This is a genomic window from Pseudomonas sichuanensis, from assembly GCF_003231305.1.
GTDB lineage: Bacteria > Pseudomonadota > Gammaproteobacteria > Pseudomonadales > Pseudomonadaceae > Aquipseudomonas > Aquipseudomonas sichuanensis.
This window is the reverse complement of the sequence record NZ_QKVM01000028.1, coordinates 1-57,671: the sequence shown is the minus strand read 5'-3', so window position 1 is coordinate 57,671 and position 57,671 is coordinate 1. Positions and strand designations below refer to the sequence as shown.

At 66.2% G+C, this 57,671-nt stretch carries 42 protein-coding genes, 2 pseudogenes and 2 riboswitches (1 of these 46 running past the window's edge); of the genes and pseudogenes, 23 read left to right on the top strand and 21 right to left on the bottom strand.

From position 1 onward, the window contains the following. From DM373_RS16015 to DM373_RS15995, 5 genes are all read left to right on the top strand, one after another. Positions 1-111, top strand: the 3' end of a protein-coding gene (locus DM373_RS16015; RefSeq protein ID WP_110994510.1) for a heme utilization protein. Its footprint begins 1,341 nt before the window's first position; the window shows 111 of its 1,452 coding nt (coding positions 1,342-1,452); its start codon lies off the left edge, out of view; it ends in the stop codon at positions 109-111. Between the two features lie 66 nt (positions 112-177). Then, positions 178-858 (top strand): C39 family peptidase, encoded by a 681-nt coding sequence (locus tag DM373_RS16010; protein ID WP_110994509.1) that lies wholly within the window; start codon positions 178-180, stop codon positions 856-858. A gap of 32 nt (positions 859-890) precedes the next feature. Beyond that, a complete protein-coding gene (locus tag DM373_RS16005) occupies positions 891-1,634 on the top strand; it encodes a hypothetical protein (protein WP_110994508.1) in 744 nt (247 codons plus the stop codon). Positions 1,635-1,680: 46 nt separating this feature from the next. Further along, positions 1,681-2,958: a coiled-coil domain-containing protein gene (locus DM373_RS16000; protein ID WP_110994507.1), complete on the top strand. Its 1,278-nt coding sequence runs from the start codon at positions 1,681-1,683 to the stop codon at positions 2,956-2,958. A 136-nt stretch (positions 2,959-3,094) separates the two neighbouring features. Continuing rightward, positions 3,095-5,296 (top strand): LTA synthase family protein, encoded by a 2,202-nt coding sequence (locus DM373_RS15995; protein WP_110994506.1) that lies wholly within the window; start codon positions 3,095-3,097, stop codon positions 5,294-5,296. Positions 5,297-5,314: 18 nt separating this feature from the next. Here DM373_RS15995 and ilvA read toward each other — a convergent pair whose 3' ends face one another. Then, on the bottom strand, positions 5,315-6,871 hold the full coding sequence (gene ilvA / locus DM373_RS15990) for a threonine ammonia-lyase, biosynthetic (RefSeq protein ID WP_110994505.1): 1,557 nt from the start codon (positions 6,869-6,871) through the stop codon (positions 5,315-5,317). A gap of 186 nt (positions 6,872-7,057) precedes the next feature. Further along, entirely contained in the window at positions 7,058-7,495 is a 438-nt protein-coding gene (locus DM373_RS15985) for a PACE efflux transporter (RefSeq protein ID WP_110994504.1), read from the bottom strand. Between the two features lie 251 nt (positions 7,496-7,746). Between DM373_RS15985 and wecB the strand changes: the two genes are divergently transcribed. The 5 genes from wecB (at position 7,747) to DM373_RS15960 (ending at position 16,149) form a co-directional block, all read left to right on the top strand. Further along, the gene (gene wecB, locus DM373_RS15980; RefSeq protein ID WP_110994503.1) at positions 7,747-8,901 is read left to right on the top strand and encodes a non-hydrolyzing UDP-N-acetylglucosamine 2-epimerase; all 1,155 of its coding nucleotides are present in this window, start codon (positions 7,747-7,749) and stop codon (positions 8,899-8,901) included. Then, positions 8,898-11,072: a cyclic di-3',5'-guanylate-activated glycosyltransferase NfrB gene (nfrB, locus tag DM373_RS15975; protein ID WP_110994502.1), complete on the top strand. Its 2,175-nt coding sequence runs from the start codon at positions 8,898-8,900 to the stop codon at positions 11,070-11,072. The genes wecB and nfrB overlap by 4 nt, the downstream gene beginning before the upstream one ends. Then, positions 11,069-14,071, top strand: a complete 3,003-nt coding sequence (locus DM373_RS15970) for a phage receptor (protein ID WP_110994501.1) — start codon at positions 11,069-11,071, stop codon at positions 14,069-14,071. The genes nfrB and DM373_RS15970 overlap by 4 nt, the downstream gene beginning before the upstream one ends. Continuing rightward, positions 14,071-14,910, top strand: a complete 840-nt coding sequence (locus DM373_RS15965) for a DUF4434 family protein (protein WP_110994500.1) — start codon at positions 14,071-14,073, stop codon at positions 14,908-14,910. Before DM373_RS15970 ends, DM373_RS15965 begins: the two co-directional genes overlap by 1 nt. 150 nt (positions 14,911-15,060) lie before the next feature. Further along, positions 15,061-16,149, top strand: coding sequence for a GGDEF domain-containing protein (locus DM373_RS15960; protein ID WP_110994499.1), 1,089 nt, complete (start codon positions 15,061-15,063; stop codon positions 16,147-16,149). Between the two features lie 142 nt (positions 16,150-16,291). Here DM373_RS15960 and DM373_RS15955 read toward each other — a convergent pair whose 3' ends face one another. Both DM373_RS15955 and DM373_RS15950 read right to left on the bottom strand, forming a co-directional pair. Next, the gene (locus DM373_RS15955; protein ID WP_110994498.1) at positions 16,292-17,590 is read right to left on the bottom strand and encodes an ATP-binding protein; all 1,299 of its coding nucleotides are present in this window, start codon (positions 17,588-17,590) and stop codon (positions 16,292-16,294) included. 6 nt (positions 17,591-17,596) lie between these two features. Continuing rightward, positions 17,597-18,298, bottom strand: a complete 702-nt coding sequence (locus DM373_RS15950; RefSeq protein WP_110994497.1) for a response regulator — start codon at positions 18,296-18,298, stop codon at positions 17,597-17,599. A gap of 158 nt (positions 18,299-18,456) precedes the next feature. On the opposite strand from DM373_RS15950, the gene DM373_RS15945 reads away from it, so the two are divergent. The 3 genes from DM373_RS15945 (at position 18,457) to mobA (ending at position 23,404) form a co-directional block, all read left to right on the top strand. Beyond that, entirely contained in the window at positions 18,457-19,632 is a 1,176-nt protein-coding gene (locus DM373_RS15945) for an efflux RND transporter periplasmic adaptor subunit (RefSeq protein ID WP_110994496.1), read from the top strand. 11 nt (positions 19,633-19,643) lie between these two features. Beyond that, positions 19,644-22,766 carry an efflux RND transporter permease subunit gene (locus tag DM373_RS15940; RefSeq protein WP_110994495.1) on the top strand — a complete coding sequence of 1,041 codons (3,123 nt, stop codon included), beginning with the start codon at positions 19,644-19,646 and terminating at the stop codon, positions 22,764-22,766. A 62-nt stretch (positions 22,767-22,828) separates the two neighbouring features. After that, positions 22,829-23,404, top strand: coding sequence for a molybdenum cofactor guanylyltransferase MobA (gene mobA / locus DM373_RS15935; protein WP_110994494.1), 576 nt, complete (start codon positions 22,829-22,831; stop codon positions 23,402-23,404). A gap of 124 nt (positions 23,405-23,528) precedes the next feature. Here the strand turns inward: mobA and DM373_RS15930 are convergent, their stop codons facing one another. The 5 genes from DM373_RS15930 to peaA form a co-directional block, all read right to left on the bottom strand. Continuing rightward, positions 23,529-25,202: a fatty acid CoA ligase family protein gene (locus DM373_RS15930; protein ID WP_110994493.1), complete on the bottom strand. Its 1,674-nt coding sequence runs from the start codon at positions 25,200-25,202 to the stop codon at positions 23,529-23,531. Between the two features lie 96 nt (positions 25,203-25,298). Continuing rightward, positions 25,299-26,420, bottom strand: a complete 1,122-nt coding sequence (gene peaD / locus DM373_RS15925) for a quinohemoprotein amine dehydrogenase subunit beta (protein WP_110994492.1) — start codon at positions 26,418-26,420, stop codon at positions 25,299-25,301. 19 nt (positions 26,421-26,439) lie between these two features. Further along, positions 26,440-26,763 carry a quinohemoprotein amine dehydrogenase subunit gamma gene (gene qhpC / locus DM373_RS15920; protein ID WP_046855356.1) on the bottom strand — a complete coding sequence of 108 codons (324 nt, stop codon included), beginning with the start codon at positions 26,761-26,763 and terminating at the stop codon, positions 26,440-26,442. Between the two features lies 1 nt (position 26,764). After that, positions 26,765-28,195, bottom strand: coding sequence for a quinohemoprotein amine dehydrogenase maturation protein (gene peaB / locus DM373_RS15915; RefSeq protein ID WP_110994491.1), 1,431 nt, complete (start codon positions 28,193-28,195; stop codon positions 26,765-26,767). A 53-nt stretch (positions 28,196-28,248) separates the two neighbouring features. After that, positions 28,249-29,814, bottom strand: a complete 1,566-nt coding sequence (gene peaA, locus DM373_RS15910) for a quinohemoprotein amine dehydrogenase subunit alpha (protein WP_110994490.1) — start codon at positions 29,812-29,814, stop codon at positions 28,249-28,251. Positions 29,815-30,259: 445 nt separating this feature from the next. On the opposite strand from peaA, the gene DM373_RS15905 reads away from it, so the two are divergent. Together DM373_RS15905 and DM373_RS15900 are read left to right on the top strand one after the other, a co-directional pair. Beyond that, the gene (locus DM373_RS15905; RefSeq protein WP_110994489.1) at positions 30,260-31,753 is read left to right on the top strand and encodes an aldehyde dehydrogenase family protein; all 1,494 of its coding nucleotides are present in this window, start codon (positions 30,260-30,262) and stop codon (positions 31,751-31,753) included. Positions 31,754-31,872: 119 nt separating this feature from the next. After that, positions 31,873-33,186 carry an alginate export family protein gene (locus DM373_RS15900; protein ID WP_110994488.1) on the top strand — a complete coding sequence of 438 codons (1,314 nt, stop codon included), beginning with the start codon at positions 31,873-31,875 and terminating at the stop codon, positions 33,184-33,186. Between the two features lie 121 nt (positions 33,187-33,307). Here DM373_RS15900 and qhpG read toward each other — a convergent pair whose 3' ends face one another. The 6 genes from qhpG to DM373_RS15870 form a co-directional block, all read right to left on the bottom strand. Continuing rightward, positions 33,308-34,606, bottom strand: coding sequence for a flavin-dependent monooxygenase QhpG (gene qhpG, locus DM373_RS15895; RefSeq protein ID WP_110994487.1), 1,299 nt, complete (start codon positions 34,604-34,606; stop codon positions 33,308-33,310). After that, entirely contained in the window at positions 34,599-35,276 is a 678-nt protein-coding gene (gene qhpE / locus DM373_RS15890; RefSeq protein WP_110994486.1) for a subtilisin-like serine protease QhpE, read from the bottom strand. Before qhpE ends, qhpG begins: the two co-directional genes overlap by 8 nt. Continuing rightward, positions 35,266-36,993 (bottom strand): ABC transporter ATP-binding protein, encoded by a 1,728-nt coding sequence (locus DM373_RS15885; RefSeq protein ID WP_110994485.1) that lies wholly within the window; start codon positions 36,991-36,993, stop codon positions 35,266-35,268. Before DM373_RS15885 ends, qhpE begins: the two co-directional genes overlap by 11 nt. Before the next feature lie 3 nt (positions 36,994-36,996). Beyond that, on the bottom strand, positions 36,997-38,910 hold the full coding sequence (locus tag DM373_RS15880; RefSeq protein WP_110994484.1) for a sigma-54-dependent Fis family transcriptional regulator: 1,914 nt from the start codon (positions 38,908-38,910) through the stop codon (positions 36,997-36,999). Positions 38,911-39,161: 251 nt separating this feature from the next. Continuing rightward, positions 39,162-40,310, bottom strand: a complete 1,149-nt coding sequence (yiaY, locus tag DM373_RS15875) for an L-threonine dehydrogenase (RefSeq protein ID WP_110994483.1) — start codon at positions 40,308-40,310, stop codon at positions 39,162-39,164. Between the two features lie 95 nt (positions 40,311-40,405). Continuing rightward, the gene (locus tag DM373_RS15870) at positions 40,406-41,737 is read right to left on the bottom strand and encodes a sigma-54 dependent transcriptional regulator (RefSeq protein WP_110994482.1); all 1,332 of its coding nucleotides are present in this window, start codon (positions 41,735-41,737) and stop codon (positions 40,406-40,408) included. A gap of 333 nt (positions 41,738-42,070) precedes the next feature. On the opposite strand from DM373_RS15870, the gene DM373_RS15865 reads away from it, so the two are divergent. Continuing rightward, positions 42,071-42,337 carry a hypothetical protein gene (locus DM373_RS15865; protein ID WP_110994481.1) on the top strand — a complete coding sequence of 89 codons (267 nt, stop codon included), beginning with the start codon at positions 42,071-42,073 and terminating at the stop codon, positions 42,335-42,337. A gap of 106 nt (positions 42,338-42,443) precedes the next feature. Here DM373_RS15865 and DM373_RS15860 read toward each other — a convergent pair whose 3' ends face one another. From DM373_RS15860 to cobW, 4 genes are read right to left on the bottom strand one after another with little or no spacing between them, the layout of a single operon-like run. Next, a complete protein-coding gene (locus DM373_RS15860) occupies positions 42,444-43,058 on the bottom strand; it encodes a vWA domain-containing protein (RefSeq protein WP_244215080.1) in 615 nt (204 codons plus the stop codon). 53 nt (positions 43,059-43,111) lie between these two features. Next, positions 43,112-44,116: a magnesium chelatase ATPase subunit I gene (locus tag DM373_RS15855; RefSeq protein WP_110994480.1), complete on the bottom strand. Its 1,005-nt coding sequence runs from the start codon at positions 44,114-44,116 to the stop codon at positions 43,112-43,114. Positions 44,117-44,118: 2 nt separating this feature from the next. Beyond that, positions 44,119-47,880, bottom strand: coding sequence for a cobaltochelatase subunit CobN (cobN, locus tag DM373_RS15850; protein ID WP_110994479.1), 3,762 nt, complete (start codon positions 47,878-47,880; stop codon positions 44,119-44,121). Positions 47,881-47,883: 3 nt separating this feature from the next. Continuing rightward, the gene (gene cobW / locus DM373_RS15845) at positions 47,884-48,951 is read right to left on the bottom strand and encodes a cobalamin biosynthesis protein CobW (protein ID WP_110994478.1); all 1,068 of its coding nucleotides are present in this window, start codon (positions 48,949-48,951) and stop codon (positions 47,884-47,886) included. Between the two features lie 101 nt (positions 48,952-49,052). Continuing rightward, positions 49,053-49,251: riboswitch (cobalamin riboswitch) on the bottom strand. Positions 49,252-49,311: 60 nt separating this feature from the next. After that, a riboswitch (cobalamin riboswitch) is annotated at positions 49,312-49,537 on the top strand. Between the two features lie 97 nt (positions 49,538-49,634). Between cobW and DM373_RS15840 the strand changes: the two genes are divergently transcribed. The 7 genes from DM373_RS15840 (at position 49,635) to DM373_RS15810 (ending at position 56,138) form a co-directional block, all read left to right on the top strand. Beyond that, complete coding sequence (locus DM373_RS15840; protein ID WP_110994477.1) at positions 49,635-49,820, top strand: CbtB domain-containing protein; 186 nt, start codon at positions 49,635-49,637, stop codon at positions 49,818-49,820. A 10-nt stretch (positions 49,821-49,830) separates the two neighbouring features. Next, positions 49,831-50,526 (top strand): CbtA family protein, encoded by a 696-nt coding sequence (locus DM373_RS15835; protein ID WP_110994476.1) that lies wholly within the window; start codon positions 49,831-49,833, stop codon positions 50,524-50,526. Continuing rightward, entirely contained in the window at positions 50,526-50,936 is a 411-nt protein-coding gene (locus DM373_RS15830) for a cobalamin biosynthesis protein (RefSeq protein WP_110994475.1), read from the top strand. The genes DM373_RS15835 and DM373_RS15830 overlap by 1 nt, the downstream gene beginning before the upstream one ends. 28 nt (positions 50,937-50,964) lie before the next feature. After that, positions 50,965-51,717 carry a precorrin-4 C(11)-methyltransferase gene (gene cobM / locus DM373_RS15825; RefSeq protein WP_110994474.1) on the top strand — a complete coding sequence of 251 codons (753 nt, stop codon included), beginning with the start codon at positions 50,965-50,967 and terminating at the stop codon, positions 51,715-51,717. 62 nt (positions 51,718-51,779) lie between these two features. Next, positions 51,780-52,022: a DUF1272 domain-containing protein gene (locus DM373_RS15820; protein WP_110994473.1), complete on the top strand. Its 243-nt coding sequence runs from the start codon at positions 51,780-51,782 to the stop codon at positions 52,020-52,022. A gap of 204 nt (positions 52,023-52,226) precedes the next feature. Next, complete coding sequence (locus DM373_RS15815; RefSeq protein WP_110994472.1) at positions 52,227-52,841, top strand: response regulator transcription factor; 615 nt, start codon at positions 52,227-52,229, stop codon at positions 52,839-52,841. A gap of 3 nt (positions 52,842-52,844) precedes the next feature. Then, the gene (locus tag DM373_RS15810; protein ID WP_110994471.1) at positions 52,845-56,138 is read left to right on the top strand and encodes a transporter substrate-binding domain-containing protein; all 3,294 of its coding nucleotides are present in this window, start codon (positions 52,845-52,847) and stop codon (positions 56,136-56,138) included. Here DM373_RS15810 and DM373_RS29695 read toward each other — a convergent pair. Beyond that, positions 56,113-56,547 (bottom strand): annotated as a pseudogene (locus DM373_RS29695) (methyl-accepting chemotaxis protein); the annotation flags it as partial. The gene DM373_RS15810 and the pseudogene DM373_RS29695 overlap by 26 nt on opposite strands. 102 nt (positions 56,548-56,649) lie before the next feature. Further along, positions 56,650-57,366 (bottom strand): annotated as a pseudogene (locus DM373_RS29690) (PAS domain-containing protein); the annotation flags it as partial. Positions 57,367-57,671 lie beyond the last annotated feature (305 nt).

Below are 57,671 nucleotides of genomic sequence, written 5' to 3'. Positions count from 1 at the left end.
ACCATGAGTGGTTCGTTGAACGGTGGCAGTGGCAACCTGGGCGTCAACGTGGCCGCCGGTGTGGGCAACCAGCAAAGCAACTCGCTGGCCATCTCCAACACCTCGTTCTGATCGCTGTAGCCAGGAGGCCCCCTTCGGGGGGCCTTCCTTCCAACTGGACCGATGGGGGCATCGAACATGCGAATTTTTGCCTTGGCGTTACTGCTGTGCCTGGCCAGTGTGATCGAAGCCGCCCAGATGCCGTTGTCCGTCCTGCCGGGTGGCGCGGTCATCTACAAACCGATCCAGAGCATCCGCGAACGCAAGTTCGCCGACCTTGTGCAGCAGAAAACCGACTTCAGTTGCGGCGCCGCATCGCTGGCAACCATCCTGCGCCAAGCCTATTGGCTGGACGTGGATGAACAACATGTGATCGAGGGCATGCTGGCCAATGCCGACCAGGACCTGGTCCGCACCCAGGGCTTCTCGATGCTCGACATGAAACGCTACGTGGAAAGCCTGGGCATGCGTGCCCGTGGCTACCGGGTAGCACCCGAGTCCCTGCATGACATCCGCATCCCGGTAGTGGTGCTGATGGATATCCGTGGCTACAAGCATTTCGTGGTCATGCAGCGGGTCGACAGGGGCTGGGTCTACATCGGTGACCCGGTGCTGGGCCACAAACGCTTCAAGATCGACGATTTCGTCAAGGGCTGGAACGGCATCATCTTCGCCGTCATCGGCCAAGGCTACGACAAGGGCAATGCGCTGCTCGCGCCACCTCTTCCGCTCAGTGCCAAGAACCGCATCAACCAATTCACCCCGGTAAAGGACGCGGAGTTGCTGGATTTCGGTTTCATCAGAAGCGACTTCTTCTAACGAATCGGGCATGACGCCCTGGGGAACCTCCCATGAAGACTCCGATCTGGCTGATTGCAGCCTGCCTGGCCGCCAGCCTGCCAATCCAGGCAGAAACGTTCAAACCCATCGAGCTCAAGGACCAGGAGCTGGCGAATCTCCGCGGGCGTTACGTGATGCCGGGGCGGATCGTCAGTTTCGGCATCGTCATGTCCAGCACCTGGCAGAACGCCAACGGTGAAGTGATCGGCGCCACCTCCTCGATGCAGATTCAACAATCGACCATCAAGCCACAGTTCTATGTGTCGATCATCAATGAAAAAGGCAGCGGCTCGTCGCAGGCCCAAAGCACCGGTACCGGTACCGTCAGCGGGGGGGCCGGCCTCAATACCACCCAAGGGGTCACCCAGGTGGTACGCGCCGCCGGCGACTACAACAGCGCCTACAACGATGTGCAGATCACCGTTGCCAGGGGCGACCAGCCACAGGCCAACCAACCGCAAGGCCAGGCGCTGGCTGCAGGCTCGCCGCTGACCGGGGCCAACGGTGCAGGTTCGCTGAGTGTGTCCGCGGCCGGCAACGGCGTGCAGATGAACATCATCGCCGGCAACAACCAGGGCAATACCCTGCAGCGCCTGGGCCAGGGTGGGTTGATGCAGAGCACCACCCTGCTCGGGTCCAGCAACCAGGTGCGCAACATCACCTCGCTTAATGTGGTGCTGCGCGACAACGCCACGGCCGGGCCGATGAACGCCAACCTGGACCAACTCAAAGGCCTTCGCAATCTCGGATACTGATCTACGCTCAGTCTCATCTTTTGCAGTCAGAAGGGACGGCTAACCCATGCATCGTTTGTTGACGTTCAGAACCATCGTCTGTTTGAGTACCTTGGCCCCAGCCACTCTGCTGGCAGCATCGGACCCACAAGTCGAAGCGCTGAAACAGGAGCTGGTCCAACTGAAACAACGCTATGAAGCACAACAAAATGCTCTGATGGTGCTGGAACAACGCCTGCGGCAAGTCGAGGAAGCCCCGCCGGCACCTGCCCCGAAACGCCTGGTCAAGTCGCCCGCCGAAGGGGTCAAGGGCGCTAAAACCGTGGCCACTGGCGCGCCAGGTACGACCGGAAGCTCTTACGGCCAATCGCTGCAGGACGACTCCCAGCCCGCGCAAAGCGTCTCCAACCTGTACGACGAAGCCAGTGGTTTCTTCGGTGGCGGCAAGTTCAGCGTCGAAACCGGCCTGACCTACACCCACTACGATACCCGTGCACTGACCCTCAACGGTTTTCTGGCGCTGGACGCGATTTTCCTTGGCAACATCAACATCGACCGCATCAAGGCAGACAACTGGACCCTGGACCTGACGGCACGCTACAACGTCGACCAGCGCTGGCAGTTCGACATCAACGTACCCATCGTGTATCGCGAATCCACCTATTCCTCCGGGGGCGCGGGCGGGGCCGCCGCGGCCAACTCCGAAGGCACCGTCACCCGCGACCCCACCATTGGCGACGTCAACGTCGGGGTGGCCTACAAGTTCATCGACGAGTCGGAGAACTGGCCTGACGCAGTCGCCACGCTGCGCGTCAAGGCACCGACCGGCAAGGACCCTTACGGGATCAAGCTCCGCCAAGACCCCGGCAACGACAACCTGGCGATCCCCGAAGACCTGCCGACCGGCAACGGCGTGTGGTCGATCACCCCGGGTATCTCGCTGGTCAAGACCTTCGACCCGGCCGTGCTGTTCGGCAGCCTGTCCTACACCTACAACATGCAGGATTCGTTCAGCGACATCAGCCCCCAGGTCAACAGCAAGGTCAAGGGTGACGTGAAGCTCGGCGACTCCTGGCAAATCGGCGGCGGTATCGCCTTCGCCCTGAACGAGCGGATGAGCATGTCGTTCTCGGTCACTGACCAGTTCGCCAGCAAAAGCAAGATCAGACCCGACGGTGGCGACTGGCAGTCGATCTCCAACAGCGACTACAACGCGGCCAACTTCAACGTCGGCCTGACCTTCGCCGCCACCGACAACCTGACCATCGTGCCGAACCTGGCCATTGGCCTGACCGAAGATGCGCCGGACTTCTCGTTCAGCCTGAAATTCCCGTACTACTTCTGAGCTTGCCAGCAGAACAGGGCTCGCCTGACGAGCCCGTGTTTTGGTAACCAGCCTTGTCCTACGGCACTTTCCTACCTCCGGCCTGATATCATCGCGCACATTTGTGTGACGGTTTCATGGCAAGAGGAACGCTTACGTGAGAAACCTGCTCGGCCCCCCCCGCGCCCGGCTGTTTGCCCTGGTGACACTGGTGCTGGTCATCCCCCTGGTGGTCCGTGCCCTGCTGGGCTGGTCCGCCCCCCTGGGCTACCTCTCGGACCTGGCCATCGGCAGCCTGCTGGTAATGTTGCTGCGACGCTGGCCGATCTGGCTGGCCCTGCCCGTACTGCTGGCCTGGGGCGCCTTGCTGGTCGCTTCGGCCGAGCTGGTCAGCGCCGTCGGCCGCTTGCCCAACCAGACCGACCTGCACTACCTGTTCGACCCGCAGTTCATGGAGAACTCCACTGGCGGCGCCCTCGCCCACCCCTGGCTGCCCTGGCTGCTGGCCAGTGCCTTGCTGGTGCTGTTGGCCAGCAGCTGGTACAGCCGTGGCCAGCGTAATACGCAACTGCCACGCGCAGCCTGGGCGCTGCCCGTGGTGCTGCTGGCAGGCCACTGGGGCAGCGAGCAGCTGTTCCCCTCCGACGCCGATCAGTGGCGCCAGTACAACCTGCCGCACCAGCTGCTTTCGGCCGCCACTGGCAACCTGCAGCAGCGCGCACGGGTACTGGCCATGGGCGAAACCCCGGTGATACCCCTGCCCAGCGCCGGGCTGACCCAAGCCGACCTCAACGGCCAGAAGCTGCTGGCCGGCCCAGGCAGCGCCCGCAACCTGCTGGTCATCACCCTGGAAGGCATCCCCGGCGCCTACATCCGCGCCAACCGTGAGGCCATCGGCAGCCACTTCGACCAAGACCTGATGCCCAACCTCAGCCGCTGGGCCGAGCGCGGCATGAACACGCCGGACTACGTGCTGCATACCCACCAGACCATTCGCGGCCTGTACGCCATGCTCTGCGGCGACTACGACAAGCTGGCCAACGGCACGCCCAAGGGCGTCGAGCTGCTGACCCAGGACCTGCGCAACCAGGCCTGCCTGCCGGCCCAACTGCGCCAGGCCGGCTTCTCCACCCACTACCTGCAGGGCGCCGGGCTGCGTTTCATGGCCAAGGACCGGATCATGCCGCACATTGGCTTCGATTCGGTGCATGGCCTGGAATGGTTCAAGAACGACAACTACCTTGAATTCCCCTGGGGCAAGGACGACCGCGCCTTCTTCGAAGGGGCCCTGGGTTATGTCGGCGAGCTGCGCAAGCAACGCCAACCCTGGATGCTCACCCTGCTCACCGTCGGCACCCACCAGCCTTATTCGGCGCCCGAGGACTACCTGCAACGCTACGACACCGCCAAGCAGGCCGCCGTTGCCTACCTCGACGATGCCCTGGGCAGCTTCCTCGACAACCTGGAACGCCAAGGTGTGCTCAAGGACACCCTGGTGGTGATCACCTCGGACGAGTCCCACGGCATCGATGGCGTGCGCCTGGCGTCCTCCTGGGGCTTCAACCTGACCCTCGCCCCCGAGCAGGCACAGCTGCCGCGGCTCAAGCACGGCACCTACGGCCATATCGACCTGGCCACCTCGCTGCTCGACTACTATGCCCTGCCGATCCCCGCGGCCCTGGCCGGGCGCTCGCTGTACCGCGACTACGACAGCGGACGCGAGATGATCGCCTACACCAATGGCGTGCTGCGTTACCACGATGGCCAGGGCACCCTCAGCGAGTGCGACTTCCAGCAACGCTGCCGGCGTTACGCCAGCGCAGGCTTCATCGCCGAGCAGGCCAGATTCCTTGGCCGTGGCGAGGACAGCCTCGGGCCGCAGATCAATCTGCTGGCAACCACCCTCGACCAGTCGCTGCTGCAAACCCCGCTCAACCTGCGCTACCAGTTTGGCGGGCCGGCGCCCATCGCCCTGCATGAGCGCATCCGCGACGACTGGGCCGACAACCTGATCGGCGCCCAATACCTGGAGATGCCCGAGGGTTCGCGCACCAAGGTGCGCATCAAGGTCCGCGCGCTCGACCCGCAGCACGACGCCTACATCCGCCTCAAGGCCAAGGAAAGCGAGCAGGACGTGCAGCTGGGCCTGCCCGAAGAGGTGCTGGTGACCGCTGGCCGGCCACTGGAGATGGAGTTCGACTTCGACAACCCGACCCAGCGCAAGGCGTTTTCCTTCCACTTGCTGGGGTACGGCGGCGGTGAAGTCGAAGTCAGCGACTTCAGTGTCATCACCGCCCTACCGGGCGAGGAAGAGCCTGCGGACGAGCTGATCGAAGGGCATATCGCCCATTCCAGCTGAGTTGCAACCGCCTGGGCCTTACCCCAGGAACAGGCGGTATGCCGGGTTGTCGGTCTCGTCCCAGTAGCGGTAGCCCATCGCCTCGAGCGCCGCCGGCAGCCCTTGCAACTCGTCATCCGGTACCTCCAGCGCGGCAAACACCCGCGCTTCGGCCGCGCCGTGGTTGCGGTAATGGAACAGGCTGATGTTCCAGCGCTTTCCCAGGCGCTCGAGGAAGCCCAGCAACGCACCCGGCCGCTCGGGGAACTCGAAACGCAGCACCTTCTCGTTCACCCCTGGCGCGGCATGCCCACCAACGGTGTGGCGCACGTGCAACTTGGCCAGTTCGTTGTCGGTCAGGTCGAGCACCTGGTAGCCCTGCCCGGCCAGGCTCGCCAGCAGTTGCTCGCGCGGGTCGTGCTGCGGGTGGGTCTGCACGCCAACGAACAGCCGCGCCTCCTTGCCTGGGTAATAGCGGTAGTTGAACTCGGTGATCTGGCGCTTGCCCAGGGCCTGGCAGAACGCCCGGAAACTGCCTGGCTGCTCGGGGATGGTCACGGCGATCACCGCCTCGCGCTGCTCACCCAGCTCGGCGCGCTCGGCCACATGGCGCAGGCGGTCGAAATTGACGTTGGCACCCGAGTCGATGGCCACCAGCGCTTGCCCCTGCAGCCCCTCGCGGGCCACGTATTTCTTGATCCCGGCGACCGCCAGGGCGCCGGAGGGCTCGGTGATCGAGCGGGTATCGTCGTAGATGTCCTTGATCGCCGCGCACAGCTCGTCGTTGCCGACCGTCACCACCTCGTCGACGAAGTGCCGGCACAGCTCGAAGCAGTGGGCACCGATCTGCGCCACCGCGACGCCGTCGGCAAAGGTCCCCACCTGCGGCAGGATCACCCGCTCACCGGCCGCCAGGGCGGCCTGCAGGCAATTGGAGTCGGCCGGTTCCACACCGATCACCTTGACCTCCGGGCGCAGGTACTTCACATAGGCGGCAATGCCGGCGATCAGCCCGCCGCCGCCCACCGGCACGAAGATCGCGTGCAACGGGCCTGGGTGCTGGCGCAGGATCTCCATGGCCACGGTGCCTTGGCCGGCGATCACGTCCGGGTCGTCGAACGGCGGCACGAAGGTGGCGCCGTCCTGGTCGGCCAGGGCCAGCGCATGGGCCAGTGCATGGGGGAAGCTTTCGCCGTGCAGCACCACATGGCCGCCACGCGAGCGCACGCCTTCGACCTTCAGCGAAGGCGTGGTGGTGGGCATGACGATGGTGGCCTTGATGCCCAGGTGCGAGGCCGCCATGGCCACGCCCTGGGCGTGGTTGCCCGCTGACGCGGTGATCACCCCGCGCGCACGCTGGGCGTCGGTCAGGCGTGACAGGCGGGTGTAGGCGCCGCGGATCTTGAACGAGAACGTCGGCTGCAGGTCTTCACGCTTGAGCAATACCCGGTTGCCAAGCGCGGCCGACAGCGCCGGGGCCGGTTGCAGCGGGGTCTCGATGGCCAGGTCGTATACCGGCGCGCCAAGAATGCGGCGCACCTGCTCGGAGAGCAGTTGCTGGGGCGTGGTACGGGGGCTGACGCTCAGATTGGTCATCGATGACTCCTGGTTTTCTTGATGTTACCCAGGAGTCAGAGAGAAGAAACCCGCCTCCAGGGCGGGTTCGGTGCACGTACGCGCTAGCCCGCCAATCCGATAATGGCGGTAATAATAATGCTCGCGGTGCGCAGGTGCGGGAATGTGTTCATGGGTCGGGAACTTATCCTGCGCAGTTCTCGCAAGTCAACACCCTTTCGCGGCGTCCTGCGCCGATAGCGGTACATCGAATACCTTGTCGAACCCCCACTGGAAGACAAAGGCATACACGAAGAAGAAGGCGAACAACGCCAGGTTGGTGACCAGCGCCGCCCACAGGCTGATGCCCAGCCAGTACGCCACCAGCGGCAGCAGGATCAGTACCAGCCCGCCCTCGAAACCCAGGGCATGCAACAGCCGGCGCAGGAAGGTGCGGCTGCGCTGGGGCTGGCGCGCTTCCCAGCGCTCGAAGGCCCAGTTGAAGGCCATGTTCCAGCTCATGGCGATCGCCGACATGAGCATCGACAACACCGCCGATTCGGCCATGCCGGCGCCGAACGCCAGCTCCAGCGCCGGTGCCACGCAGGCCACGGCGATGGCCTCGTAGAGGATGGCCTGGACGATCTTGCGGGCCTTGCCTTGCATGTGCCGCTCCCGAAAACAAAGAGCTACAACATAACAAAATATGGCCCCCTGGAAAAAGCCTGCAATAAATTTTGAACCCTCGGCGGCCCGCGCGCCTCCACAGCTTGCCGTGCAAAACCATGGCGTTGACCTGGGCCGCTTGCGCTCACTCATCCATTGGACAACCGCGCCTCCGGCTGCTTCTATCAATCATTCGCAAGGAGCGCTTTGTCCTACAACTTCGTCCAGGGAATCGAACGAGGAGTTAGACCATGGCCTACACCGTCATGATGGTATTCGGTACCCGCCCTGAAGCAATCAAGATGGCCCCACTGGCCCGGGTGCTGCGCAACTGGCCCGAAGTCGACCTGCATATCTGCTCCACCGGCCAGCACCGCGAGATGCTCGAGCAAGTGCTCACCGCCTTCGGCCTGCGGGTCGACCAGGACCTCAAGGTGATGACCCAGAACCAGACCCTCAACGGTCTGGCTCGCGACTTGCTGGACAAGCTCGACAGGGCCTACGAGCAGACCAGGCCCGACATCGTGCTGGTGCATGGCGACACCACCACCAGCTTCATCGCCTCCCTGGCCGCCTTCCACCGGCACATCCCCATCGGCCACGTCGAGGCCGGCCTGCGCACCGGCAACCTGCAGCAACCCTGGCCCGAGGAAGCCAACCGGCGCCTGACCGGGGTGCTCGCCGACCTGCATTTCACCCCCACCCGCGACTCCGACGCCAACCTGATCCGTGAGGGCGTGCCGCCGGAGCACATCGAGGTCACCGGCAACACGGTGATCGACGCCTTGCTGTGGATGCGCGACAAATTGCAACAGGAAAACTGGCGCCCGGCCGCCGAATCGCCGCTGAACGTGCTGCGCGATGACCAGCGCATGGTGCTGATCACCGGCCATCGTCGGGAAAACTTCGGCAGCGGTTTCGAGCGTATCTGCCTGGCCCTGGCCGAACTCGCCCTGCGCTACCCGGACGTACAGTTCCTGTACCCGGTGCACCTCAACCCGCAGGTGCAGCATGCCGTGTACAGCGTGCTGTCCGGCCGCGAGAACATCCACCTGGTCGCCCCCCAGGACTATCCGCACTTCGTCTGGCTGATGAACCGCGCCCACCTGATCCTCACCGACTCCGGCGGTGTGCAGGAAGAAGCTCCCGCCCTGGGCAAGCCGGTGCTGGTGCTGCGCAAGGTCACCGAGCGCCCGGCCGTGCTCAAGGGCGGCACGGTGAAACTGGTCGGCACCCTGACCGAGCGCATCGTCCACGAAACCAGCCAGTTGCTCGACGACCCCGACGCCTACGCGCGCATGGCCCAGGTCTACACCCCGTTCGGTGACGGCCATGCCAGCGAGCGCATCGCCGAGCGCCTGAGCCGCTGGTTCGCCGAACAACGTGCCGCACGGGCCAACGCATGAGCCTGGCCTTCGTCGACTTCCTCACCTACGTGCTGTTCGGCCTGAAGATCGTTGCCATCATCCTGGCCACGCTGATGTTCCTGCTGGGCCTGGACGACCTGTTCATCGACCTGTGCTACTGGGGCCGCACGCTGATCCGGCGCTTTCGCATCTACGACAAGCACGGCAAGGCCGACGAAAAACGCCTGTTCGAGGTGCCGGAAAAACCCCTGGCGATCATGGTCCCGGCCTGGAACGAAGTCGGCGTGGTCGGCGAGATGGCCCGCCTGGCGGCTTCGACCATCGACTACGAGAACTACCAGATCTTCGTCGGTACCTACCCCAACGATCCGCAAACCCAGGCCGACGTCGATGCCGTGTGCCTGCACTACCCCAACGTGCACAAGGTGGTCTGCGCCCGCCCCGGCCCCACCAGCAAGGCCGACTGCCTGAACAACATCATCGACGCCATCCTGCGCTTCCAGCAGGACGCGCGCATCGAGTTCGCCGGTTTCATCCTGCATGACGCCGAAGACGTCATCTCGCCCATGGAACTGCGCCTGTTCAACTACCTGCTGCCGAACAAGGACATGATCCAGATCCCGGTGTACCCCTATGCCCCGGAATGGAAAGGCTTCACCGCCGGGCACTATGTGGACGAGTTCGCCGAAAACCACGGCAAGGACGTGATCGTGCGCGAAGCGCTCACCGGCCAGGTGCCCAGCGCCGGCGTGGGCACCTGCTTCAGCCGGCGGGCGATCAGCGCCCTGCTCGAAGACGGCGACGGCATCGCCTTCGACGTGCAATCGCTGACCGAGGACTACGACATCGGTTTCAGGCTCAAGCAAAAGGGCATGAAATGCATCTTCGCCCGCTACTCCATCACCGACCCGGCCCTGGCGCTCAAGCAGGAGTGGCGCCCCGGCATGAGCCGCGCATTCGCCCAGGTGATCTGCGTGCGCGAGCACTTTCCCCGCGACTGGCAGCACGCCATCCGGCAGAAGTCGCGGTGGATCGTCGGCATCGTGTTCCAGGGCACCAGCAACCTCGGCTGGAGCCGCACCGGCGCGCTCAACTACTTCCTCTGGCGCGATCGCCGCGGCCTGTTCGCCTACCTGCTGAGTTTCCTGGTCAACCTGTTGCTGCTGGTGCTGCTGGCCATGTGGCTGGTCACGATGATCGCGCCGGAGTCGTGGCGTTTCATGTCGATCCTCAGCGACAGCAAGCTGCTCAGCCTGCTGCTTTGGCTCAATGGCCTGCTGCTGGTCAACCGCCTGTTCCAGCGGTTCTGGTTCGTCACCCGCTACTACGGCATCTTCGAGGGGCTGCTGTCGGCGCCACGCATGATGTGGAGCAACTTCGTCAACTTCTTCGCCAACCTGCGCGCCCTGCGCCAGGTGATGGAGATGGGCGATTCACGGCGGGTGGCCTGGGACAAGACCACCCATGAGTTCCCTGCCCTCGCCACCCCGGCGCGCACGCCGCTGGGGCATCGCTTGATGGAAAAGGGCCTGATCACCGAACAGCAGCTGGAGCAGGCGATTACCAGCCCGGTGCGCCGACGCCTGGGCCGCGAACTGTTGTTGCGCGGCTGGCTGACCAGCGAACAGTTGGTCCAGACCCTGGCCGAGCAGCTCGACCTGCCGTGGGCGCCCCTCAACCCCTTCAAGATCAACCGGCAACTGATCGACAAGCTGCCGCGCAAGCTCGCCACCCACTACGGCGTGTTACCGGTGGAGGAAGACGGCGACACCCTGGTGCTGGCCAGCGAAAGCCCGGTCAGCCAGGTCTCGCTGGGGGTGATCAGCCGCCAGCTCAAGCGCCCCGTGCGTGCTCGCCTGGCCCCCCAGGGCCGGGTCACGCTCGGCCTGCGCTACCACTACCCGAGCCCCTGGCAGCAGCCTGAGACCCGGCAGATGCTCAAGGTGCTGGAGCGCCACCAGGACGATGTCGAGCTGATGGAAAAGGTCTGCACCCACCAGGTCATGCTCGGCACCCTGCTGCAAGTGCGTGGCATGGTCCCGACCACCCTGTTCAACCAGGCACTGATCGACTTCGACCCCGAGCAGCAGAGCCTTGGCGAACACTTGATCGAGCGCGGGATCATCACCGAGGCCGTGTTGCAGCAGGCGCTCGACGAACAGGCCAGCGAACAGCAGGCCGCCTATGAACTGACCCGGGAGGTGGCATGACGCCGCGTTTTTCCCTGAGCATGGCCAGCCTGATGCTGTGCACCTGCGCCCTGGCCGCCCCAACGGCGCCGATGAGCGACTTCCAGCGCTTCACCAGTTACCCCTTCATGGAACGTGGCTACCGCGAAGCGCAACGGGACAACTGGGCCGAAGTCGAGCGGCTGACCCGCCACGTGCTCAAGCGCGTGCCGAACAACAACGAAGCCCGCGCCCTGCTCGCCGAAGCCCTCGCCCACCAGCGCCGCTACAAAGAGGCCGAGGCCATAGCAGATGACCTCGACGACAACCCCGAACATGCCGATGCCCTGCTTGAACTGCGCCTGACCTGGATCGAACAGGACCCACCGCCCGCCAGCGAGGTAGAAAGCTGGCTGGCCAACAGCAACACCAATCAGCGCATCCGCCTGTGGCAGGCCTACAGCCTGAGCCTGGCCAAGTTCGGCGGAGCCCGCCGCGCCCTGGACTGGCTCAACCAGTTGCCGCCACGCGACGACGGCATGGTACTGCGCCTGGCCCGGGGTACTTTCGCCGAACAGTTGCGCAACTGGGGCGAAACCATCGAGCAGTTGCAACCCTTGGCCGCCAAGGGCCAGTTGCCACCGCCAGACTGGCAGCGGTTGGCCAATGCCTATATCCAGCAGGTCGACGAACAGGGCCTGACCGCCCTGCTGACCAGTGCCCCGTCCCCTCAGGCGGCCACCCAGGCACGCCTGGCCATGGCCGAACGGGCCATCGCCATGGGCCACAACCAGCAGGCCAAGCGCTGGTTGCAGAGCCTGCCCGCCGAGCAATTGCAGCAGCCTGAACAACGCCAGCAATTGTGGGAAGTGGCCCGCGCAGGCAACGACGCCGCACTGGTACGCAGCCTGAGCAACCAGTTGCAGCGCCCCTGCCTGGAAACCGTCGATTGGCTGTCGCGCAAGGACCCGGCACTGGCCCGCGAGCAACTGGGCCAATGCCAGGCCAATGACAATGAGCGCGCCTACGCCATCCTCAAGCAGCGCCTGTACGGCGACCCGCCTCGCCCACCGCAACCACGCACGCCCGCACAGTGGGAGCAGCGTTACCGCCAGACCGGCGACCTTGCCGCGCTGGAGCAAGCCAGTTTCATGTGGCTGGAACAAGGCCAGGCCGAACACACCCGGCAACTGCTCGAGCAGGCCTACGACCGCCGCCAGGGCCGCCTCACACCTGCGCTGCTGCAACGCCTGGGCAACCTCTACGCCCGCAACGACGGCCCGCTGAACAGCCAACGCATGCTTGCCCTGGTGCCACGGGTGGATGCCGCCACGCGCGCGCAACTGCTCGGCCGCCTGGCCGAGAACGGCCAGTGCGATGCCGTGCGCCGGGCAATCCCGGCCAACCCGAGCGAAGCCGGCCAGTACCGCGCCCTGGGCCGCTGCGCCATGCCCGACCGGCCCGGCGAAGCAGTGGTCTACTACCAGGCTGCCGAGCGCCTGGGCGACACCAGCAGCCGGCTGCCCCTGGCCTACGCTCTGGAGGCCTCGGGGGATTCCCAGGCGGCCCAGGCGATCTGGAACAGCCTGCCGGCCAGTGCCTGGACCGACAACGCCCGCCTCACCGCCGCCCGCAGCGCCTTGAATGCCGGCGATGCCAACGCCGCACGCCGCCATTGGGACGCCGCAGCGCACAACAGCGCCGACGACTGGGCACTGGGTGCTGCCATCGCCCAGCGCCAGGGCGACACCTCGCAAGCGCTGGCGTTGCAACGCGAAGCCCTGCGCCACGCGCCGCGTGCCGACCACTACTACGCCGCCGCCAACACTGCCCAGCAGGCCGGCGACAGCGCCCAGAGCACCGCCTGGCTGGCCGAAGCCGTGCGCCTGGCCCCGGACCAACCACGCTACCGCGCCGACTACGGCATGCGCCTGGCCGGTTCCGCGGACAAACAGCAACGCCGCCAGGCGATCCCCTACCTGGAACGCGCCACCCGCGATTTCCCCGAGGACTACCGCCTGGGCGAAACCCTGGCCCTGCGCTACGACGAGGCCGAAGACAGCGCCTCGGCCCGCCGCGAGCTGCGTCGGGTGCTGGACGTGGAGCAGAACCTGGTCGACGGCGACGACGAGTACGGCAGCCTGGAAGCGCGCAAGTACCGCCAGCGCCGCGCCCACGAAACCCTGTCGCGCCGCGACAGCATCACCCTGGCCAGTACCTGGTCGCCCGCCGGCACCTCGACCAACGACAAGTTCCTAGACAACGGCCAGCGCAGCGGCAGCTCGCGTCGCGCCCAGTCGCAGAACGTGCAACTGGCCATGTGGGACCACGCCCTGGGCGAGGAGCCCAGCCGCAACGGCAGCACGCTGTCGGTCTACGGCCGGGTGCTGTTCGGCGGCCAGAGCCGCACCGACTACGCCCAGAGCATGGGCACCGGCGTGGGGCTGCGCTACAAACCCATCGGCCAGGCCAACCTCAACCTGTACGCCGAGCTCTATCACCAACGCCAGATCGACAGCGACCACTACAACGGCCTGAGCCTGGGCGAGCTGCTCAGCCCGGCCAAGGTCGGCGGCAACTGGGGCGACCTGCGCCACCACGCCGAATCGAGCAACGACCTGCTGCTGCGTGCCACCGCCTCGTTCCTCGACCAGGGCCGCTACCGCAACGACTGGCGCATAGACGAGGACGACTGGGACGAGCGCTTCCTCTACCTCGACGCCGCCTGGTGGACCCGTGCCGGCGACCACGCCTGGTTGTCGCGCTTCCAGCAAGGGCATGCCTGGAAGCTGCGCGGCGACTCGCCGCAGACCATCATGCCCTACGGCTTTTTCGAGTTTTCCAGCCAGGACCCCAGCAACGACTGGCGCCAGGACGCCCGCACGGGCGTGGGCGTGCGCTGGCAGTGGTGGTTCGACGACGACCGCTACAACGCCTACCGAGGCTCCCTCAAGGTCCGTGCCGAGTACCAGCAGTCGCTGGGCGGCAACCTCTATGAGCGGGCCAACGGTGTGCTGCTGGGTGTGGAGATGAACTTCTGATGCGTACGCTGCTGCTGGCCTGCCTGCTCGCCCTGTGCCTGCCCGTGCAGGCCGACCAACGCCTGTTCTACCAGCCGCTCAACCGCGATGCCACGGTCACGCCAGCCCAATGGCAGCAGCTATGGCACGCCACCGTGGCCCAGGGCGGCAAGACCCTGATCGTGCAGTGGAGCGCCTACGGTGACAGCGATTTCGGCGGCAGTGACGGCTGGCTCGCCGCCAGCCTGCGTGAAGCGCGGGCCCAAGGGCTGGAGCTGGTGCTGGGGCTGTACATGGACCCGGCCTACTACCAGCGGCTGGAGGAACTCGATGGCGAAGGCCTGAACAACTACTTCAAGGCCCAGCTGGGCCGCTCACTGAGCCAGTACCAGAAGCTGCGTGCCGACTGGGCATTGCCGGTGAAGGGCTGGTACCTGCCAATGGAACTGGACGATTTGCACTTTCGCGACGCCGAGCGCCGCGCGGCGTTGAATACCCAGCTGCAGGCATTCAACCGGCAGTTGGACAAGCCGCTGCATATCAGCGCCTTCAGCGCCGGGCAGCTCTCGCCAGGGGTCAACGGCGCCTGGCTCGACGAGCTCGCCAGCCTTGGGCTGAGTGTCTGGTGGCAGGACGGCGTCGGTACCGGGCGTTTGCCAGCACTGGTGCGCCAGGCTTACGAGCAGGCCCTGCCCTGTCGGGTGGGGATCGTGCGCGAGGCCTTTCGCCAGGTCAGTGCGCCGGGGCAAGCGTTTCGCGCCGAGCCCGCGCAGCCCATGCTGACCGGGGGATGCCATGCCGAAGCGGTGTTTGCCTTGCGCTACAGGCCATGGGCAAAAGGTATGCTGTCGCAAGAATGAACCATGCCATTTGTATAGCGTGTCTTCGCGGGGCAAGCCCGCTCCCACGAAGTGAACTGCCCCCAAGAACCTGGGCAAGGCTCCGTGGGAGCGGGCTTGCCCCGCGAGAGGCCCGAGACAACAACACATCAACTGCTGGCAACCCTGAACATGTACAAAACCCTAGAAGCCCACATCCGCCAGCAGGTCGCCCCGGCCGCCCTGCGCGCCGAGTTCCGCCAGCACGAATACGAGGCCATGCACCGCTTCTGCCTGCTGATCTTCTGCGTCGGCATCGCCATCTGGCTGGTCTTCGACCTGATCATCAGCTACCTCGGCGGCCAGGGCTTCACCTGGATTTCCGGCGCCTTCATCGCCGCGCTATGCAGCCTCACCATGGTGCTCGGTTTCACCCGCCGGAGCCGCCATTTCGACGTTTTGCACCTGCTGTTTCTCGGCGTGCTCACCTTGGGCATGCGCCTGGTGATCGACGGCATCCCCATCGCCCTGCGTCCGGTCTGGCTGATCCTGGTGGTCGCCACCGTGCTCTATACCGTGTCGGTCCTGCCGATACGGCGCTGGTCGTTCTTCACCGCCATGACCATCACCTGGCTAATACTCAACCCCTTCTACCACACCCACATCCAGGTCCTGGAGCTCGAAGGCGCGATGCTGCTGAGCTACGCGGTGTGCCTCAGCGGCCTGGTGATCTACAGCTACCTGCGCATCCGCCAGGCCAAGCTGCACAACTTCTACCTGTCCAAGGTGCTGCTCGACCAGGCCTATGTGGATGTGCTCACCGAAATACCCAACCGCCGCTCGTTCATGGCCAAGGCCGAACGCCAGCTGCAGTTGGCCGGCCCCGGGCAGTACCTGGCGATGATCGACATCGACAATTTCAAGAAGGTCAACGACCAGTTCGGCCACGACATCGGCGACGAGGTGCTCAAACGCGTGGCCAGGCATATCCGCGCCTCGATGGGCGCCTTCGAGTTCGCCCGCCTGGGCGGCGAGGAATTCGCCATTTTCTTCCAGGGGCTAGACCAGCAGGCCGCCGAGCAGCAGGTGGTCGCCCTGTGCCGCCGGGTGCGCGAAGACAGCGCCGAGCACCCAGTGACCATCAGCATCGGCCTGACCGCGGTGGCCAGTGGCGACACCCTGACCATGGCACTGATCCGCGCGGACCAGGCGTTGTACGCGGCCAAGCACAGTGGCAAGGATCGGTTCGTATTGTGGACACGACAGTTGGTGGCGAACTGAACCGCCATCGCGGGGCAAGCCCGCTCCCACGATGTTGATCTAGCCCCAAGAAACTGGACATCAATCCAACCTAGAACTGTCCGACTTCTTGGGGGCAGTCCACTGTTTGCGTGGGAGCAGGCTTGCCCCGCGATGGGCAGCATTACCCCGCCGGCAATCGAATCCTGAACTGCGCCCCACCCAACGCCGACTGCGCCACGGTCAAGGTCCCGCCCTGCCCCTCGATGGCTCGCCGGCTGATCGCCAGCCCCAGCCCGAACCCGCCGGTATTGCGATCACGGCTACGGTCCAGGCGGTAGAACGGCTGGAAGATCCGCTCGCGCTCCTCCACCGGGATGCCGATGCCGTCGTCTTCCACCGTCAGCAGGCAGGCGCCGTCGTCTTCCAGGCGCAGGCGCAGCAGCAGGCTCTCGTCGCAATAGCGCATGGCATTGCGCACCAGGTTCTGCACCGCGCGGGCGGTCAGCCTGGGGTCTAGCACGAAACGCGGCAAGTCGCCCTCGCTGCGCACTTCCCACTGGATACCCCGGCCATCGAGCTCTTCGGCGAAGCTGCCGAGCACGCTGTCGACCAGTTCCAGCAGCGACACCTCGACCCGCTCGCGGGCCTGGTTGGCATTCTCCAGGCGACTGTACGACAGCAGCTCCAGCACCAGTTCATCCAGCTCGCGCACATGGCCGACCAGCTCCAGCAGGCGCTTGCGGCTGGCCGGCGGCACTTCGTCGTACAGCAGCACCAGGCCGAAGTCCAGCCGCGTCAGTGGTGTGCGCAGCTCATGGGACACGGCATTGAGCAGCTCGCGCTGCTGGTTGAGGTGGCGCTCCAGGTCGCCGGCCATGGTGTCGAACACCCCGGCCAGCTCGCCGATGTTCGAACGCGGCGGGATGTGCGTGCGCTCGGCCAGGTCGCCCTGGCCCAGGCGCCTCGCGGTCTCCTTCAGCCGCTCCAGGTCGCGCCAGTGCGGCCATACCCACAGCAGCAGGCAGCCGAGCATGGCGGCGCCGATCAGCACCGTCACGCCCCACGACAGCACGTTGATGTCCAGCGGGTCGGGGGGTGAGTGCAAGCGCACCAGCCACTGTTTGTCCAAGGGGGCCAGCACCGTTTCGTAGTAACCCCAGTCGGCGATCCGCACCGCGTGCTGGCCGTGCTCCAGGCGGGCCCGCTCTTCCTGGTCGAGGTCGGCCTGGTCCATCGCCAGCAACTGCACCTCCAGCGGCGCAAAGGCCTTGGCCAACTCCTGCTCCACTGCTGGCCACCGCTCGCGCGGCGCCTGCTGGAACTGGCGCACGATCAACGACTGCACGCCCTTGGTCTGGTCCAGGTTGTAGGCCATGAAACGCCCGTGGAAGGCGCCGACGATGGCATCGGGGATCAGCAGCAAGGCGCCGGCATAGGCGGCGATGATCACCAGGTACAGGCGCACCAGGATCTTCAGCATGGCGGATCAGTACTCCCACTCGACGCGGCTGAACAGGTAGCCCTTGCCCCACACCGTCTTGATCTTGCGCGCTTCGCCCGCGCTGTCGTCGAACTTGCGGCGCAGCTTGGAGATGGCCACGTCCACCGAACGGTCGGTGCCGTTGAACTCGATGCCGCGTAGCTGCTGCAGGATGCGGTCGCGGCTGAGCACCTCGCCGGCGTTGCGCGCCAGCACCACCAGCAGGTTGTACTCGCCGCTGGACAGCTCCACCTCTTCGCCACGCCAACTGACCGTGCGCTCGGCCAGGTCGATGTGCAGGCCACCGATGAGGATCTGCTCGCTGTCCAGGCGTGGCTCGTGGATGCTGCTGCGGCGCAGCAGGGTGCGCACCCGGGCCAGCAGCACGCGGGGCTCGCAGGGTTTCGTCACGTAATCGTCGGCGCCCATCTCCAGGCCCAGCACCTGGTCGTGGCTGTCGTCGCGTGCCGTCAGCATCAGGATCGGCAGGCTCTGCGACTCCTGGCGCAGCAGGCGGCACACCTGCAGGCCGTCGAGGCCCGGCAGCATCAGGTCGAGGATCACCAGGTCCGGCTTGAGCTGGCGGAACGCATCCAGCACATGGTCGCCACGGGCGATCACCCGGACATGGAAGTCGTTGCGTTGCAGGTAGCTGGCGATCAGCTCGGACAGCGCGCTGTCGTCCTCGACCAGAAGAAGGTTCGGCATAAAGGGCTTTGACGAAGGAGTGAAGGGAGGCAGGATATCGAATCCTGCGCCGGGTGCCGCCGCTGCTTCACACTTTTTCACATACCCCCTACAGAGCTTAACAGCGCCCCCGCGAACGCTTGCCTTAGCATAGGCCCGATCAACCCTGGAAGATCCGTATGTCCATTTTGAGCACTTCGCGCCTGCGCCCCTTGGCGCTATTGGCGCTGTTAACCCTCTCGCTTGCCGGTTGCGATGACGCTGCCGAGCAGGCAGACCAGGCGCCCGTGTCGCAGGTGCGGGTCGAAACCCTGCAGTTGCAGGCACTGGCCATCAGCAGCGAACTCAGCGGGCGCATCCTCGCCCCGCGTACCGCCGAGGTCCGCGCCCGGGTAGCCGGGGTGGTGCTCAAGCGGGTGTACCGCGAAGGCAGCGACGTCAAGCAGGGCGATGTCCTGTTCCTGATCGACCCGGCGCCGTTCAAGGCCGACCTCGACAGCGCCCGCGCCACCCTGGCCAAGGCCGAGGCCACGGTGTACCAGGCCCGCCTGCAAGAGCAGCGCTATCGCCAGCTGGTCGACGACAAGGCGGTCAGCCGCCAGGAATACGACAATGCCCGCGCCAGCTTCCTGCAGGCCGACGCCGCAGTGGCCGAAGCCAAGGCAGCTCTCGAGCGCGCCCGCCTCAACCTCGGCTACGCCACCGTCACCGCGCCGATCTCCGGGCGCATCGGCCGGGCACTGGTGACCGAAGGCGCACTGGTCGGCCAGAACGAGACCACGCCACTGGCGACCATCCAGCAACTGAACCCGATCCACGCCGACGTCACCCAATCGACCCGCGAGCTCAACGCCCTGCGCCGCGCGCTGCGGGCCGGCGAGCTGCAACAGGTCGGCCAGGGCCAGGTCAAGGCCACCTTGATCCAGGACGATGGCAGCGCCTACCCGTTGCCCGGCAAGCTGCTGTTCTCCGACCTCAGCGTGGACCCGAGCACCAACCAGATCACCCTGCGCAGCGAGTTCCCCAACCCCGACCTCGACCTGTTGCCCGGCAGCTACGTGCGCGTGCGCCTGGAACAGGCCGTGCAACCCCAGGGCATCAGCGTGCCGCAACGGGCGATCCTGCGTGACAGCGCCGGCGTTCCCAAGGTGCTGGTGGTCGACCAGCAGGACCGTATCAGCGAGCGCCAGGTGCAACTGGGCAGCGCCCAGGGCGACCGATGGATCGTCAACGACGGCCTCAAGCCGGGCGAACGCGTCGTGGTCGAAGGCCTGCAGCACGTCAAGGCCGGTGACCAGGTGCAAGTCGACGAACAACCGGACGCACTCCCCATCGTCCAGCACAACGGCCAGTGAGGGCCTGATCCATGCCGCAGTTCTTCATTGACCGCCCGATCTTCGCCTGGGTGGTCGCGCTGTTCATCCTGCTGCTCGGCGGCCTGGCCCTGCCGCAGCTGCCGGTGGCCCAGTACCCCGATGTGGCGCCGCCGCAGGTGGAAATCTACGCCGTGTACCCGGGCGCCTCGGCGGCGACCATGGACGAAAGCGTGGTCAGCATCATCGAGCAGGAGCTCAATGGCGCCGACAACCTGTTGTATTTCGCCTCGCAAAGCAGCCTGGGCAGCGCCACCATCACCGCCAGTTTCCAGCCCGGCACCAACCCGGACCTGGCCCAGGTGGACGTGCAGAACCGCCTCAAGGTGATCGAGTCGCGCCTGCCGCGCCCGGTCACCCAGCAGGGCCTGCAGGTGGAAAAGGTGTCCACCGGTTTCCTGCTGCTGGCCACCCTCACCTCCGAGGACGGCAGCCTCGACGAGATCGCCCTGTCGGATATCCTCGCGCGCAACGTGATGAACGAGATTCGCCGGGTCAAGGGCGTGGGCAAGGCGCAGCTGTATGGCTCGGAACGGGCCATGCGGATCTGGATCGACCCGGCCAAGCTGGTCGGTTTCAGCCTCACGCCCAACGATGTGGCCGAGGCCATTGCCGCGCAGAACGCCCAGGTGGCGCCGGGCAGCATCGGCGACCTGCCCACCCGGGCGACCCAGGAAATCACGGCCAACGTGTTGGTCAAGGGCCAGCTGAGCACGCCCGAAGAGTTCGCCGCCATCGTGCTGCGGGCCAATCGCGATGGCTCGGCGGTGACCGTCGGCGATGTCGCCCGGGTCGAGATCGGCGCCCAGGAATACCAGTACGGCACCCGCCTCAACGGCAAGGCCACCAGCGCCTTCAGCGTCAAGCTGGCGCCAGGCGCCAACGCCATGGAAACCGCCACCCTGGTCAAGCAGAAGCTCGATGAGCTGTCGCGCTACTTCCCGTCCGGGGTGAAATACGACATCCCCTACGACACCTCGCCGTTCGTCAAAGTGTCGATCAAGCAAGTGATCAACACCCTGGTCGAGGCCATGGTGCTGGTGTTCGCGGTGATGTTCCTGTTCCTGCAGAACTTCCGTTACACCCTGATCCCGACACTGGTGGTGCCGGTGGCGTTGATGGGCACCTTCGCGGTGATGAACGCACTGGGCTTCTCGGTCAACGTGCTGACCCTGTTCGGCATGGTGCTGGCCATCGGCATCCTGGTGGACGACGCCATCGTGGTGGTGGAGAACGTCGAGCGGATCATGGCCGAAGAGGGCCTGCCGCCCAAAGAGGCCACGCGCAAGGCCATGGGCCAGATCAGCGGCGCCATCGTCGGCATCACCCTGGTGCTGGTGGCGGTGTTCCTGCCGATGGCTTTCATGAAAGGCTCGGTGGGGGTCATCTACCAGCAGTTCTCGGTGTCGATGGCGGTGTCGATCCTGTTCTCGGCGTTCCTCGCCCTGAGCCTCACCCCGGCGCTGTGCGCCACCCTGCTCAAGCCCATCGGCAAAGGCGAGCACCACCAACGCAAAGGCTTCTTCGGCTGGTTCAACCGCCGTTTCGACGGCATGAGCAACGGCTACCAGCGCTGGGTCACCCACGCCCTGGCGCGCAGTGGCCGCTACCTGCTGGTGTATGCCGCGCTGGTGGGGGTGCTGGTGTATGGCTTCAGCCAGTTGCCCAGTGCGTTCCTGCCCACCGAAGACCAGGGCTACACCATCACCGATATCCAGTTGCCGCCGGGCGCCAGCCAGGCTCGCACCATCGAAGTGGCGCGGCAGATCGAGGCGCACAACGCCGAAGAGCCGGGCGTGGCCAACACCACGCTGATCCTGGGCTTCAGTTTCTCGGGTAGCGGGCAGAACGCGGCGCTGGCCTTCACCACGCTCAAGGACTGGTCCGAGCGCGGCAGCGACGACAGCGCTCAGTCCATCGCCGACCGTGCGACCATGGCCTTCACCCAGCTCAAGGACGCCATCGCCTACTCGGTGCTGCCGCCGCCGGTCGATGGCCTGGGTGAGTCGAGCGGCTTCGAGTTCCGCCTGCAGGACCGCGGCGGCATGGGCTACAGCGAACTGATGCAGGCCCGCGACCAGTTGCTGGAGCAGGCGCGCAAAAGCAAGCTGCTGGTCAACGTGCGCGAAGCCTCGCTGGCCGAAAGCCCGCAGGTGGCGCTGGAAGTGGACCGCCGCCAGGCCAACGCGCTGGGCGTGTCGTTCGCCGCCATCGGCGAGGTACTCAACACCGCGGTGGGCTCCAATTACGTCAACGACTTCCCCAACCAGGGCCGCATGCAGCGGGTGGTGGTGCAGGCCGAAGGCGACCAGCGCAGCCAGGTCGAGGACCTGCTCAAGATCCATGTGCGCAACAACAGCGACAAGATGGTGCCCTTGGGCGCCTTCGTCACCGCCCACTGGCAGAGCGGCCCGGTGCAGCTGACCCGCTACAACGGCTACCCGGCGGTGTCGATCTCCGGTGAACCGGCGCCCGGCTACAGCTCGGGTGAGGCCATGGCCGAAATCGAGCGGCTGGTGGCGCAACTGCCTGCCGGCGCGGGCCTTGAGTGGACCGGCCTGTCGCTGCAGGAGCGGCTGTCCGGCAGCCAGGCACCGCTGCTGATGGCGCTGTCGTTGCTGGTGGTGTTCCTGTGCCTGGCGGCGCTGTACGAAAGCTGGTCGATCCCCACCGCGGTGCTGCTGGTGGTGCCGCTGGGCGTGCTCGGCGCTGTACTGGCGGTAACCCTGCGCGGCCTGCCCAACGACGTGTTCTTCAAGGTCGGCCTGATCACCCTGATCGGCCTGTCGGCGAAGAACGCCATCCTGATCATCGAGTTCGCCAAGGAGCTGGTCGACCAGGGCGTCGATGCCACCCAGGCCGCGATCCAGGCCGCCCGCCTGCGCCTGCGGCCGATCGTGATGACCTCGTTGGCGTTCATCCTCGGCGTGGTGCCCTTGGCCATCGCCAGCGGCGCCAGCTCGGCCAGCCAGCAGGCGATCGGCACCGGGGTGATCGGCGGCATGCTCAGCGCGACCTTCGCCGTGGTGTTCGTGCCGGTGTTCTTCGTGGTGGTGATGCGCCTGGCCGGGCGTGACCGGGCCAGGGAGGGCAAGCCAGTGACCAGCGAAAGCTGACTGGACAAGCCCCTGGGTTGAATGAGAGGGTTCCCGGCATTGACTGCCCGGAACCCTTTTTCATGCCCGCTGCCCTGCCCCCCTGCTCGATCCTCATCCTCGCCGGCGGCCGTGGCCAGCGCATGGGCGGCCGTGACAAAGGCCTGGTGCCGTGGCGCGGCGAGCCGCTGGCGGCCCATGTGCAGCGGGTGGTGCGCGGGTTGTCCGACGATGTGGTGATCTCCTGCAACCGCAACCAGGAGCTGTACCGGCCCTATGCCGACCGACTGGTTGGCGATGCCGAGGCCGACTTCCCTGGGCCGCTGGCCGGGGTGATTGCCGGGTTGACGGTGGCCAGGCATGAATGGGTGGTGCTGCTGGCGTGCGATGCGCCCTTGGTTGATCAGGTGCTGATAGAGGACCTGCTGAAGCTGGCTGTAGAGCACGACAGTGCAGCGATGGTCCGTCAGGGGGGCTATTGGCAGCCGATGTTCAGTGTGTTGCCGCGGCGGGTGCTGCCGGTGCTGGAGCAGGCTTGGGCGGCGGGTGAGCGGAGTTTGCAGAAGGCGCTGTTGGTTGAGGCTGTGCAGGGGCTGGAATGTGCGGAGGATGATCAGCGGCTGAGCAATTTCAACAGCCCGGAACTGCTGCAGGACTGAATCATCTGCTGCCAGTGCCGGCCTCTTCGCGGGTAAACCCGCTCCCACAGGGTCGGCGCTGTACCTGTGGGAGCGGCGGTGCGCCGGTGCGATTTACCCGCGAAGAGGCCAATGAAAGCAATGCTTAACGCCCATACAGCTCCCCGATACTGATCTCGCGCATCCTGAACTTCTGCACCTTGCCCGTCACCGTCATCGGGAACTCATCAACAAACCGGAAGTGCCTTGGCACCTTGAAGTGGGCGATCCGCGCCCTCGCCCACTCGCGCAACTCGTCCTCGCTGGCACCGTGCCCTGGGTGGAAGCGGATCCAGGCCACGATCTCCTCGCCATACTTGCTGCACGGAACACCGATCACCTGCACATCAGCCACCGCCGGGTGAGTAAAGAAAAACTCCTCCAGCTCGCGTGGGTAAATGTTTTCGCCGCCGCGGATGATCATGTCCTTGCTGCGCCCGACGATGCGCACATAGCCCTGCTCGTCCATCACCGCCAGGTCGCCGGTGTGCATCCAGCCCTCGCCATCGATGCTTTCGGCGCTGGCCTTGGGGTTGTTCCAGTAGCCGAGCATCACGCTGTAGCCACGGGTGCACAGCTCGCCGATCTCGCCGCGCGGCAGCGTGCTGCCCTCACCGTCGACAATCTTGTTCTCCAGCCGTGGCTGGGTGCGGCCGACACTGGTCACCCGGCGCTCGAGGTCATCATCGGCGCCGGTCTGCAGCGAGACTGGGCTGGTCTCGGTCATGCCGTAGGCAATCTGCACTTCACCCATGTGCATCTCGTCGATCACCCGGCGCATCACCTCGATCGGGCAGGTGGCGCCAGCCATGATCCCGGTGCGCAGGCTGGACAGGTCGAACTCGCCCCGGCGTGGGTGATCCAGCTCGGCGATGAACATGGTCGGCACGCCGTACAGCGCGGTGGCGCGCTCTTCGGCCACGGCCTGCAGGGTCAGCAGCGGGTCGAAGGCGTCGTTGGGGTAGATCAGCGTGCTGCCGTGGGTCATGCAGCCGAGGTTGGCCATGACCATGCCGAAGCAGTGGTACAGCGGCACCGGCACCACCAGGCGGTCGTGCTCGGTGAGGCCGAGGCTTTCGCCGACCATGTAGCCGTTGTTGAGGATGTTGTGGTGGCTGAGGGTGGCGCCCTTGGGGAAACCGGTAGTGCCGGAGGTGTACTGGATGTTGATGGGGTCCCCCGGGCGCAGGCTGGCCTGACGGGCGGCCAACTGCTCGCTGGTCACCTCCCCGGCCCGGGCCTGCAAGGCCGGCCATGGCAGGAAACCTGCTGGCGGAGCGCTGGCCAGGCTGATCACGCCACGCAGCTCGGGCAAGCGCTCGCTGGCCAGTGCGCCGGGCTGGCTATCGCCCAGGCCGGGCACCAGCCCGAGCAGCATCGCGTGGTAATCGGAGGTCTTGAAGGCATCGGCGCAGATCACCCACTGACAGCCGGACTGGCCCAGGGCGTAGTCCAGCTCGCTGCTGCGGTAGGCCGGATTGATGTTGACCAGGATCGCCCCGACCTTGGCGCTGGCGAATTGGGTGATGCACCACTCGGCGCAGTTGGGCGCCCAGATGCCCAGGCGGTCGCCTGCCTGCACGCCAAGGGCCATCAGTGCCCGGGCATGCTGGTCGACCGCTTCGGCCAGTTGCCGCCAGGTGTAGCGCAGCTGCTGATGGCGGACGATCAGGGCCTCGCGGTCGGGGAAACGGGCGACGGTGGCGTCGAAGGCGTCACCGATGCAGGCGTTCAGCAAGGGTTTGTCGGGGTTGCCTTGGGAATAGCTTGGCTGGGTCATGGGTATCTCTTGTAGTTCTGGTCTACCTGAACCATCGCCATCGCGGGGCAAGCCCGCTCCCACGCGCCGTGGGAGCGGGCTTGCCCCGCGATGGGGTTACCTGACAAACACCTGCGGCGTGGTGGTCGACATGTCACCGCCTGGCAGCTTGATGTTCTTCACCTTCTCCAGCGTATTCGGGTCGAACACCGCCAGGTCGTTGAAAGTGCCGCCCAGGTACAGCTTGTCGCCCGCCTTGTCGAAGGTCACGCAGTAGTAGGTATGTTCCAGATTCGCCGCCTTGACCAGCTTCTTCTGCTTGATGTCGTAGCGCGCCAGGCGGTTGAGCACGCCGTACATCTGGTTGCCATCCTTCGGCGAGCGCAGGCCGGTGAAGTACAGCTCGGTCAGCTCGGCGAACTCCTCGGTGTGGGCCTTGCCGGTCTTCAGGTCGATGCTTAGGTAGCCGTACAACGGCTCGGCGGTGGCCGGGTCCTGCTTGGCATCCTTGAACTTGGCAATGGTGTAGAGCATCGAGAACTCATGCCGCGCGCTCTGGTGCGGCCAGAAGTACAGCACATCGGGTGCGCTGTAGCCCGGGCGGTTCCAGTTGCGCAGCGGCAGGGCGACGGTGTATTTGCCGGTCTTCACGTCCATCTTGTAGATGTCCGGCCCGGCCACGTACAGGCTGCCGTCGTCGGCGGCGCGCATCAGGTACACCTGGCGCGGCATCGGGAAGGTGCGCACCGGCTTGGCGTCCAGCCCGTCGCCGGTGCGGAACACCTCCAGGCGCGGCGGCTTGACCACGTAATGGTCGTTCAGGCGCTGGCTGGGGTTGACCGTGGCATAGACTTCCTTGCCGTCGGGGCTGATGGCGAAGGAGTACATGGCCTTGCCCACCTCGCCCGGCACGCTGGACAGGTTGGCGTGGAAGGTGGTCTTGCAGCTGTCCAGGTCGATGCCATAGATATCGGCAAAGTGGTTGTTGAGCACGTAGGCGGTACGGTTGTCCGGCGCCATCATCGCCGTGCCCGGGCCAAACGAATCGGGCATGCGGCAGGTCTTGTACAGGGTGTCGCTGGCCACCTCGACCACATGCAGGTTGTTCGGGTAGTTGGTGGCGATCAGGTATTCGTGGCCGGCCTGCAGGGCTTTGCCTGCGTCGTCGGCCTGGGCCGCCCAGGCGCAGGCCGTGGCGGCGACGGTAAGCGCGAGTTGCGCGCAGAATCCAGGTTTCATGCGGTTTCCCCTTGTCGTTCTATTTGTCTTTCGGGAATACGGTGCCGAGGTTGCGCCAGTCTTCGGCGGAGTTGGTCGCCTGGGCGTTCCAGTCCTGGTAGGTGCTCATCATGTCCGGCACCTGGGCCGGCCACCAGCAAGGGTCGGAACAGCCATACAGGTCGGCCTCCATCGGCTGGCACAGCGAGCTGACGCCGCCAAACGCGTCCACCTCCCAACCCGGGTCGGTGGTGGCGGTGCAGCCGGCCACGGCGCTCATCGCCAGCACTTCTTCGACGCGGTCCTCGGCGGCGGCCTGTTCAAGGATGCGCGCCTTGTTGTTCAGCGGTTTGAGGTGCTTCATGTCAGTGCGCCTTCCTGGGGGTGATGTAGCGATCGATGAAGGCCGGGTTGGCGGCCATGATGCGGCTGTAGACCTCGATGCCGAAGTCGACCCAGTCGCGCATCAGCTCGCAATAGTGGTAGGTCGGGTGCTGCGGGTCGCCGTAGCGGGCGTAGCTTTCGTGGTAGCAGCCGCCGGAGCACAGGTTGCGGATGCGGCAGCTGTCGCAGCCGGTGCCGCTGCGGTCCAGGCGCTGCGACAGGAAGTCGTTGAGCTGCGCCTGCTTCACGCCCTGGTGCACGTTGCCGAAGGTCGGCAGGCTGGAGCCGGTGAAGCGGTGGCACAGGTTCAGCTCGCCCTGGTGATCGACCGCCAGCATCTTCAGCCCGGCACCGCACGGCAGGGCCTTCTTGTGGCCCTCGTGGATGTCGGTGATCAACTGGTGCAGGTTGGAGAAGCCGATGTTGCGGTGCTCCAGCGCCGCTTCCAGGTAGCGCCGGCCGAGGGCCTTCATGTTGTCGAACACCTGCACCAGCTCTTCGCCGCTGAGGTTGAAGTCGGCCATGTCACCGGACGTCACCGGGGCGAAGCCCACCTCGGCAAAGCCCATCTCGTTGAACAGGTGGTTCCAGATGGTCTCCACATCGGTGATGCCACGGGTCAAGGTCACGCGGGCCCCCACCGGTCGGCTGTCATAGCGCGACAGCAGCATGTCGGCCTTGCGCCGCACCACGTCGTAGGTGCCCTGCCCGCCCACGGTGATGCGGTTGCGGTCGTGCACGGTCTTGGGCCCGTCGATGCTGATGGACAGCCCGAAACGGTGGGCGTTGAGCCAGTCGACAATCTCTTCGGTGAGCAGCGTGGCGTTGGTGGTCATGATGAACTCCACCTGTTTGCCGGCCTCGGCAAAACGCCGCTCGCAGTAAGCCACCATGTGTTCGATCAGCGGCCGGTTGGACAGCGGCTCGCCGCCGAAGAACACCACGCTGTAGCGGGTTTCGTCGGGCGACTCCTTGAGCAGCATCTCCACCGACGCCTCGGCGGTGGCGGTGCTCATCTTCTTGCCGGCCGAAGGCTTGTCGAGGTCTTCCTTGTAGCAATAGGTGCAGCTGAGGTTGCAGCCGGTGTTGACGTTGAGCACCACGGTGTTGAGCGCGGTGCGCTCGACCTGCTTGAGGGCGATTTCCGGGGTCAGCGGCGAGCCGTCGCTGACCACTTCCAGGGCGATCAGTTCGCGCAGGGTTTCCTGGATGTCCTGCCCGTCGAACTGCTGGCCGAGCTGCTGCATCAGCTCCTCGGCAGAGCAGCCTTGGCGGCGCAGGGTGTCGATGATGCCGCCGGTCACCGCATCGGTGGCGAACAGCGAACTGCTGGGGATATGGAACAGCATGCGGTCGGCATCCACCTGCACTTCGTGCAGGTTGCGTTCGACCAGGTTCAGTAGTGCGCCCATGGCGACCTCCCGATAATCGATTCGTCAGGTGTTTATGCGCTTTGCCCCTGCCCTCAAGGCAGCGGCGGGTTGTTCCAGCGCTGCACGGTGACGATCATGTGGCCCTCACCGGTCTGCCCGCCGTCCGCCAGGGTGGCGATCACCTTCAAGTTGCCGGCGTTGTTGGTCATCATCTTGCGTTCAGGGTTGGGCCCAGCACCGCCTGGCACGAACACGCCGTCGGCCTGCATCTGCCCGGCGAACTTGACGTCTTCGTCCTCGACCGCCCGTTCGTTGAACGGCTCGACTTTCCAGGTGGCCGGCAGGTAGCCGATGCGCAGCGGCTGGCCGCTGGCGTCCTTGCCCCAGGCCTCGGCCTCGAAACGGCCCTGGACCTTGGGCACCGAGGCGCCGTTTTCGCCGATGCGGGCGATGGAGAACGCCGGCACCACCTTGACCTCGTCGACCTTGTCGTACACCGCCAGTTGCAAGCCCTTGAGCGCGCCCACCGACACTTCGCGCTGGCCGGCGGCGGCATCCTTGGCGGCACGCGCCTTGACCCGGATCAGCGTCGGCGTCGACTCCAGCACTTCGGTCACTTCCACGCCCGCGCCCAGCTCCGGCTTGCCGGACAGGTCGCTGCCCACCAGGGTGATCTCGCTGTCGCTGCCGGCCTTGATGAAGGCAGGCTGCACTGCCAGCAAACGCCCTTGGCCAGCCTTGGCGGCGTTGAAGTCCAGACCGCGCTCGTCATGCTCGGCCTCGAACATGCGGCCCTTCATCTGCCCGTCGATGGCGGCGAACACCTGGCGCAGGTTGGCCTCGCCGACCTTGACGTTGCCGCGCCACTCGTAGCCGTTGTAGAGGATCGCCGAACCGCTGCCGTTGAACGGCGTACCGTCGGCATAAGCGCCCTTGACCTCGACCTTGAAGGTGTCGCCCTCGCCTGCGCTGACACTCATCACCCCGCGCACATCGCCCTTGGCGAGCATATGGCCGCTGAACGCCCACTGCCCCACCAGCGCGTCGGCCTTGGGCCGGGCCTTGAGCCATTCGGCCCAGGCCGGGTTGTCGAGGGGGAAGCGCTTGGCCAGGTCCGGCACCATCTGCTTGAGGGCGATGTCCAGCCAGTCGCGGTCGCGGGCCTGGGCCTGGTATTCGAGGGACGGCCATTGGCTGAGGTGGAAGTTGACCAGGTGCTCCCATTCCTGGGCCGGGCGCCGTTGCAGAGCGACCCGGGCACCGGAGTGACAACGCCCGCACATCTGGCTGAGCTGATCGTCGAAGTGCTCGACGGTGTTGAGCCTGCGCTCCATGGCGTAGCGCACGCCGTCGGTCTCGCTGGGTGCCAGGCCCTGCTTGTCGGCCAGGTACTTGACCAGGGTGCGGCGGTCGTCGTCGCTGATCTGCAAACCGTGCATCACCTGCATGCGGGCAATGCTCATCAGCCAGCCTTCGGGGGTCTTGCGCTGGTGGCTGATACGGCTGTAGCTGTCGTTGCCCTCGGGGATATGGCACCCCATGCACTTGTTCTGCAACAGGCTCGGGCCCTGTTCGGCCGCCATGGCCTGGGCGGACAGCAGTGCGGTGGCGATCAGCGCCAGTGTGCCCGCCTGCCGCCGGAGTCGAGTCGTCTTCAAGGTCAGACCTCCACGGTGTTGTTCTTATCGTTATTGCACGCTTGGGTACTGCGGTGTGCATGTGACAGTTGCGATACAGGAAGTGTGCCAGTTGCAGCAAAAATGTTTTAGATCAGCGAGTTGCCTGGGTTTTGCGGGTATGGGCCAGCGATTGGAATTGTAGGTGAACGTCCCATTTCGCGACTGGGTGTTTCACCTTGAGACAACCGCCGGAGCTGGTAATGCCGGGGCCGCCGTGCGGCCCTAGCACCCTAGAGCCGAACACATAGCCATGTGTATCGCATGCCGTCTCACCCGATCTCAATATGCAACAGATCACCCCTGATTCCTTTAACTCCCAACCCGGCAAAAACCACCGCCAGCCGGGCCTTGCCAGGCATCCGAGCCCTTTGGCACGCCCATTGCCCCAGCCCTGGTCACAACCATGACAAGAGGCACCGCCCCCATGCATTCCGAACTGCCGATCCTCCCCGCCACCCGCGACTTCCTCGCCCGCAAGCTCAGGATGCGCATCGGCGCCGACTGGCAGGACGCCGCCAGCGGTCGCACCTTGAGTTTTCGCAACCCGGCCACCGGCGAAGTCCTTGGCGAGGTGCCCGCGGCCGACCCGGAGGATGTCGACCGCGCCGTGCGCGCCGCGCGCCAGGCCTTCGACGATTCGGCCTGGAGTCGCACTCGCCCGCGTGAACGGCAGAACCTGCTGTGGCGCCTTGCCGACCTGATGCAGCGCGACGCCCAGCAGCTGGCCGAACTGGAATGCCTGAACAACGGCAAGAGCGCCGCCGTGGCGCAGGTGATGGACGTGCAACTGGCCATCGACTTCCTGCGCTACATGGCCGGTTGGGCCACCAAGGTCGAAGGCAGCACGGTCGAGCCCTCGCTGCCGCTGATGCCCAACGACCAGTTCCATGGTTTCGTGCGCCGCGAAGCCGTGGGCGTGGTCGGTGCCATCGTCGCCTGGAACTTCCCGTTGCTGCTGGCCTGCTGGAAGCTCGGCCCGGCCCTGGCCACCGGCTGCACCATGGTGTTGAAGCCCGCCGACGAAACCCCGCTGACCGCACTCAAGCTCGCCGAACTGGTGGACGAAGCCGGCTACCCGGCCGGGGTATTCAACGTGGTCACCGGCACGGGCCTGAACGCCGGCGCCGCCCTGAGCCGCCACCCCGGCGTCGACAAGTTGACCTTCACCGGTTCCACCGAGGTCGGCAAGCTGATCGGCAAGGCGGCCATGGACAACATGACCCGCGTCACCCTGGAGCTGGGCGGCAAGTCGCCAACCATCGTCATGCCCGACGCCAACCTGCAGGAAGCCGCCGCCGGTGCCGCCACCGCGATCTTCTTCAACCAGGGCCAGGTGTGCTGCGCAGGCTCGCGCCTGTACGTGCACCGCAAGCATTTCGACAACGTGGTGGCCGACATCGCCGGCATCGCCAACGGCATGAAGCTGGGCAACGGCCTGGACCCGTCGGTGCAGATGGGCCCGCTGATCTCGGCCAAGCAGCAGGACCGGGTCACCGGCTACATCGAACTGGGCCGCGAGTTGGGCGCCACCATCGCCTGCGGTGGCGAAGGCTTCGGCCCGGGCTACTTCGTCAAGCCGACGGTGATCGTCGATGTCGACCAGCGCCACCGCCTGGTGCAGGAAGAGATCTTCGGCCCGGTGCTGGTGGCCATGCCGTTCGACGACATCGACGAGGTGGTGCGCATGGCCAACGACAACCCCTACGGGCTGGGCGCGAGCATCTGGTCCAACGACCTGGCCGCGGTGCACCGGATGATCCCGCGGATCAAGTCCGGTTCGGTCTGGGTCAACTGCCACAGCGCCCTGGACCCGGCGCTGCCGTTTGGCGGCTACAAGCTCTCGGGCGTCGGCCGCGAGATGGGCGCGGCGGCGATCGAGCATTACACCGAGCTCAAGTCGGTGCTGATCAAGCTCTGAATCTTATGGACTCATCGCGGGGCAAGCCCGCTCCCACGCATTAACTCGTGGGAGCGGGCTTGACCCGCGATAGGGCCGGCACATGCCACCTCAAAAACAACAAAAACATGGAGCACACCATGAGGCACACACTCGCCTGCACATTGGCCCTGCTGTTGAGCGCACCCGCCAGCCAAGCCTACGAGCTGTACAACCACAACGGCAGCACCCTGAACGCCAACCTCGAAGCCCTGTTCGGCATCTTCCACAGCGACGAGAGCTTCAACCAGTTCGGCAACCGCCAGCCCGGCAGCAGCAACTGGCGCGAGGGCTACGTCAAGTACGGCCTCAGCGCCAGCCAGGCCATCGCCGACAGCGGCGCGCTCTACGGCGCGTTCAGCCTGCTCAGTTCCGCCACCTGGGGCGATGGCGACGCCGCCGGTTTCACCCAAGGCGACGAACGCCGCACCGCCGTCGAAGACCTGTACCTGGGCTGGCGCTCCGGCAGCCTGTTCCCGGCGCTGGGCGAAGACGGCATCGATATCTCCGGCGGCCGCCAGCTGGTCACCCTGGGCGATGGTTTCCTGATCCAGGGCGACCCGGTCAACGCCGGCAACGTCGACCTGGGCGCCAACTTCGACCGGGGCGGCGCCTATTACCTGGCCGCGCGCAAGGCCTTCGACCGCACCGCCGTGCTGCGCCTGGGCGGCAAGCAGGGCTGGCGCGGCGACCTGATGTGGCTCAAGTCCGACAACCACTTCCAGGCCGACAGCGCCATGGCCGTGGCCAACCTTGAGCATGTGGCCGACGCCGGCACCGTCGGCCTGAGCTGGATCCACGGCCTGGACGTGGACCGTCGCTACGCCGAGATTCTGGGCCTGGAGCACCGTGACGGCATGGACACGGTGAGCCTGCGCGGGCGCGGCAACCTGGGGGTGAAGGACCTGGAGCTGGCAGCGGAATATGTCACCCAGGACCGCACCGGCGGGCGTGAGGATGCGTGGTACCTGGAGGGCAACTGGACCTTCTCCGGCCTGCCCTGGTCACCCACTGCCACCTACCGCTACAGCCGTTTCTCGGAACACTTCGACCCGCTGTACTATGGCCTGAGCCGCGGCTATGGCACCTGGTTCCAGGGCGAAGTGGCGGCCAACTATGCCGGGCCGTTCAACAGCAACAGCCAAGTCCATCATGTGGCGCTCAAGGCCAAGCCCAGTGAGGGCCTGACCGTGGGCGCGCTGTATTTCGACTTTGACCCGCTGAGCACCGACAAGGGCAATCTCGGTGGGCGCGAGTTGGACCTGTATCTGGAATGGATGGTCAACGAGCACTGGCTGATCAGCCCGTTGGTGGGGTTCTACAAACCTGAGCGCAATGCCGACAACGGCGGGGTGCAACTGGGCAGCCGGGATACCGGGACCTATCTGCAGCTGGTGGTCGGGACCTTCTTCTGATTGCAGATCCTGGGGCTGCGCTGCAGCCCTTTCGCGGCACAAGGCCGCTCCTACAGGTGCTCGCGGTCCCCTGTAGGAGCGGCCTTGTGCCGCGAAAGGGCCGCGTAGCGGCCCCACAGTCTCAAGAACACCCCTGTTCCAACAGCCACCGCCGCACCATCATCTGCTGCTGTGCAGACCGATCGCGCAACAACGCCTGCAGCGACAGCCCAGCCCTTACTCCACGAACCACAGGCGCCAGCTCAACCCCTTGCAGGTGCCACACCCCCAACGGCTGGTCTGCCGTCACCACCACCTCGGCCTCCTCCACGAAGCCATCGCGCAACACCGGCCGACGCTCCACCGTCACCGCGCTCCAGGCGGCCTGCGCATGGATCGGCTGCGCATCCGGCCACGTGCGGCGCGCAGCCCAGAACGCGCCGGTCGCCCGCGACTGCTCCTGGGCATAAAAGTCCCGGCCAATGCGGGCAAAGCGCAGGAACAGCTGCTCGATACGTTCCTGATGAAAACGTTGCGCCAGAGCGGCGCACTCAGGGCGCTGCAACAAGGTGTTGATCACCACCGGCGCCTGCAACGCCGACGACAACGATTGGAAAATCCCATTGCCCGACAGCGGGTCCACCGCCATCGCCGCATCCCCCACCCGCAGCCAATCGTCGCCTGCGCAGCTGCCGGCCAGGATCGCCGTGCTGCTACGGGCATGCACCTGCGCGGGGGCGAAGGCCTGTTGATCGAAGATCGCCCGCACCTGCGCCGAACCACGTCGGCGTTCGGCGCAATACGCCGCCAGCTGCGCCTTGCCCGGCAGGCTGGCCGTACCTGCATCCAACGTGATTTGCCAGTAGCAACGGCCATCGGCCAGCCGCGCCATCCACGCCCAGCCATCGTCCAGGCTCTCCACGGCCGAGGCCGCTGGCCCTGGCGTGCCCTGCCAGAGGTTCAGCAGGCTGACGGTCTCCGGCCCGCGCAGACGCCCCTCGGCCAGCGGCGCCTGGCGGCCACGGGCCTCGACCAGAAAGTCGCCATGCACGACCTGGCCATCGTCCAGGCGCACCCGGTGGCCGCCATCGCGCAGCACCTCGCGCACCCGGCCTTCGATCAGCTCGACCCCGGCCCGGCGCAGGTCGTCACGCAACGCACGGTCGAAACGCTGGCGGTCGAGCAAGCACTCCTGGTTCAGGCGCAGTTGTTCAGCATTCCAGTGCACCTGCCGCTCAGCGGGGGTGGTGGCCTGCGCGAGTGCTGCGCCCAGCCCGGCATGCCGCAACCCGTCGAGCACGCGCTGGGAAACCCCTTCGATGGCGGCAAAGCGGCGCCAGTCGCTGACCACGGTCACGGCATAACCCAGGCGCCGCAGCCCCAGCGCCGTGGCGGCGCCGGCAGGGCCCGCACCGAGTACCACAATGCGCGCGTCAGCCATCGGCCTGGCCCTTGCGCTCCGGGCCTATGAACGCCGCGTGGTGCTTGAGCCAGTGGACCAACGCCAGGTGTTCCAGCTCGGGCCGCTTGCGCAATACGGCAGCGACCCGACCGCTGAACGCGCCACAGGCAAGGCTGGCACCCGCCCCGCCGGTGGTGCCGACATGCGCGCCGAAATCGGCCTGGGCGGTGCCCAGCCATGACCATTCACCCGGCGCGCAGCGGGCATCGCCCGTTACCCGAATCACCCCCGGGTAGCTTGCCGGATACACCGGTTCGCCCCGCGCCGGGCTTGCGGCACACAACAGCACACCGGCGGCCTGGGCTTCGGCACAGGCCTGGCGCAGCACCGGGCGGTCCTGGTGCAGGCCCAGGCTCAGGTTGATCACGCCGGCACCCTGCTCCACCAGCCACAGCAGCGCGGCAGCCACTTGCAGGGCGCTGGTGCTCCACTGACGGTCGAACACCTGGGCCAGCAGCAGCGGCATGGCACCGGCCTCACCGCGAATACGCTCGAGCACGGCGCTGCCATGGCCAAGGGCATCGGGCAGCGCTTCGCCTTCCTGCAACACGCCGTCCGCCAGCCAGAAGCGCCGGGCGTCGAGCAGCAGGGCGTCTTGCCCGGGCGAGCAGCCGCTGTCGATCAGGCCAACGCGCAGTTCACTGGTCATGCCCGGCCGGCTCCCTGATGCGCAGCAGGCCGTCGCTCAAGTGCAGGTGCACATCGGCATCGGCCAAGGTCGAGGCGCGGTGGCTGATCAGAATGCGCGTGCGCCCGGCGAACAGCTGGTCGATGGCGGCGATCACCTCGCGCTCGGTGGCTTCGTCCACCGCCGAGGTGGCCTCATCGAGCACCAGGATCGCCGGTTGCTGCAGCAGCGCCCGGGCGATGGCGATGCGTTGCTTCTGGCCACCGGACAGCTGCTGGCCACGCTCGCCGAGCATGCCGTCCAGGCCCAGCGGCAAGCTGCCGACCAGAGTGTCCAGGCGGGTCAGGCGCACCACGGTTTCGAGCTGTTCACGGGTCGCTTCGGGCGTGCTGTAGGCGAGGTTCTGCGCCAGGGTGCCACGGAACAGCACGATGTCCTGGCTGACCACCGCGATGCGCCGGCGCAAGGCCTGCAAATCGAGTTGGCGCAGGTCGATGCCATCGAGCAGGATGCGCCCGGCATCGGGATCGTAGAACCGCTGCAGCAGGTCGATCAGGGTCGATTTGCCGACGCCCGAGGCGCCGCTGATGGCAACCTTGAGCCCGCCAGGCAGGCTGGCGTCGACGCCGCGCAGCACGCCGCCCTGGCGCTCATCGTGGGCAAAATGCAACGCCTCCAGGCGCAATTCGCCGGGTCCGTCGGCGATGGGCTGCGGCGCTTCGGCTGGCTGGACCGCGACAGGCTCGCGCTTGAGCTCCATCACCCGCCCCAGGCTCACGGCCATGCGCTGCACCGCCACGTACAGCCCCAGCAGGCTCTGCACGGGCCCGACCGCCATGCCCAGGTAAGTGGAAAACGCGATCAGTGCGCCGAGCTGCCAGGTGCCTTGGATCACCCACCAGCCGCCGACCAGGAAGGCGCAGGCGCGGCACCACGAGGTCAGGGTGCCGGGCACCGCCTGGGTGAAGAATTCGGTGAGCTGCACCTTCAGCAGCTGGCTCATGTAGCCCTGCCCCAGGCCTTCCAGGCGCTCGGCCTCGCGGCGCTGCTGGCCGGCGGCCTGGATGAACTTCATCGCCGGCAGTGTTTCGACCAGGAACGACGACACGTCCGCCGAGCGCTCGCGCAGGCTGCGCACCTCGCGCTCCACCTTGCGCCGCATCCAGCGCAGCCACAGCACTTCCAGCGGGATGAGCAGCGCCAGCAGCAACGACAGTTGCCAGGACAACAGCAACATCAGGGCCAGCGCGCCGACCAGGCCGATCACCGCCGACACTGCCGAGAACAGCGAGTCCACGGCAAAGCGCTGGATCTCGGCGACGTCACCGTCCAGCCGCGAAAGGATATCGCCGGTGCGCCGCCGCCCGTAGAAGGTCGGCGACAGCTGCTGCAGATGCCGGTACAGGTCATCGCGCAGGGCGAACAGGATGCGCCCGGACAGCCGCGTGTGCAGGTAGCGGTTCACCCCCGCCAGCACGGTGCCGAGCAGGCCGGCGCCGATCATGATCGCGGCCATGTGCCAGAGGGTCTGGTAATCCTTGGCCAGCAGGCCCTCGTCGATCAGGGTCTTGACCAGCCAGGGTTGCGCCAGGGCCAGCAACGAAGCGCCCAGCGACAACCCCAGCAATACGCCGATGGCACGCCGCTGCGGGCGCACGAAACCGTACAGCCAGGCCAGGGCCTGGCGCATCAGCACCGGGTCACTCGATTCGATCAAGCGTGAGAACAGTCCGCCCATGGTTCAGCCGCGCAACTGTTTGAGTTTGCGGTACAGGGTGGCGCGGCTGATGCCCAGCGCCTCGGCCGCCGCCGAGACATTGCCCTGGTGGCGTGCCAGGGCGCCGCGGATCAGTTCCAGTTCGTTGTCGCGCAGGCTGCCGGAGGGCGTCGTGCCGCTGGCCAACTCGTCGAGCAGGCAGTCGGTGAGGTGGTCGAGGGTCAGCACCTGCTCGCCGTCCTCGCGCATGGCCAGGGCGGTGCGCAGCACCATTTCCAGCTGGCGGATGTTGCCTGGCCAGTCGAAGCCTTCGAGCAGGCCGGCCAGCGCCGGGTCGAGGCTCACGCCACGGGCGCCGAACTTGCCCAGCAGGGTTTCGATGATGCTGGCCAGGTCGTCGCGCTCACGCAGCGCCGGCAAACGCAGGGACACACCGTTGACTCGGTAGTACAGGTCTTCGCGGAATAGCTGCTCGCTGACCAGGCGCTTGAGGTCGCGGTGGGTGGCGCAGATCAACGCCACGTCGATTTCCTGCTCGTCACCCGCGCCCAACGGCGCCACCCGGCGTTCCTGCAGCACGCGCAAAAGACGCGCCTGCAGGGCCAGCGGCATGTCGCCGATCTCGTCGAGGAACAGCGTGCCGCCGTGGGCCTGCATCAGTCGCCCGACCATGCCGCCACGGCGCGAACCCGTGAAGGCGCCTTCGCGGTAACCGAACAGCTCGGACTCGATCAGCCCTTCGGGGATCGCCGCACAGTTGACCGCGATGAACGGCTTGTCGCCACGCGGGCTGGCCTGGTGCAGAGCCCGAGCGATGACTTCCTTGCCGGTGCCGGTTTCGCCCAGCAACAGCACCGGCAAGCCATTGGCCAGGCCTTGGCGGGCCATGCGCAGGCCACGGGCCAGGCGCGCATCACCGCCGGCCAGCGCTTCCAGGGCCTGGGCCCTGGCCGGTTCTGCGGGCTTGGCGTTCGCCGTGGCGCCGTTGAGCTTGGCGTGGCGCGGTAGCTGCACGGCGCGGAAGAAGAAATCCCCCTTGGCGGTTTGCACGCTGCTGACACCGCCTTGCCACAGGCGGGCGATGAAGGCTGGCGAGCGTTCGCCGAGCAAGTCGCTGCAGCGCCTGCCGAGCAGCGCTTGCCGGCTCAGCTGGAGCAATTGGCAGGCGTTGTCGTTGGCCGCCAGTACTTCGCCGTCCAGGCTCAGGGCCAGCAGCCCCTGCCAGGCACTGGCCAGGTATTGCGGGCGGCTGTGAAAAGCCAGCACCAGGTGCTCGGGGTGACACAGCCCGAACAGGCGGCTCTCGATGTTGCCGGCGGCGAGCATCAGCGCGGTGAGGCTGTCCTGGGGCTGGGCCATGACCCCTTCGCGGGTCACGTCGAGCACGCCGATCACCTCGCCGCGCGGGTCACGCAGCGGCACCGAGGTGCAGGAAAACGGGCTGAGGCGGTCGAGGTAGTGCTCGCCGCAGTTGATCAGGGTGGGCTGGCCTTCGACCACGGCCGTGCCGATGGCATTGGTGCCGCGTAGCGCTTCGCTCCAGCAACTGCCAGGGTGCAGGTCGCGCAGGCCTTCGCGTTCGAGCGCGTGTTTCTGGCCTTCGATGGCCAGCACGTTGGCCTGGGCGTCGCCGAGAATGACGATGCCGCTCTGGCCCTGGCGGCGCACCAGGTAGTCCAGCTCGGGGGTAACTGCGTCGATCAGCAGCCGGTTGTGCTCGAGCAGCGCGCGCAGGTCCAGGCCGTGGCGAATGCCCAGGCCTACCTGCTCGCCCTGCAGGCAGTCCAGGCCATGGCTCAGGCTGCGCCGCCAGGAGGCGTCGATTTCGTCGCGCAGCATCCCCGAGGGCAGTTCGCCCTCGTTGGCCAGCTTCAGGCGGACCAGGCGGGATTGCTGCAGTGGGTCATGGGCGTTTGTTGTGAGTGATTGTCGCGCCATTGCGTGCTCCAGCTGTGCCCCGGCAAGGCGGGGCATCGGGCATCGGAATTTTCGGCAGTGTGCGTCAGAATTCTTCGGCCGTCATCAGGGGGGCAGGCAAAAAGGGGTGTAGGGCGTAAGGTTTGCGGCGCTCTCAAGTGGGATTGCATGGGGGCCGCCAGGTGTAGGGCGATAGCTTTGCAGCGCTCGATCTCATAGGCGCTGCAAAAATACCGGCAAGTACCTGCAAGCCCTCACTCAATCCCCCGCGCCTAAAACGCCGCCTTGAAGATCGCCTCGATCTCCGCCTGGCTGGCCACCCGCGGATTGGTCAACCCACAGGCATCCTTCAGCGCATTGGCCGCCAACACCGGCACATCCTCAACCTTCGCCCCCAACTCGGCGAGCCCGGCCGGGATGCCGATCGCTACCGCCAGGTGCTCGATGGCAGAGATCGCCGCGCCGGCCCCCTGCTCCGCCTCCAGCCCGCAGACTTTCACGCCCATGGCCTTGGCCACGTCGCGCAGGCGCGCGGCGCTGGTCTTGGCATTGAAGCGTTGCACATGGGGCAGCAGCACGGCATTGCACACACCGTGGGGCAAGTCGTAGTAACCGCCCAACTGGTGCGCCATGGCATGCACATACCCCAGGGAGGCGTTGTTGAAGGCCATGCCGGCAAGGAACTGGGCGTAAGCCATGTTCTCCCGGGCCTGCAGGTCGCTGCCGTCGGCCACCGCCTGGCGCAGGTTGTCGCTGATCAGGCTGATGGCCTTGAGCGCGCAGGCGTCGGTGATCGGCGTGGCAGCAGTCGACACATAGGCTTCGATGGCGTGGGTCAGCGCGTCCATGCCAGTGGCGGCGGTCAGCGACTTGGGCATGCCGACCATCAGCGCCGGGTCGTTGACCGACAGGATAGGCGTGACGTTGCGGTCGACGATGGCCATTTTCACGTGGCGCGCCTCGTCGGTGATGATGCAGAAGCGGGTCATTTCGCTGGCGGTGCCGGCGGTGGTGTTGATGGCGATCAGCGGCAGTTGCGGCTTGCTCGAGCGGTCCACCCCTTCGTAGTCGCTGATATGTCCGCCGTTGGTGGCGCACAGCGCAATGCCCTTGGCGCAGTCATGGGGCGAACCACCACCGAGCGAGACCACGCAGTCGCAACGCTCGCGCTGCAGCACGGCCAGGCCGGCCTCGACATTGGCGATGCTCGGGTTGGGCTTGGCGCCATCGAACACCACCGAATCGATATCGCGCATGGCCAGCATTCCGGCGATGCGTTCGGCCACGCCTGCGCGGGCCAGGCCCTGGTCGGTCACGATCAACGCCTTGCGCAGGCCGTAGCCGGCGATGGCGGCCATGGCTTCGTCCAGGCAGTCGATGCCCATGATGTTCACGGCGGGGATGAAGAAGGTGCTGCTCATGGCCGGGTCCTCTCAAGCTGTCGGTAGGGCTTGAGCATCCGCCTGAAGCAGTGCCCGGGTGTTGATCCAGGGCAACGGGGGTGCGGGAACCGGCCTCAGCGGATCTGATGCTTGTGCAGCAGCCGATAGAAGGTCGGCCGGGAGATCCCCAGCACCTTGGCCGCGATGCTGAGGTTGTCGCTGTGCCGATTGAGTACATCGCACAGAGCCTGGCGCTCGGCGCGGTGCTTGTAGTCTTCCAGCGTGCCCAGCAGCGCTTCCTGTTCCACCTGGTCATGCAGGCCCAGGTCCGGGGCTTCGATCTGCCGCCCTTCGGCCAGCACCAGGCCACGGCGCACACGATTGGCCAGCTCACGCACGTTGCCCGGCCAGTCGTGGCGGCCCATGGCCGCCAGCGCGCTGTCGCTGAAGGAGCGCGGCCGACGGCCGGTCTCCAGGCTGTAGAAACGGGCGAAATGGCTGGCCAGCATCGACAGGTCGCCATGCCGGTCGCGCAGCGGTGCGGTCACCACCTGCAGCACGTTGAGCCGGTAATACAGGTCTTCGCGGAAACGGCCGAGGGCGATGGCCTTTTCCAGATCGACGTGGGTCGCCGCCAGTACCCGCACATCCACGGCGATCGGCTGCGTGCTGCCCACCCGTTCGATGTGCCGCTCCTGCAGAAAACGCAGCAGGTTGGCCTGCAGCTCCAACGGCAGGTCGCCGATCTCGTCGAGGAAAAGGGTGCCGCCATTGGCCGCCTCGATGCGCCCCACCTTGCGCTGGTGGGCGCCGGTGAATGCGCCCTTCTCGTGGCCGAACAGCTCGGACTGGATAAGGTGTTCGGGAATCGCCCCGCAGTTGATGGCGACGAACGGCTGGTCATGGCGCTGCGACAGGCGGTGCAGGGTGCGTGCCACCAGTTCCTTGCCGGTACCGCTCTCGCCACGGATCAGCACCGGTGATTCGGTGGGTGCAAGTTTGCCGAGCAGTTTGCGCAGTTCGCGGATCGGCCGGCTCTCGCCCAGCAGTTCGTGCTCGGGCTCGACCTCACCGTCGCGCACCGCGCCGCGGCCCCGCAGGCGCGCCATGCCGAAGGCCCGGCCAAGGGTGACCTGCACCCGCGACACGTCGAACGGCAAGGTGTGGAAGTCGAAGAACCATTCGCAGACGAAATCGCCGACATTCTGCATGCGCAGTTCCTCGGCGCTGAGCACGGCGATCCATTCGGTATTGCTGCGCTTGATCATGTCCTTGACCGCGTCGGGGTGACGCAGGTGCGAGGCCTGCAGGCGCAGCAGGCCGACATCGCAGGGGTGCTCCAGGGCGACGTCCAGGCTGCAACTGCGCACATCCCAGCCGACGCCGCGCAGGCCCGGCAACAATCGATGACAATCGTCGCAGGGGTCGACGATCAGCAAGCGACGTTGGGCGGCAGGCTCGAGCATGACCATTCCTTGGCGCCGGAATAGGGTTTTTTATCTATAAACAGTAAGTTGCGACGCCAAAAGTAACAGTAGCAATGAACTTGACAGCCCCCACTACCGTTGGTCAGCCCGATTCGGCCGTGTTTGAGCCGCTCGGGAATTTTCGTATTTTATTGACGTCACAGACGGCACGCAGAAATACCTTGCAATGCGTCCAGATAAAAAATTTCTTCGATTGTGTGACTCATCCCCTGATCTGGAGCATCAGTACGATTAACACCGCGCTGTAACCTGTACCGGAATAACACCGCGGAAACACTTTTCGCTGTTTGGGACCATAGAGAGACCGAACCCATGAACGCCCCGCTCCGTGTCAACGAAGCACTGCTGATTGCCGACCACGCCTTCGAACCCTTCCAGTGCGTCGCCTGGGATGCACCCAACGGTACCGGCGAACTGAGCCTGGCAGTGATCGACCGGACCAGCGCCCGCATCGGCGCCAAGCAAGTCTCTTCGCGGGTCTATTCGGACCCTGCGCAGTGGGCCAGCCTGATCGAGGAAGTGCGTGCCGAACTGTGCCAGAAAGGCTATGACCTGCAACCCTGGTCGATGCCTGAATAAGCAAACTGCGGCGATTCCTGTGCGTGTCCTGCACGCACAGGTGCAACTTTGAAGTTCCCCTCGCTACAACTTTCGTTCATGCGACATCCCGTCGCAGTTATTCCACTCAATTGACGGTATCGAACTGCTCGATATGCCGATAATCGGCATTAAGTTGTTCGGCAAGTTGCCGTGCGCGGCCCACACGTACCGCAGCCAATTCCATGTCCACCAGCAATGTACTGCACGGCAGCGGTTGCGCTGCTTGCCACCCCTGCAGCCGACCATCGGTCAGCAACAGGCAACGCTGCACCTCGTGGGGCAGCCGTTTGCCCCGCGCCAGCAACCAGTGCCGTGCCTCTTCCAGAGCCGCAAACAGCGGTGTGCCACCGCCGGCGCCCAGCTGCTGCAGCCAGGGCTGGAGCGCCTGCGAAGCCTTGAGCCCGTGGCGTTGCCACTGCGGTTTGCTGCCACTGGCGGTCAACAGCGCCAACCGCGCACGCTGCCGGTAGGCCTGGTCGAACACCCCGGCCAGCAGGCCCTTGGCCTGGGCCAGCGCCTGGTGCCGACGGGTGGAGGCCGAGGCATCGACGATCACCAGCCACAGTTCCGGCGCCTGGGCCTGGCGCTGCTGCCAGCACAGGTCGCGTCGCTGGCGGGGGCGGCCTTTTAGCAGGGTTGGCAACCAGGCGATGCGGCCATCTTCGGCTGCCCGGGCGCGGCCACGGGAAGCACCGTTCAACTGGCCGACGCGGGGTCTGGCATCTGCCGCCTGGGCGTCGCGGCGGCGGATGCTCAGGGCTTTTTTGCCCAGTTCGGTACCTCGCGCCGAGCACCGCTGGCCACCGGCTGAGGCCCCAAGGCGCCCCAATCACCCTGCCCCTGGGCCTGGCCCGGTGCCTGCGACTGCTCGGCGGCACCGGGCGGGGTGGCCTGTGCCTGCGCAGAGTCCTGCCGACGACGGTGACGCAGGGCAAATTCGGCGACGGCATCCACATCCTGCTCTTCGATGGCAGTGTGGCCACGCCAGGCCGCATGGGCGCGGGCGGCGCGCAGCCAGACCAGGTCGGCGCGCAGACCATCGACCCCGGCGGCGAAACAGCGTTCGGTAATCCAGGCCAGCGCCTGGTCGTCCAGGGCGATCGCCGCCAGGCGCTCGCGCGCGGCCCGGCAACGCTCGCGCAACGCCGTCTGGGCAATGGCCCACTGGGCGCAGAAGGCTTCAGGGTCGCTGTCGAACGCCAGGCGCCGGCGAATGATCTGCTGGCGCGCCTCGGGTGCCGGCAAGCCGTCGAGGGCGACGTTCAGGCCAAAGCGGTCGAGCAGTTGCGGGCGCAGCTCGCCCTCCTCCGGGTTCATGGTTCCGATCAGCACGAAGCGCGCGGCGTGGCGATGGGAAATGCCATCGCGCTCGATGCGGTTGGTGCCGCTGGCGGCCACATCCAGCAGCAAGTCCACCAACGGGTCGGGCAGCAGGTTGACCTCGTCCACATACAGCACGCCGCCATCGGCGTGAGCCAGCACGCCTGGGGCGAAACGCGCCTGGCCCTGGCCCAGCGCCGCGTCCAGGTCAAGGGTGCCGACCAGCCGCTCTTCGGTGGCGCCGAGCGGCAAGGTGACGAACGGCCCATCGCCCAGCAGGTCGGCCAGGCCTCGAGCCAGGGTGCTCTTGGCCATGCCGCGCGGGCCTTCGATCAGCACACCACCGATCTTCGGGTCGATGGCGGTCAGGCACAGGGCCAGCTTCAGTTCGTCGGCGCCCACCACGGCGGCCAGGGGGAATTGCACAGGTTCGTTCATGTTCAGCAGTCTTCCTCGCCTTCGAGCAACTGTTGCTCGAGGCTCTCGCGGTAGTCGCCCGGGTCCTGCCACAGGCCGCGCTGCTGGGCTTCCAGCAGGCGCTCGGTGAGGTCGCGCAGGGCTTCGGGGTTGTGCTCGCGCATGAAATCACGGGTCGCCGGGTCGAGCACGTAGGCGTCGGCCAGGCCTTGATAATGATGGTCGTCGATCAGCCCGGTGGTGGCGTCGAAGGCAAACAGGTTGTCGACCGTCGCCGCCAGCTCGAAGGCACCCTTATAGCCATGGCGCTTGGCGCCGTCGATCCACTTGGGGTTGAGTGCGCGGGCGCGGATCACCCGGTTGAGCTCTTCCTTCAAGGTACGGATACGCGGCCGGTCGGCTTGGCTGTGGTCGCCGTGGTAGCTGGCCCGGGTGGTGCCAGCCAGGGTCTCGGCGGCGGCCAGCATGCCGCCCTGGAACTGGTAGTAGTCGTTGGAATCGAGCAGGTCGTGCTCGTGGTTGTCCTGGTTCTGCAGCACCGCCTGCACCTGGCTCAGGCGCTGGGCGAAACGTGCGCGGGCCGGGGTGCCTTCGTCGCTGGCGCCGTAGGCGTAGCCGCCGTGGTTGAGGTAGACCTCGGCCAGGTCTTCCCGGCTGTGCCACAGGCGCCCGTCGATGGCGTTCTGCACCCCAGCGCCATAGGCGCCGGGCTTGGCGCCGAACACCCGCCAGCCGGCCTGGCGCGCCGCCAGCGCTTCATCCAGGCCGTCATCGAGCAGCGCCTGACGCTCGGCACGCACGCGGGCGGCCAGCGGGTTGAGGTCATCTGGTTCGTCCAGCGCGGCCACCGCCTGCACCGCCGCGTCGAACAGGCGGATCAGGTTACCGAAGGCATCGCGGAAGAAGCCCGAGACCCGCAGCGTGACATCGACCCGTGGGCGATCGAGCAGGCTCAGCGGCAAGATCTCGAAGTCGTCGACGCGCTGGCTGCCGGTTGCCCAAACCGGGCGCACGCCCATCAGCGCCATGGCCTGGGCAATGTCGTCGCCGCCGGTGCGCATGGTTGCCGTGCCCCACACCGACAGGCCCAACTGGCGCAGGTGGTCGCCGTGGTCCTGCAGGTGGCGCTCGAGAATCAGGTTGGCCGAGGCGAAGCCCAGGCGCCAGGCGGTGGCGGTGGGCAGGTTGCGCACATCGACGGTATAGAAATTGCGCCCGGTGGGCAGCACGTCCAGGCGACCACGGCTCGGTGCGCCGCTGGGCCCGGCGGGGACGAAACGCCCGGCCAGGGCCGCCAGCAGGCCGTCGATTTCGGCAGCGCCGCAGGCGTCCAGGTTGGGCGCGACCTGCTCGACCAGCGCTTGCAGCACCTCGCGAACCGGCTGCCACTCAACCTGCCCTTCAAGTGAGCAGTCGCCTTCCAGCGCCTGTTCGATCAAGGTCAACGCCAGCAGTTCGAGCCGTTCACGGGTATCCCCGGCCGTGCGCCACAGCGCCGCGTCCAGTTGCTGCAACAACGCCGGGCGCGGCCCTTGCCAGGCCTGGCCGAGGTCGCAATCGAGCGGGTCGAAACCCAGCCCCAGCGCGCGGGCCAGGGCGCGGATCAGGCTGGCATTGCCGCCCTTGCCGTCGCCGCGCTCCACCCGCAGCAGCGCCAGCAGCGTGTCGCTGCGCAAGCGGCCCTGGGGCGACTGGCCGAACACGTGCAGGCCATCGCGGATCTGCGATTCCTTGAGGTCGCACAGGTAGGTGTCCAGCCGCGGCAACCACACCGCCGCGTCGTCCAGCTGGCCTTCGAGCTGCAGGTCGCGGTCGATGTGGTTGGCCTTGAGCAGTTCGAGGATGTCGCGCTGCAGCTCTTGGGCACGGCGCGGGTCGAGCAACTGCGCTTCGTAGTATTCGTCGGCCAGCTGCTCCAGCTGGCGCAGTGGGCCATAGGTTTCGGCACGGGTCAGCGGCGGCATCAGGTGGTCGATGATCACCGCCTGGGTGCGCCGCTTGGCCTGGGCGCCCTCGCCCGGGTCGTTGACGATGAACGGGTAGATGTTCGGCAACGGGCCGAGCAAGGCGTCTGGCCAGCATTCATTTGACAGCCCGACGCCCTTGCCCGGCAGCCACTCCAGGTTGCCGTGCTTGCCGACGTGAATCAGCGCATCGGCGGCATAGCCGTTGCGCAGCCAGAAGTGGAACGCCAGATAGCCGTGAGGCGGCACCAGGTCGGGGTCGTGATACACCGCGCTGTGGTCGACCTGGTAGCCGCGCGCGGGCTGGATGCCGACGAAGGTCAGGCCGTAGCGCAGGCCGGCCACCATCAAACGCCCGCTGCGGTACATCGGGTCCTGTTCGGGCGGGCCCCAACGCTCCAGCACGGCGCGCTGGTTGGCCTCGGGCAATGCGGCAAAGGCGCTGTGGTAATCGGCCAGGCTCAGGCTCTGGGCGCAAGGGCGCTGGTCGAGGTGGTCGAGGTCGTTGGTCACCCCGCCGAGCAACTGGTGGATCAGTTCGGTGCCGCTGTCGGGCAGGCCGGCCACCGGGTAGCCCTGCCCCTGCAAGGCCTTGAGGATGTTGAGTGCGGCGCCGGGCGTGTCCAGGCCGACGCCATTGCCGATGCGCCCGTCGCGGGTCGGGTAGTTGGCCAGTACCAGCGCCACGCGCTTCTCCCGGTTGTCCAGGCGCGCCAGCTCGACCCAGCGCCGCGCCAGTTCGGCGACGAAGTCCATGCGTTCGGGGTGGGCCCGGTAGCAGACCACATCGGACTGGCTGCGCTCGCTGCGCCAGGCCAGGTCCTTGAAGCTCACGGGGCGGGTGATGATGCGCCCGTCCAGTTCCGGCAAGGCGATGTGCATGGCCAGGTCGCGTGCGCCCAGGCCCTGCTCGCTCTGCTCCCAGGCCGGTTGGTTGTCCTGGGCGCAGATCGCCTGCAGCACCGGTACATCGCGGCGCAACGGGCGCAGGTTGGGCTGTTCGGGGCTGGACAAGGCAAAGCCGGTGGTGTTGATCACCACTTCGGCCTGCACCTCATCGAGCCAGGCCTCGACCTGGTCGAGACAGGCGCGCTCCTTGAGGCTGGCCACGGCAATGGGCAGTGGGTTCAGGCCACAGGCTTGCAGCCGTTGGCAAAACACGTCGATGAAGCCGGTGTTGGCCGCCTGCAGGTGCGAGCGATAGAACAACAGCGGCGCCACCGGTTGCTCGGGGTGCCAGTCGGCATACCAATCCTGCAGCTCGGCGCTGGCCTTGGCCGGGTGGTAAACCGCAGTACGCGGCAACGGCTGCGGTTCAGCCCAGGCGTAGTCACGCCCCAACCACAGGCTGGCCAGGCAGTTGAACAGGCTGACCGCGTTGGCCTTGCCGCCCTGGCGCAGGTAGTGCCAGAGGCGTTCGGCCTGCTCGCCACGCACCGTGCCCAGATCGGTCAGCTCCGGGTCGGGGCGGTCATCGCCGGGCACCATGATCAGCTGCACGCCGCGCTGGCTGAGTTCCACCAACTGCTCGACGCCGTAGCGCCAGTAGCCGACGCCGCCGTGCAGCGACACCAGGATCACCTTGGCATGGCGCAGCACCTCGTCCACATACAGGTCGACCGAGGCGTGGTTCTGCACCTGCATGGGGTTGGCCAGGCGCACGCTGGGGAAGTCGTCCGGCAACTGCTCGGCGGTTTCGGCAAGCAGCGCCAGGTGCGAATCGCCGCTGCAGAGAATCACCAGCTCGGCGGGGGTCTGGCCGAGGTCGGCAATGCTGTCGTCCGGCACGAAGCCGCCGGGCTGGGTCCGCAGCAGGTGCATGGGTCAGGCGCCCAGGGCCTGGCGCAGGCGCGCTTCCAGCTGTACGGCATCAAGGTCCTGGCCGATCAGCACCAGGCGGGTGATGCGTGGCTCGTCACTGCGCCAGGCGCGGTCGAAGTGCTTGTCGAAGCGTGTGCCCACGCCCTGGATCAGCAGGCGCATCGGTTTGCCGGGGATGGCGGCGAAGCCCTTGGCGCGCAGGATGCCGAACTCGGTGACCAGTTGCGTCAGGGCGTCGAGCAGCAGGCTTTCGTCGGCCTCTGGCAGGTCGATGGAAATCGAGTCGAAGGCGTCATGGTCGTGATCGTCGTGGTCATCGCCGTCGTGATGCGAATCGTGGTGGGTACGACGGCCATCGATATGCGCCTCGGATTCGGCACCGACGCCCAGCAGCACTTCCAGCGGCAGGCGGCCACTGCTGGCCTCGATCACTTTCACCGCTGGCGGCAGTTCTTCGGCGACTTCGGCACGGACCTTGGCCAGGCCTTCGGCGTCGATCAGGTCGGCCTTGTTCAGCACCACCAGGTCGGCGCTGGCCAGCTGGTCGGCGAACAGTTCATGCAGCGGCGATTCGTGGTCCAGGTTGGGGTCGAGCTTGCGCTGGGCGTCTACCTGGTCCGGGTAGGCGGCGAAGGTGCCGGCGGCCACTGCCGGGCTGTCGACCACGGTGATGACCGCATCGACGGTGCAGGCGTTGCGGATTTCTGGCCACTGGAAGGCTTGCACCAGGGGCTTGGGCAGGGCCAGGCCGCTGGTTTCGATGAGGATGTGGTCAAGGTCGCCGCGGCGCGCCACCAGTTCGCGCATCACCGGGAAGAACTCTTCCTGCACGGTGCAGCACAGGCAGCCGTTGGCCAGCTCGTAGACGCGACCGTTGGCTTCTTCTTCCGTGCAGCCGATGCTGCACTGCTTGAGGATTTCGCCATCGATGCCCAGCTCGCCGAACTCGTTGACGATCACCGCGATGCGGCGGCCCTGGGCGTTGTCGAGCATGTGGCGCAGCAAGGTGGTCTTGCCCGAGCCGAGGAAGCCGGTGACGATGGTGACGGGGAGCTTGGCCAGTGTTTTCATGTCGCGATGCCCTTGGCAGCAATGGCGCGGGCATGCGGGACGACAGCCTCGGGCGTTGCCGGCCGGGCGCGTTCGCCACCGGATCACCCCGCCCGGTTGATAGTCGAAAACGTTGCGAGGCAGGTCTCCTGGCTTGCACGGTTCCGGCAGCGGTGCCGGTGGGATGGCGCCTTCCCGCGCGTGCGCAGTGGCTGTGCCGATCCTTTTGCGTGCTTACAGTTGCGGGGGCAGCCGCGGCTTGGACCGCGTTCCCGTCTTAGCTCCGGCCTGGGCCGGAGAACCTCGAAGCGGCAAGGCTACGCATCCGCCCGACACCGGTCAACCGCTGGGGCGATTGACGCAAGCCACGCCCCATGATTTGCTAGCGCACTGCGTTCAGGTGCCCCCACTGGGGGTGAAACGGGAAACCGGTGCGTCCAGCGTCTTTAATAGACAGCGGACAAGGCCGGTGCTGCCCCCGCAACGGTAAGCGAGTGAAGCGTCTTGACCACTGTGCCGGCTCAACAGGCATGGGAAGGTGACGCCGATAGCTGGAGCCCCGCTCCACCTCGCCAGCCCGGAGACCGGCCTGACACCACATCAACACCCCGCGGTGGGCGGGCGCTGTCGTATTCCCTGGGCTGTCCTGCCCGGGTGCGCCGCGCCTGCCCGTTGCCCCAATAAAAGCAGCAGAGGAACGCGTCATGCCGATTACCAGCACAAAACACAGCATCGCCACCCCCGCCACACTCAGCCAGCGAATGGTCATCGCCATCGGCGCCAGCCTGCTGGGCCTGTGCCTGGTCTACTTCGCCGGCTTCTCGCACATCGAGGCGGTGCACAACGCTGCCCACGACACCCGCCACAGCGCCGCCTTCCCCTGCCACTGAGTAGCCCCGCATGATTACCCGTATTGCCCGCACCGCGGGCTTCAGTGGGCTGCTCGCTGCCCTGCTGCTGACACTGCTGCAAAGCTTCTGGGTCGCCCCGCTGATTCTGCAGGCGGAGACCTATGAAAGCGCCGCCCCGGCCGCCGAGCACCATGAACATGGCGAAGCCGCCGCCCCCCACGAGCATGAGCACAGCGCCGAAGCCTGGGCGCCGGAAGACGGCTGGCAGCGCGTGCTGTCCACCACCGGTGGCAACCTGGTGGTAGCCGTCGGCTTTGCCCTGATCCTGGTCGCGCTGTATAGCCTGCGTGAACCGGGCCGGGTCAGCACCGGCGCGCTGTGGGGCCTGGCCGGCTTTGCGGTGTTCTGCCTGGCGCCGACCCTGGGCCTGCCGCCAGAGCTGCCCGGCACCGCCGCTGCCGACCTGGGCCAACGCCAGACCTGGTGGATCGGCACCGCCGCCGCCACCGCCGCAGGCCTGGCATTGCTGGTGTTCGGTGGCCACTGGCTGTTGAAGTTACTCGGCGCAGCGCTGCTGGTTGTGCCTCACGTGATCGGCGCGCCACAGCCAGCGGTGCATGAAAGCCTGGCACCCGAGGCACTGGAAACCCAGTTCAAGATCGCGTCCTGGCTGACCAATGCCGCCTTCTGGGTAGCCCTGGGCCTGCTCAGCGCCTGGCTGTACCGTCGCTCCAGCCAAGCCTGATGCTGGAATCTGCAAAGCCGCCGGCGCTGTACGCCGGCTTCGGGTGCCGCCGGGGTTGCCCGGTGGAGACCCTGGCGGTTCTGCTGCGCCAGACCCTGACCGAGCATGCCCTGCCGCTCAGCGCGCTGCGCGGCATCGCCAGCATCGCGCCAAAGGCGCGCGAGCCAGGCCTGCTGGCCCTGGCCGAGCGCCTCGGGCTGCCGTTCATCTGTTTCGATGCAGGGCAGTTGCTCGGCTTCGAGCCGCTGCTCAGCCAGCGCTCGGCCATCGCGTTCGCCCAGACCGGCTGCTGGGGTGTGGCCGAAAGCACCGCATTGGCCCTGGCTGGCCGCGAATCGCAGCAGCCTGGCCTGCGCGTAACGCGCCAGCGACTCGGCGGCGCTACCCTGGCGCTGGCCATCGGCGGATAATCCGCCCCTTTACCTGCAAGGACTCCCCATGACGGTCTACTTCATCGGCGCCGGCCCCGGCGATCCGGAACTGATCACGGTCAAGGGCCAGCGTTTGATCCGCCAGTGCCCGGTGATCATCTATGCCGGCTCCCTGGTCCCCGCTGCCGTGCTCGAAGGGCACTGTGCCGAGACGGTGATCAACAGTGCCGAGCTGCACCTGCAGCAGATCGTCGAGGCCATGCACCAGGCCCACCGCAACGGCCAGGACGTGGCCCGGGTACACAGCGGCGACCCCAGCCTGTATGGTGCCATCGGCGAGCAGATCCGCCACCTGCGCGAACTGGGCATCGACTACCAGATCATCCCCGGCGTAACGGCCACCGCCGCCAGCGCCGCGCTGCTGGGTTGCGAGCTGACCCTGCCACAGGTGTCGCAGACAGTGATCCTGACCCGTTACGGCGACAGCTCACCGATGCCGGCCGGCGAACAACTGGCCGACCTGGCCCGCCATGGCAGCACCCTGGCGATCCACCTGGGCATCAAGAACCTGGCGCGGATCGTCGAGGAACTCCTGCCCCATTACGGCGCCGACTGCCCGATCGCCGTGGTCCATCGCGCCACCTGGCCCGATCAGGACTGGGCCAGGGGCACCCTGGCGGACATCGTCGAGCACGTGGCCAGCAAGGGCTTCCGGCGCACCGCGCTGATCCTGGTCGGCCATGTACTGGGCGATGCGCCGTTCGCCGAGTCGGCGCTGTACCGCGCCGGCCACGCCCACCTGTACCGCCCGGGCAACTGAGGCGATTGCCGCCAGGCGTGGCGACGGCGCACACTGCCCTTCCCGTTTACGGAGCCACGCCCATGCTCGAACTACGCCCCAACTGCGAGTGCTGCAACAGCGACCTGCCGGGCGACAGCCCGGACGCCTTGATCTGCTCGTTCGAATGCACCTTCTGTCGCAGCTGCAATGACCAGCACTTGCACGGCCGCTGCCCCAACTGTGGCGGCCCGCTGCTCAGCCGCCCACCCCGGGTGGGCCAGGCCCTGAAGAACAACCCCGCCTCCAGCGAGCGCATCCTCAAAGCCCATCCCGCCTGCAGCTGACCCGCCTGCCTCAATGCCTGTCCGGGGCGCTCCCGCGCCCCTTTTGTAGTCCTTTTCTACAATTGCTTGTTGTCTTTTCAACGCGCCTATACTCGCCTATTACCAAGGCTTCGGAATCACCGTAATGTGCGCGCTGCCCAATTGATCCGAAGGCGTGAGCCCGATGGAAGACAGGACATGGGCTCAATCCGACAGGAGCTTCACATGACATCCGTGCTGTTGGTCGATGACCATCACATTGTTCGCCTTGCTGTACGCATGCTGCTCGAGGGGGAGCGCTTCACCGTGGTCGGTGAAACCGGTAAAGGCAAGGATGCCGCACGCCTGGCCGAGCAGACCAAGGCGGATGTGGTCATCCTCGATATCGGCCTGCCCGACCTCGATGGCATGGAAGTGATCAAACGCCTCAAGCTGCTCAACCCCTCCCCCAGGATCATGGCGCTGACCGGCCAGCCGGCCGACCTGTACGTACGCCGATGCATGGACGCCGGCATCTCGGCCTTCGTCAACAAGGACGAGGACCTCGACGCCCTGGTCTTCGCCCTCAAGGCACTGGTGAAAGGCTACTCGACCTTTCCGCAGATGGCGGTCAACAGCAACACCCTGGAAAGCGAGGGCGAACGACTGGGCAGCCTGTCAAACCGTGAAATGGAAGTGCTGCGCCGCCTCTGTGCGGGGCAGAGCAACAAGCTGATCGGCGAGCAGATGCACCTCAGCGCCAAGACCATCAGTACCTACCGCGGCCGGATCATGGAGAAGCTGAAGGTCGAATCACTGGTGGAAATGGTCGACCTGGCCAAACGCAACAACGCGGGCTGAAGCATGAGCAGGGGCACACTGCTGTGCCTGGTGCTGACCTTGCTGGTGCCCTTGCAGGGACTGTCCCAGGCCGCCAGCGAGGACCGTCACCTGCTGGCCCGTGCCCAGAGCGCCACTGCGCCGCTGCGCCTTGACGACAACGATCGGCAATGGCTGCGCGAACGCCGGGTACTGACCTTGGGCGGCTCGCGCCCCGACTACCCGCCTTTCGATATCAACACCAGCCAGGACGACTACGAGGGCCTGAGCGCCGACTACGCCGGCCTGATCGCCGAGCAGTTGGGCATACCCATCAAGGTCCGGCGCTACCCTACCCGCACGCAGGCCATCGCCGCCCTGCACCGGGGCGAGATCGACCTGCTCGGCACCTCAAACGCTTTCGAAGCGGCCGACGCCGAACTCGCCCTGAGTCTGCCCTATGCCGATGACCTGCCGGTACTCGTCAGCCGACAGGGCGGTGCTTTGCTGGAGGGCAGCGACCTGGCCGGCCAGCGCCTGGCCCTGGTCGATCACTACCTGCCCCTGCAAGCCGTCCGGCAGCTCTACCCCAACGCCCAGATAACCCTGTACCGCTCTACCCTGGCCGGGGTCGCGGCGGTCGCGCTGGGCCAGGCAGATGCTTACCTGGGCGACGCCATCAGCAGCGACTACGTGATCAGCAGAAGCTACCAGGGTGCAGTCAAGGTCGATCACTTCGTCAAACTGCCGGCCGGCACTTTCGCCTTTGCCCTGGACCGCGACAACCAGCGCCTGCGCACACTGATCGACCAGGCCTTGGCGCGCATCGCCGACAGTGAACGGCTGAACATCCTGCGCCGCTGGACCAGCGGCAGCACCAGTATCCTGCTCGATCGCCGGCTGGACGCCCTGACCGCCGAAGAGCGCGCCTGGATCACTCAGCACCGCACGGTGAAGGTGATGATCAATACCGCCCTCGCACCGCTGACATTCACCGACAGCCAGCAGCAACCCCGCGGCCTGACCATGGACGTACTGGAGCAAATCAGCCTGCGCACCGGCCTGCGTTTCGAGGTGGTCGGGGCACAGTCGTTCGGCGAGATGGTCGATGCCGCGATTCAGGGCAAGGTCGACATGCTCGGCGCCATTGGCTATGACCCGCGGCTGGCCACCCGCTTGCGTTACAGCCGCCCCTACCTGGCCTCCCCGCAGGTGCTGGTGATGCGCGCCAGCTCACCGCCATTGGACCCGGCACTGCCGCTGAGCGACCAGCGGGTAGCACTGTTGCGCGGCTCGCCGCTGCTCGACGGGCTACTGCAGCAGGCACCTCGAGTGCGCCCGGTCGAGGTGGACAATCCACTGCAACTGATGGAGGCAGTGCTCAAACGTGATGCCGATGTCGCGCTCAGCCCCTATATCAACGCCAGCTACTTCATCAGCCAGGTGTTCAAGGGCGACCTGCGGGTCGCTGCGCAACTGGGTGATGAGCCCGCGCTCGCGGCCTTCGCCGTCGACCCTGCGCAACCCCAGCTGCAGGCCATCCTCGACAAGGCGTTGTTGAGCATTGCGCCCGACGAGCTTGAGCAACTGGTCAATCGCTGGCGTACCAGCGCGGTGGTCAGCGACAGCCCGTGGCGCAACTACCGGACCCTGGCACTCCAGGTGCTGGTGCTGGCCAGCGTGCTGCTGGCGGGCGTGGTGTTCTGGAACAGCTACCTGCGCAAACTCATCCATCAGCGCACCGAGGCCCAGCATGCGCTGCAGGATCAACTGCAGCTCAGCCGCGGGCTGTTGGAGCAGTTGCGCCAGGCCAAAGAGGACGCCGAACAGGCCAACCAAGCCAAAAGCACGTTTCTCGCAGTCATGAGCCATGAAATCCGCACGCCGATGAACGCGGTTATCGGCTTGCTCGAACTGGCCCTGGAGGACAGCCGTCATGGCCGCATCGATGGCCAGGCGCTGGAAACCGCCCATGGCTCGGCGACCGGACTGCTTGAGCTGATTGGCGACATTCTCGATATTTCACGCATCGAAGCCGGGCACATGACCCTGCAACCGGTGGCCATCGAACTGGTTGGCCTGGTGCGCGCCACACTGCGGGTATTCGAGGGCAATGCGCGAGCCAAGGGCATTCACCTGCGTGCCGCGCTGCCCACGGAGCACTGCTGGGTGCTGGGTGACCCACTTCGACTCAAGCAGGTGCTGTCCAACCTGTTGAGCAACGCGATCAAGTTCACTGAGGAGGGACGGATAGACGTTGCACTGGAGGTGGCTGCGCACGGCGAGCAATCGATGGGCGTCCTGCTGCAGGTGAAGGATAGCGGCGTGGGTATCAGCAGCGCCGACCAGGCGCGACTGTTCAACACCTTTGCCCAGATGGACGGACGCCAGGCCCGTCAAGGCGCAGGGCTAGGCCTGGTGATCTGCCGCGACCTGTGCGAGCTGATGGGCGGCACCCTGACCCTGCAAAGCCTCGAGGGGCTGGGCACCCAGGTGGATGTCCACCTCGATCTTCCGATCACCGGTGCGTCCGTGGGCCAATCAACCAAGACTCCTGAGCCCCCTGCCAACAGCCCCTCATTGAGGGTGCTGGTGGTCGATGATTACCCTGCCAACCTGTTGCTGCTCGACAAACAGCTGCGCACGCTAGGCCATAAGGTAGTGCTCGCCGAACAGGGCCAGGACGCGTTGGCATTGTGGCGAAAGCACCCTTTCGATGTGCTGATCACCGATTGCAACATGCCGATCATGGACGGGCACGAACTGACCCGAAACATCCGCGCGCTGGAACGCGACGAGGGCCTGCCTGCCTGCGTGATCATCGGCGTCACCGCCAATGCCCAGGCGCAAGAACGTCAACGCTGCCTGGACGATGGCATGGACGAGTGCCTGTTCAAGCCCATTGGCCTGCAAGCCCTGCGCACAGCCCTGGCGTCGGCGAGCGTGCTCCCGGCGGCGGCTGTCGCCACGGTTGCTGCGCAGTTGCCTGGCCACAGCGGTTTTGCGCTGGAGCAATTGCGCCACCTCACCCAGGATGACGAGCAACTGACTTTGCGCCTGCTGCAGCAACTGGCCGAGAGCACTCGAGAAGACCTGCAAGCACTGCACGAGCTGGGAGCCTCACCGCCACCTGACGCGCTTGCCATGGCGGTGCACCGTATCAAGGGCGGCGCCAAGATGCTCAAGGTGCGGGGCGTGGTGAAGGACTGCAAGGCCATTGAGCGGGCCATGGTCCTGGGCCAGCCAACCGAGCAATTGCTTGCCCGCCTGCTGGCCAGCCTGCAGAGCCTGGAGCAAGAGCTGCGCCAGGGTATCAATGCAATTGAAGGGTCGAACTGATCTGGCTGATCGCGTCCACCACGTGCCGTGAGCCCTGCTGGATTTCCATGATCACCGTACCCGCTTCATTGGCCAGCTCCACCCCCAGCCCGGTGCGGGTCAGGCTCGACTGCATGCTGGCCACGGCATTCAATGACAGGTCATGGTTCTGCCGCACCACTTCGACGATCTCCAGCGTTGCCTTGCTGGTGCGCGCGGCCAGGCTGCGCACTTCATCGGCGACCACGGCAAAGCCACGCCCGTGCTCGCCAGCCCGGGCGGCTTCGATCGCTGCGTTGAGTGCCAGCAGGTTGGTCTGGTCGGCAATGCCGCGAATGGTCAGGACGATCTGGCCGATCAGCTCGGACTGCTTGCTCACCGCATCGAGGTTGAGTGCGGCCTGGTTGAGCTCGGCGGAAATCTGCTCGATCACCTCGACCGTCTGCTGCACCACCTGGGTGCCCTTGCGCGCGCAGGCGTCGGTTTGTACCGAGCTTGCGTGGGCGGCATCGGCAGCGGTCTGTTGGGTACTGACCTGGCTGGTGATGTCACTGGCGAACTTCACTACTTTGGTCAATCGCCCCTTGTTGTCGAAGATCGGGTTGTATGAGGCCTCCAGGTATACGGTCTGGCCTTGCTTGTTGACGCGTTCGAAGCGGTGCGAGTGGTATTCGCCGCGGTTAAGCGAAGCCCAGAACTCGCGGTACTGGGCCGATTCACGTTCGTGGGCCAGGCAAAACAGCCCGTGGTGGCGGCCCACCACTTCTTCCAGGCGATACCCCATGGTGTCGAGGAAGTTCTGGTTGGCCTTGATCACCCTGCCGGCCGGTGTGAACTCGACCACCGCCATGGAGCGGCCGATGGCCTTGAGCAGGCTCTCGCTCTCGTGTTCCTCGATCACATGGCGGGTGATGTCGGATGCCACCTTTATGACGCTTGTGACCTGTTGGCGCTCGTCGATCACCGGCATGTAGCTGGCTTCGAGCCAGACTTCGCGGCCGGCCTTGTCCAGCCGTTCGAAAGTGCCGCTGATGGCCTTGCCCTGCCCCAGTTCACGCCACAGTTGCTGGTACTCGGCGCTTTTGGCGTAGGTGGGGTCACAGAAGATGCGGTGGTGCTTGCCGCGGATCTCGTCGGCGCTGTAGCCCATGGTCGTGCAGAAATGGTCGTTGGCCTCGAGGATGGTGCCATCGGGGGCGAACTCGATCATGGCCATGGAGCGGCTGATGGCGGCGAGCTTCGCTTCCATGGCTGCCAGGGCCTGGCGGCAGCGCTGGATTTCGACCAGGTCGGACTTGCGGTGGTACTCGAACATGCGCTGGGACTCCTGTGCCCCTCGGGATGTCCTGAGCATAGATGGGCGTTATCGGCGTGCAAGCGCTTTGATATCACTTTTGGATTAGGTATTTGAGCCGTTGGTCGGGTTCGGGTTCGGGTTCGGGTTCGGGTTCGGGTTCGGGTTCGGGTTCGGGTTCGGGTTCGGGTTCGGGTTCGGGTTCGGGTTCGGGTTCGGGTTCGGGTTCGGGTTCGGGACTCAGTGTGTTTGTTTTGATA

Bases quoted from the DNA above. Each gene is read 5' to 3' on its own strand.
- qhpC (WP_046855356.1), bottom strand. From the start codon at position 26,763: ATGAAGCACCTCAAACCGCTGAACAACAAGGCGCGCATCCTTGAACAG.
- DM373_RS15965 (WP_110994500.1), top strand. From the start codon at position 14,071: ATGCGTACGCTGCTGCTGGCCTGCCTGCTCGCCCTGTGCCTGCCCGTG.
- DM373_RS15810 (WP_110994471.1), top strand. From the start codon at position 52,845: ATGAGCAGGGGCACACTGCTGTGCCTGGTGCTGACCTTGCTGGTGCCC.
- DM373_RS15855 (WP_110994480.1), bottom strand. From the start codon at position 44,116: ATGAACGAACCTGTGCAATTCCCCCTGGCCGCCGTGGTGGGCGCCGAC.
- cobW (WP_110994478.1), bottom strand. From the start codon at position 48,951: ATGAAAACACTGGCCAAGCTCCCCGTCACCATCGTCACCGGCTTCCTC.
- mobA (WP_110994494.1), top strand. From the start codon at position 22,829: ATGCCCGCTGCCCTGCCCCCCTGCTCGATCCTCATCCTCGCCGGCGGC.
- DM373_RS15815 (WP_110994472.1), top strand. From the start codon at position 52,227: ATGACATCCGTGCTGTTGGTCGATGACCATCACATTGTTCGCCTTGCT.
- DM373_RS15950 (WP_110994497.1), bottom strand. From the start codon at position 18,298: ATGCCGAACCTTCTTCTGGTCGAGGACGACAGCGCGCTGTCCGAGCTG.
- DM373_RS15900 (WP_110994488.1), top strand. From the start codon at position 31,873: ATGAGGCACACACTCGCCTGCACATTGGCCCTGCTGTTGAGCGCACCC.
- yiaY (WP_110994483.1), bottom strand. From the start codon at position 40,310: ATGAGCAGCACCTTCTTCATCCCCGCCGTGAACATCATGGGCATCGAC.
- DM373_RS15820 (WP_110994473.1), top strand. From the start codon at position 51,780: ATGCTCGAACTACGCCCCAACTGCGAGTGCTGCAACAGCGACCTGCCG.
- DM373_RS15880 (WP_110994484.1), bottom strand. From the start codon at position 38,910: ATGGCGCGACAATCACTCACAACAAACGCCCATGACCCACTGCAGCAA.
- DM373_RS15865 (WP_110994481.1), top strand. From the start codon at position 42,071: ATGAACGCCCCGCTCCGTGTCAACGAAGCACTGCTGATTGCCGACCAC.
- DM373_RS15955 (WP_110994498.1), bottom strand. From the start codon at position 17,590: ATGCTGAAGATCCTGGTGCGCCTGTACCTGGTGATCATCGCCGCCTAT.
- ilvA (WP_110994505.1), bottom strand. From the start codon at position 6,871: ATGACCAATCTGAGCGTCAGCCCCCGTACCACGCCCCAGCAACTGCTC.
- peaB (WP_110994491.1), bottom strand. From the start codon at position 28,195: ATGGGCGCACTACTGAACCTGGTCGAACGCAACCTGCACGAAGTGCAG.
- DM373_RS16010 (WP_110994509.1), top strand. From the start codon at position 178: ATGCGAATTTTTGCCTTGGCGTTACTGCTGTGCCTGGCCAGTGTGATC.
- qhpG (WP_110994487.1), bottom strand. From the start codon at position 34,606: ATGGCTGACGCGCGCATTGTGGTACTCGGTGCGGGCCCTGCCGGCGCC.
- DM373_RS15830 (WP_110994475.1), top strand. From the start codon at position 50,526: ATGCTGGAATCTGCAAAGCCGCCGGCGCTGTACGCCGGCTTCGGGTGC.
- cobM (WP_110994474.1), top strand. From the start codon at position 50,965: ATGACGGTCTACTTCATCGGCGCCGGCCCCGGCGATCCGGAACTGATC.
- DM373_RS15835 (WP_110994476.1), top strand. From the start codon at position 49,831: ATGATTACCCGTATTGCCCGCACCGCGGGCTTCAGTGGGCTGCTCGCT.
- DM373_RS15970 (WP_110994501.1), top strand. From the start codon at position 11,069: ATGACGCCGCGTTTTTCCCTGAGCATGGCCAGCCTGATGCTGTGCACC.
- cobN (WP_110994479.1), bottom strand. From the start codon at position 47,880: ATGCACCTGCTGCGGACCCAGCCCGGCGGCTTCGTGCCGGACGACAGC.
- DM373_RS15985 (WP_110994504.1), bottom strand. From the start codon at position 7,495: ATGCAAGGCAAGGCCCGCAAGATCGTCCAGGCCATCCTCTACGAGGCC.
- DM373_RS15930 (WP_110994493.1), bottom strand. From the start codon at position 25,202: ATGACCCAGCCAAGCTATTCCCAAGGCAACCCCGACAAACCCTTGCTG.
- DM373_RS16005 (WP_110994508.1), top strand. From the start codon at position 891: ATGAAGACTCCGATCTGGCTGATTGCAGCCTGCCTGGCCGCCAGCCTG.
- DM373_RS15870 (WP_110994482.1), bottom strand. From the start codon at position 41,737: ATGCTCGAGCCTGCCGCCCAACGTCGCTTGCTGATCGTCGACCCCTGC.
- DM373_RS15840 (WP_110994477.1), top strand. From the start codon at position 49,635: ATGCCGATTACCAGCACAAAACACAGCATCGCCACCCCCGCCACACTC.
- DM373_RS16000 (WP_110994507.1), top strand. From the start codon at position 1,681: ATGCATCGTTTGTTGACGTTCAGAACCATCGTCTGTTTGAGTACCTTG.
- wecB (WP_110994503.1), top strand. From the start codon at position 7,747: ATGGCCTACACCGTCATGATGGTATTCGGTACCCGCCCTGAAGCAATC.
- DM373_RS15960 (WP_110994499.1), top strand. From the start codon at position 15,061: ATGTACAAAACCCTAGAAGCCCACATCCGCCAGCAGGTCGCCCCGGCC.
- peaD (WP_110994492.1), bottom strand. From the start codon at position 26,420: ATGAAACCTGGATTCTGCGCGCAACTCGCGCTTACCGTCGCCGCCACG.
- DM373_RS15905 (WP_110994489.1), top strand. From the start codon at position 30,260: ATGCATTCCGAACTGCCGATCCTCCCCGCCACCCGCGACTTCCTCGCC.
- DM373_RS15885 (WP_110994485.1), bottom strand. From the start codon at position 36,993: ATGGGCGGACTGTTCTCACGCTTGATCGAATCGAGTGACCCGGTGCTG.
- qhpE (WP_110994486.1), bottom strand. From the start codon at position 35,276: ATGACCAGTGAACTGCGCGTTGGCCTGATCGACAGCGGCTGCTCGCCC.
- nfrB (WP_110994502.1), top strand. From the start codon at position 8,898: ATGAGCCTGGCCTTCGTCGACTTCCTCACCTACGTGCTGTTCGGCCTG.
- DM373_RS15945 (WP_110994496.1), top strand. From the start codon at position 18,457: ATGTCCATTTTGAGCACTTCGCGCCTGCGCCCCTTGGCGCTATTGGCG.
- DM373_RS15940 (WP_110994495.1), top strand. From the start codon at position 19,644: ATGCCGCAGTTCTTCATTGACCGCCCGATCTTCGCCTGGGTGGTCGCG.